Source organism: Methylomonas koyamae, assembly GCF_001644025.1.
GTDB classification, from domain to species: domain Bacteria; phylum Pseudomonadota; class Gammaproteobacteria; order Methylococcales; family Methylomonadaceae; genus Methylomonas; species Methylomonas koyamae_A.
In genome coordinates this window covers 1-57,671 of the sequence record NZ_LUUK01000229.1, presented here as the reverse complement: position 1 = coordinate 57,671, position 57,671 = coordinate 1, and the positions used below count along the sequence as shown (strand labels likewise).

47 protein-coding genes, 1 tRNA gene and 1 pseudogene (1 of these 49 running past the window's edge) are annotated in these 57,671 nt (G+C 54.9%); 36 read left to right on the top strand and 13 right to left on the bottom strand.

The window, feature by feature from the left end:
• Positions 1-281 carry the 3' portion of a CHASE2 domain-containing protein gene (locus A1355_RS23405; protein WP_269454775.1) on the top strand. The gene continues 1,885 nt to the left of window position 1, outside the view, so the window shows 281 of its 2,166 coding nt (coding positions 1,886-2,166); its start codon lies beyond the left edge, outside the window; it ends in the stop codon at positions 279-281.
• Positions 282-1,100: 819 nt separating this feature from the next.
• Positions 1,101-1,694 carry an energy transducer TonB gene (locus tag A1355_RS23395; protein WP_197471894.1) on the top strand — a complete coding sequence of 198 codons (594 nt, stop codon included), beginning with the start codon at positions 1,101-1,103 and terminating at the stop codon, positions 1,692-1,694.
• A 128-nt stretch (positions 1,695-1,822) separates the two neighbouring features.
• Here the strand turns inward: A1355_RS23395 and A1355_RS23390 are convergent.
• Positions 1,823-1,909 (bottom strand) — tRNA-Leu (locus A1355_RS23390).
• Between the two features lie 422 nt (positions 1,910-2,331).
• Here A1355_RS23390 and A1355_RS23385 point away from each other — a divergent pair.
• From A1355_RS23385 to A1355_RS23370, 4 genes are all read left to right on the top strand, one after another.
• A complete protein-coding gene (locus A1355_RS23385) occupies positions 2,332-3,231 on the top strand; it encodes a LysR substrate-binding domain-containing protein (RefSeq protein ID WP_064031688.1) in 900 nt (299 codons plus the stop codon).
• A gap of 201 nt (positions 3,232-3,432) precedes the next feature.
• Positions 3,433-3,939, top strand: coding sequence for an RNA polymerase sigma factor (locus A1355_RS23380; RefSeq protein WP_064031687.1), 507 nt, complete (start codon positions 3,433-3,435; stop codon positions 3,937-3,939).
• Between the two features lie 57 nt (positions 3,940-3,996).
• Complete coding sequence (locus A1355_RS23375; protein WP_064031686.1) at positions 3,997-4,947, top strand: FecR family protein; 951 nt, start codon at positions 3,997-3,999, stop codon at positions 4,945-4,947.
• An 81-nt stretch (positions 4,948-5,028) separates the two neighbouring features.
• Complete coding sequence (locus A1355_RS23370) at positions 5,029-7,434, top strand: TonB-dependent siderophore receptor (RefSeq protein WP_064031685.1); 2,406 nt, start codon at positions 5,029-5,031, stop codon at positions 7,432-7,434.
• Between the two features lie 48 nt (positions 7,435-7,482).
• Here the strand turns inward: A1355_RS23370 and A1355_RS23365 are convergent, their stop codons facing one another.
• From A1355_RS23365 to A1355_RS23340, 6 genes are all read right to left on the bottom strand, one after another.
• Positions 7,483-9,057, bottom strand: coding sequence for a peptide chain release factor 3 (locus tag A1355_RS23365; protein WP_064031684.1), 1,575 nt, complete (start codon positions 9,055-9,057; stop codon positions 7,483-7,485).
• Positions 9,058-9,350: 293 nt separating this feature from the next.
• Positions 9,351-9,575, bottom strand: coding sequence for a FeoC-like transcriptional regulator (locus A1355_RS23360; protein ID WP_064031683.1), 225 nt, complete (start codon positions 9,573-9,575; stop codon positions 9,351-9,353).
• Positions 9,572-11,878, bottom strand: a complete 2,307-nt coding sequence (gene feoB, locus A1355_RS23355; protein WP_064031682.1) for a Fe(2+) transporter permease subunit FeoB — start codon at positions 11,876-11,878, stop codon at positions 9,572-9,574. The genes A1355_RS23360 and feoB overlap by 4 nt, the downstream gene beginning before the upstream one ends.
• Positions 11,875-12,108 (bottom strand): FeoA family protein, encoded by a 234-nt coding sequence (locus A1355_RS23350; RefSeq protein WP_064031681.1) that lies wholly within the window; start codon positions 12,106-12,108, stop codon positions 11,875-11,877. The genes feoB and A1355_RS23350 overlap by 4 nt, the downstream gene beginning before the upstream one ends.
• Positions 12,109-12,191: 83 nt before the next feature.
• A complete protein-coding gene (locus A1355_RS23345; RefSeq protein ID WP_064031680.1) occupies positions 12,192-12,620 on the bottom strand; it encodes a hypothetical protein in 429 nt (142 codons plus the stop codon).
• 10 nt (positions 12,621-12,630) lie between these two features.
• Positions 12,631-14,235, bottom strand: a complete 1,605-nt coding sequence (locus A1355_RS23340; RefSeq protein ID WP_064031679.1) for a SulP family inorganic anion transporter — start codon at positions 14,233-14,235, stop codon at positions 12,631-12,633.
• Positions 14,236-14,576: 341 nt separating this feature from the next.
• On the opposite strand from A1355_RS23340, the gene A1355_RS23335 reads away from it, so the two are divergent.
• The 6 genes from A1355_RS23335 to A1355_RS23305 all read left to right on the top strand — a co-directional run bounded on the left by A1355_RS23335 (position 14,577) and on the right by A1355_RS23305 (position 23,916).
• Positions 14,577-15,965 (top strand): OpgC family protein, encoded by a 1,389-nt coding sequence (locus A1355_RS23335; protein WP_064031678.1) that lies wholly within the window; start codon positions 14,577-14,579, stop codon positions 15,963-15,965.
• A 552-nt stretch (positions 15,966-16,517) separates the two neighbouring features.
• Positions 16,518-18,656 carry an HAD family hydrolase gene (locus tag A1355_RS23325; protein ID WP_064031694.1) on the top strand — a complete coding sequence of 713 codons (2,139 nt, stop codon included), beginning with the start codon at positions 16,518-16,520 and terminating at the stop codon, positions 18,654-18,656.
• A gap of 15 nt (positions 18,657-18,671) precedes the next feature.
• Positions 18,672-19,523: an HAD-IIB family hydrolase gene (locus A1355_RS23320; RefSeq protein ID WP_064031676.1), complete on the top strand. Its 852-nt coding sequence runs from the start codon at positions 18,672-18,674 to the stop codon at positions 19,521-19,523.
• Complete coding sequence (locus A1355_RS23315; protein WP_064031675.1) at positions 19,516-20,364, top strand: GGDEF domain-containing protein; 849 nt, start codon at positions 19,516-19,518, stop codon at positions 20,362-20,364. Before A1355_RS23320 ends, A1355_RS23315 begins: the two co-directional genes overlap by 8 nt.
• A gap of 76 nt (positions 20,365-20,440) precedes the next feature.
• A complete protein-coding gene (locus A1355_RS23310) occupies positions 20,441-22,396 on the top strand; it encodes an alpha-amylase family glycosyl hydrolase (protein WP_064031674.1) in 1,956 nt (651 codons plus the stop codon).
• A gap of 197 nt (positions 22,397-22,593) precedes the next feature.
• Positions 22,594-23,916, top strand: coding sequence for a glycoside hydrolase family 5 protein (locus A1355_RS23305; RefSeq protein WP_197471893.1), 1,323 nt, complete (start codon positions 22,594-22,596; stop codon positions 23,914-23,916).
• A gap of 62 nt (positions 23,917-23,978) precedes the next feature.
• Here A1355_RS23305 and A1355_RS23300 read toward each other — a convergent pair whose 3' ends face one another.
• From A1355_RS23300 to A1355_RS23290, 3 genes are all read right to left on the bottom strand, one after another.
• Positions 23,979-25,142, bottom strand: coding sequence for a cation:proton antiporter (locus tag A1355_RS23300; protein WP_064031672.1), 1,164 nt, complete (start codon positions 25,140-25,142; stop codon positions 23,979-23,981).
• Positions 25,143-25,197: 55 nt separating this feature from the next.
• Positions 25,198-26,580, bottom strand: a complete 1,383-nt coding sequence (clcA, locus tag A1355_RS23295) for a H(+)/Cl(-) exchange transporter ClcA (RefSeq protein ID WP_231883771.1) — start codon at positions 26,578-26,580, stop codon at positions 25,198-25,200.
• A 737-nt stretch (positions 26,581-27,317) separates the two neighbouring features.
• Entirely contained in the window at positions 27,318-28,808 is a 1,491-nt protein-coding gene (locus A1355_RS23290) for an HAD-IB family phosphatase (RefSeq protein ID WP_064031671.1), read from the bottom strand.
• Positions 28,809-29,470: 662 nt separating this feature from the next.
• On the opposite strand from A1355_RS23290, the gene A1355_RS23285 reads away from it, so the two are divergent.
• From A1355_RS23285 to A1355_RS23265, 5 genes are all read left to right on the top strand, one after another.
• The gene (locus A1355_RS23285) at positions 29,471-30,007 is read left to right on the top strand and encodes a MarR family winged helix-turn-helix transcriptional regulator (RefSeq protein ID WP_064031670.1); all 537 of its coding nucleotides are present in this window, start codon (positions 29,471-29,473) and stop codon (positions 30,005-30,007) included.
• 95 nt (positions 30,008-30,102) lie between these two features.
• Positions 30,103-31,545, top strand: a complete 1,443-nt coding sequence (gene nhaD / locus A1355_RS23280; protein ID WP_064031669.1) for a sodium:proton antiporter NhaD — start codon at positions 30,103-30,105, stop codon at positions 31,543-31,545.
• Between the two features lie 497 nt (positions 31,546-32,042).
• Positions 32,043-33,416: an aminodeoxychorismate synthase component I gene (gene pabB / locus A1355_RS23275; RefSeq protein WP_064031668.1), complete on the top strand. Its 1,374-nt coding sequence runs from the start codon at positions 32,043-32,045 to the stop codon at positions 33,414-33,416.
• Positions 33,413-33,973 (top strand): uridylate kinase, encoded by a 561-nt coding sequence (locus A1355_RS23270; RefSeq protein ID WP_064031667.1) that lies wholly within the window; start codon positions 33,413-33,415, stop codon positions 33,971-33,973. Before pabB ends, A1355_RS23270 begins: the two co-directional genes overlap by 4 nt.
• Positions 33,970-34,638, top strand: coding sequence for a DUF2959 domain-containing protein (locus A1355_RS23265; RefSeq protein WP_064031666.1), 669 nt, complete (start codon positions 33,970-33,972; stop codon positions 34,636-34,638). The genes A1355_RS23270 and A1355_RS23265 overlap by 4 nt, the downstream gene beginning before the upstream one ends.
• Here A1355_RS23265 and A1355_RS23260 read toward each other — a convergent pair whose 3' ends face one another.
• Entirely contained in the window at positions 34,639-35,073 is a 435-nt protein-coding gene (locus A1355_RS23260) for a DUF6694 family lipoprotein (RefSeq protein WP_064031665.1), read from the bottom strand. It lies immediately after the preceding gene.
• A gap of 111 nt (positions 35,074-35,184) precedes the next feature.
• Here A1355_RS23260 and A1355_RS23255 point away from each other — a divergent pair, with 111 nt between their 5' ends.
• Positions 35,185-36,921 carry a GTPase domain-containing protein gene (locus A1355_RS23255; RefSeq protein ID WP_064031664.1) on the top strand — a complete coding sequence of 579 codons (1,737 nt, stop codon included), beginning with the start codon at positions 35,185-35,187 and terminating at the stop codon, positions 36,919-36,921.
• A complete protein-coding gene (locus A1355_RS23250) occupies positions 36,902-38,491 on the top strand; it encodes a GTPase domain-containing protein (RefSeq protein WP_064031663.1) in 1,590 nt (529 codons plus the stop codon). The genes A1355_RS23255 and A1355_RS23250 overlap by 20 nt, the downstream gene beginning before the upstream one ends.
• A gap of 18 nt (positions 38,492-38,509) precedes the next feature.
• Here A1355_RS23250 and A1355_RS23245 read toward each other — a convergent pair whose 3' ends face one another.
• Both A1355_RS23245 and purE read right to left on the bottom strand, forming a co-directional pair.
• Entirely contained in the window at positions 38,510-39,604 is a 1,095-nt protein-coding gene (locus A1355_RS23245; RefSeq protein ID WP_064031662.1) for a 5-(carboxyamino)imidazole ribonucleotide synthase, read from the bottom strand.
• Entirely contained in the window at positions 39,601-40,098 is a 498-nt protein-coding gene (purE, locus tag A1355_RS23240) for a 5-(carboxyamino)imidazole ribonucleotide mutase (RefSeq protein WP_064031661.1), read from the bottom strand. The genes A1355_RS23245 and purE overlap by 4 nt, the downstream gene beginning before the upstream one ends.
• 141 nt (positions 40,099-40,239) lie before the next feature.
• On the opposite strand from purE, the gene ccmA reads away from it, so the two are divergent.
• The 17 genes and pseudogenes from ccmA to A1355_RS23155 all read left to right on the top strand — a co-directional run.
• Complete coding sequence (gene ccmA, locus A1355_RS23235; RefSeq protein WP_064031660.1) at positions 40,240-40,872, top strand: cytochrome c biogenesis heme-transporting ATPase CcmA; 633 nt, start codon at positions 40,240-40,242, stop codon at positions 40,870-40,872.
• Positions 40,863-41,537 (top strand): heme exporter protein CcmB, encoded by a 675-nt coding sequence (gene ccmB, locus A1355_RS23230; RefSeq protein WP_064031659.1) that lies wholly within the window; start codon positions 40,863-40,865, stop codon positions 41,535-41,537. The genes ccmA and ccmB overlap by 10 nt, the downstream gene beginning before the upstream one ends.
• Before the next feature lie 3 nt (positions 41,538-41,540).
• Positions 41,541-42,302 carry a heme ABC transporter permease gene (locus A1355_RS23225; RefSeq protein ID WP_064031658.1) on the top strand — a complete coding sequence of 254 codons (762 nt, stop codon included), beginning with the start codon at positions 41,541-41,543 and terminating at the stop codon, positions 42,300-42,302.
• Positions 42,299-42,466 carry a heme exporter protein CcmD gene (gene ccmD / locus A1355_RS23220; RefSeq protein WP_064031657.1) on the top strand — a complete coding sequence of 56 codons (168 nt, stop codon included), beginning with the start codon at positions 42,299-42,301 and terminating at the stop codon, positions 42,464-42,466. The genes A1355_RS23225 and ccmD overlap by 4 nt, the downstream gene beginning before the upstream one ends.
• Positions 42,463-42,897: a cytochrome c maturation protein CcmE gene (ccmE, locus tag A1355_RS23215; RefSeq protein ID WP_064031656.1), complete on the top strand. Its 435-nt coding sequence runs from the start codon at positions 42,463-42,465 to the stop codon at positions 42,895-42,897. The genes ccmD and ccmE overlap by 4 nt, the downstream gene beginning before the upstream one ends.
• A complete protein-coding gene (locus tag A1355_RS23210) occupies positions 42,894-44,840 on the top strand; it encodes a heme lyase CcmF/NrfE family subunit (RefSeq protein WP_064031655.1) in 1,947 nt (648 codons plus the stop codon). The genes ccmE and A1355_RS23210 overlap by 4 nt, the downstream gene beginning before the upstream one ends.
• Positions 44,837-45,367: a DsbE family thiol:disulfide interchange protein gene (locus A1355_RS23205; RefSeq protein WP_064031654.1), complete on the top strand. Its 531-nt coding sequence runs from the start codon at positions 44,837-44,839 to the stop codon at positions 45,365-45,367. Before A1355_RS23210 ends, A1355_RS23205 begins: the two co-directional genes overlap by 4 nt.
• Positions 45,364-45,822, top strand: a complete 459-nt coding sequence (locus A1355_RS23200; RefSeq protein ID WP_064031653.1) for a cytochrome c-type biogenesis protein — start codon at positions 45,364-45,366, stop codon at positions 45,820-45,822. Before A1355_RS23205 ends, A1355_RS23200 begins: the two co-directional genes overlap by 4 nt.
• Positions 45,819-47,024 (top strand): c-type cytochrome biogenesis protein CcmI, encoded by a 1,206-nt coding sequence (gene ccmI, locus A1355_RS23195; protein ID WP_064031652.1) that lies wholly within the window; start codon positions 45,819-45,821, stop codon positions 47,022-47,024. The genes A1355_RS23200 and ccmI overlap by 4 nt, the downstream gene beginning before the upstream one ends.
• Positions 47,024-48,403 carry an oxygen-independent coproporphyrinogen III oxidase gene (gene hemN / locus A1355_RS23190; RefSeq protein ID WP_064031651.1) on the top strand — a complete coding sequence of 460 codons (1,380 nt, stop codon included), beginning with the start codon at positions 47,024-47,026 and terminating at the stop codon, positions 48,401-48,403. The genes ccmI and hemN overlap by 1 nt, the downstream gene beginning before the upstream one ends.
• Before the next feature lie 234 nt (positions 48,404-48,637).
• A complete protein-coding gene (locus A1355_RS23185) occupies positions 48,638-49,672 on the top strand; it encodes a YjgN family protein (RefSeq protein WP_064031650.1) in 1,035 nt (344 codons plus the stop codon).
• Positions 49,669-50,679: a M48 family metallopeptidase gene (locus A1355_RS23180; RefSeq protein ID WP_082885731.1), complete on the top strand. Its 1,011-nt coding sequence runs from the start codon at positions 49,669-49,671 to the stop codon at positions 50,677-50,679. The genes A1355_RS23185 and A1355_RS23180 overlap by 4 nt, the downstream gene beginning before the upstream one ends.
• Positions 50,680-51,423: 744 nt before the next feature.
• Positions 51,424-52,716, top strand: a complete 1,293-nt coding sequence (locus A1355_RS23175) for an EAL domain-containing protein (protein WP_064031649.1) — start codon at positions 51,424-51,426, stop codon at positions 52,714-52,716.
• A 77-nt stretch (positions 52,717-52,793) separates the two neighbouring features.
• Positions 52,794-53,804: an isocitrate/isopropylmalate dehydrogenase family protein gene (locus A1355_RS23170; RefSeq protein WP_064031648.1), complete on the top strand. Its 1,011-nt coding sequence runs from the start codon at positions 52,794-52,796 to the stop codon at positions 53,802-53,804.
• 22 nt (positions 53,805-53,826) lie between these two features.
• Entirely contained in the window at positions 53,827-54,453 is a 627-nt protein-coding gene (locus A1355_RS23165) for a Uma2 family endonuclease (protein ID WP_064031647.1), read from the top strand.
• A gap of 20 nt (positions 54,454-54,473) precedes the next feature.
• Complete coding sequence (gene acnB / locus A1355_RS23160; RefSeq protein WP_064031646.1) at positions 54,474-57,032, top strand: bifunctional aconitate hydratase 2/2-methylisocitrate dehydratase; 2,559 nt, start codon at positions 54,474-54,476, stop codon at positions 57,030-57,032.
• Positions 57,033-57,225: 193 nt separating this feature from the next.
• Positions 57,226-57,671, top strand: a pseudogene (locus A1355_RS23155) (diguanylate cyclase); the annotation flags it as partial.

Below are 57,671 nucleotides of genomic sequence, written 5' to 3'. Positions count from 1 at the left end.
TCGCTTACCGGGCGGTTGGGCGATTTCGGGTGGTTGGGCGTGCCGAACCGGTCGATCTGGCGGAGATCGTGGCCCCCGAAATGGGACCGATTGATGGCGGTTTCGCGGTCGCGCTTTCGGCGTTTCAGCGAGGCGACTGGCAAGTGGCGATAGAGGGATTTCAATCCGTCCTTAAAAGAGGTACCGATGGTCCGGCGAATTTCTATTTGGCCTTAGCCCAAGGCTATCAGAATCAACCACCGATCGATTGGGATGGCGTTGTTACCCTGGATGCTAAGTAATCGATTGCTTTCACTGTTAACGAAACCGGTACGCAATCTTCCGCTCGTAGTCCTTTTCTCCCTGTTTGGCGGCACGATCCAAAAAGCCAGGCCGATCTGAAGTGCCTACTGTAGTTTGCTCCGCTTGGCACCCAGCACCGTCACAAGCCATGCTGGGCCGCTAGTTTGCGTAAACCTTTTCCTCTCGTTCCGATTTAAAGCCCAAATCCGGAATCTCTAGTTCATCTCGTCCTTCCGTTTTGATTAGTCATCAGTGTATTGAAAGGGCTTGTCGTCACCGTATCGTGGTGAGTAGGGCATATCCCCTGATCTATCGTTAAATAACACAGTTAAATTATTTTGCGGTTGGGCAATCACAGCAAATACGCGGATTTCCGAAAAGGCGCGGTATTTGCTTTATAGCAAGAATGCTAAGTCTTAATTGCCGTAAAAATTCGTCGTGCCACAGGCGAAATTGGCCGCGCCAGTCTAGCCGGATTAGCGGCGCGGAGGAATTTTTGGGGAAAAACGTCCGGCATGATTGTTTGATTTCGCTGGTTTCGGTCGGCGTGTTCGTAGGGTTTATCGATAACAACGAATTATTTTAATTTCCGTATGTTCCGATTTCCGACCAGTATTCTCGAAAAGCCTTCCGCTCGATTCTCCTCGGGGCGAGCGCCGTCGCCTTCCTTCGTGGAGGACTCGCGCCGAGGGACCATCGCGCCGGTATTCGCAAATCCTCGGATTAATATACCCGGAGCAGGAAAATCCCGAAATCGTGACGTATTGTTCGCAATCGCCGTCACGGTTTCCGGGATTCACTTGCTAGGCGTGAAGTGCTTGTTTGTTCCTGAGCAACGTTCTCCGGAGCCTGAGCCGCTGGCCATCCAGGTTTCAACGATTACGATCCCCGCTGCTAAACAGACGCCCGTACCGCCGGCTAAACCGCCGCAAGCTTCAAAGCCTCCGCGTAAGCGTGTGCAACCCAAACCGAAATTAATAAAAACCGAACAAGCGCGAGCCGCTGATTTTTCCGAGCTCGAACAATTGTTGAAGCAACAATTGCAGCCTGTTAGCGATATGTTACCCACGCCTAATCAGCCTGAGAAGCCCGTGTTCGAAAACCAGGCTCAGCCGTATACCGAGGCTTATATGAGCGCGGCGTATGATAAAAATCCTAAGCCAGACTATCCATCGGTAGCCAGGAGTCGCGGTTGGCAAGGCAGGGTCGTGTTAAAAGTTCTGGTCAGCGAAGCAGGGCAAGTGGAAACGATCGGTATTGAACAAAGCAGCGGTCATGAGACTTTGGACGAAGCTGCACTAGAAGCTGTAAAGAATTGGCAGTTTGTTCCGGCCAAGCGTGGGGAGATCAACGAGGCGTGCTCAGTGCTTGTGCCGATTATTTTTAGTCTTAAAGACCAAGAGAACGCTTAATACAATGGAGGCGACGCTGTGGTCTAGCGTATAAAATTGGTTTTTGGATATTAGCTACAAGAACCGTAGCAAAGCTCTATCGAAAGGAATGGATATAAAACTTCACACCATATTTCACTGAGAAATGATGGTGCCGAGGAGAGGACTTGAACCTCCACAGGGTTACCCCTACTAGCACCTGAAGCTAGCGCGTCTACCAATTTCACCACCTCGGCTTAACTTGGCTGGCAAGTTAAGTGCGCATTATATTGTCAAATTAAGTATCTGTCAACTAATTCCCGTCTATTATATTTTTCGATCAAGTTCCAAGTGGATTCGTTCTGGCTTCAGGATGAATGAGCCACTTCGGGGAAGGCGACAATTCCTATCACGTCATGCTGAAAAGGGGTAATGCCGGGCTAGCCGCAAAAAAACGGCGGACCGAGGTCCGCCATAAGACATCCGTGTCGCTAGGAGGAGATTGCCCGGCGTTTTACATGCGACGAATCCGGATTAGATGTCGATGTTGGCGCCGGAAACCCCTAAAATGAAGCGATAGCTTTCGATGCGGCCGCCGATTTTACGGACGCCTACCGAACGCACGATCAGTATAGTGGGATTTTCCGAAATTGCTTGACGTTAGAACAAGGTTAGCTGCATGAATCTAAACCAACTTGAGTTATTGCGCACGCTGCATGAAACCGGCTTCAATCTGAGCCGGGCGGCGGATAAGATGCACGTGGTGCAATCGGCGGTAAGCAGGCAATTACAATTGTTCGAAGCCGAGTTGGGTTCGCCATTATTTGCCCGGCAGGGTAAAAAGTTGATCGGTCTAACGCCGTTGGGCGAGCGCATCATGGCGGAAGTGGATTTGATTAATCAGGCCAAGAAAAATATCCAACTGATTGCCGACGATTTCCTCGACAGTAGTAGCGGCACGCTGCATATAGCAACTACCCATACTCAGGCCAAGTATTTGCTACCTGGGCCGATTGCCCGGTTTCGCCTCCGTTACCCGGGCATTAAGATTTACATGGTGCAATCGTCACCCGACAACCTGATCGATTTACTCCATCAGCACAAGGCGGATATTGCGATTTGTACCGAAAGACTGGCGGAAGACGACAAATTGGTGGTCAAGCCCTGTTATCACTGGCACCATGTTGCGGTGGTGCCTAAAGGCCATCCGTTGGCCGAAGGCGACATCACCTTGCAACGACTGTCGGCCGAACCTATTTTGACCTATACGCCGGGGTTTACCGGACGGTCGGCGATCGAGAAAGCCTTCGTTGACGCGCATTTGCCGTTGGACATCAACTTGGCCGCGGCCGACTCCGACGTCATCAAGACTTACGTGCGGCTGGGCATGGGAGTCGGTATCATCGCCGGTACGTCCTACGAGCCCGTCAAGGACGCGGATTTGGTGGCTCGCAGTCTGATGGATTTGATCCCGAGTTCGACCACTAAGATTGCGTATTTGCGGCAATTGTATTTGCCGTCGTATTGTCAGTATTTCATAGACGAGTTACTGGCGGAGGCCGCGACCAAATCCGATTGAGGGTTGGTTATAGAGGGTCGGTTATATCTATTAAACTTTGTTAAATAACTCGGATAAGATGAGTGAAATGCCGTATTCCGCGTTAAGAGCATGCGGTTAGAGCGCGGTGTTTTCGACTCAAGGCATTGATTGCGCGGGACTGACAATAAAACGGCATCGAATTTGTTGTTAGGGGCCAACTCTCTTTCCCTGCCGTTTTCGATGACTGATACCCTGGATATTCAGCGCTTGATCGTCCGCTACGACGCAGAGCTGCGGCGCGTCATGTTCAGGCGCTGCGGTTGCTGGGACATGGCGGCCGACATCGTTCAAGAAACCTATCAGCGCATGCTGAGCGGCGACCTATGGCGTGCGGCCGACAATCCGCGAGCGCTAATGCATCGGATCGCGGCCAATCTTGCGACCGATTACGAGCGGCGCGATGCGGTGCGCGACCGATACTTGGCTAAATCCGACGAATTACCGGATTGGGTAGCGGAGACCGAAGCGCGCCAGCCGGACCGTCTGTTAGCGGCCCGCCAACGCCTGGGGCGCTTGGTGGCTGCAGTGGAAGGCTTGCCGCCGAAATGCCGAAGAGTCTTCGAGATGCGAAAATTCGAAGAGTTGAGTCAGGCGGAAATCGCCGAGCGCTTGGGTATTTCGCGTAACATGGTCGAAAAACATTTGCGCAATGCCTTGCTGGCACTGCAGCAAGTCGATGACGATTAGTGTTCCCGGTGTTGCCGCTTATCGCCTATTGAATTTCGGGTTTTAACCTTTCTAACCATGCCCGCACCCGCCCAAAACTCCGCGACAATTCGTGAACAGGCTGCCGATTGGTGGGCGCGTCTGGATGGCGGAAGCATGGACGAAAACGAGCTTAAGGAATTTCAGCGCTGGTTGAATGCGTCTTTGGAGCATCGTTTGGCCTATAGCGAACTTGAAAATTTGTGGGGCGAACTGGATGGTTTGGCAAAGGTTGAGACATCGGTGGCGCCGAAGTCGAAACCGCCGGCTAAGCGGGCTCTCGCTCCGCTGATTTTCGGATTGGCGTTGGCCGCAAGCTTGGCGGCGATCTGGCTCAGTCCTTACTTACAACTCTGGAACGCCGATTTGCAGACCGGTCGCGGCGAGATTCGCAGCTTCACGCTCAGTGACGGTTCCACGGTGCATTTGAACAGCGCATCCGCCGTCGATGTTCAAATCGATGAAACGCACCGCGAGTTGCGCTTGCTGCGGGGCGAGGCAGCGTTCGAAGTCAGTCCGGACCGTAACCGGCCGTTTCGAGTATACGCAGCCGGCGGCAGCGTCACCGCGTTGGGCACCGCGTTCAACGTCAAATTGGCCGAGGAGGGCGCCGAAGTCACGGTGACCGAACACCGCGTGCGAGTCGAACTCGGCAACGGCCGACAAACAACTGAGATCGAGGAAGGTTTGGCGGCCAGTTATGACGCTGAGCATGGACTGAGTCAAGCAAAAGCGGCCGACATCGGCGCCGCGACCGCTTGGCGCCGCCACCGATTGGTTTTTCAGAATCGTCCGCTCGACGAAGTCGTCGCCGAACTGGCTCATTATTACCCTGGCGTCTTGCTGATTCAGGACGCCGACCTTCGCCAACGCCGGGTCAACGGCGTGTTTCGGATCGACGATCCACTCGCCGCGATTGCCGCGCTGGAAACCGCGCTACAATTGCATACTACCCACTTCGGCGACTATCTGATTTTGCTGCATCGTTAAAAAATTTCCCGACCTCCTGTTTTGGCTGACTAGTGCGTCATAGCTGTTACTAATCGTTAAAACACTTGGAGAGGGAACACAATGTCAGTGCACGATACCTTTAAAACCGCCAGCGTGCTGTTGGTTGTCGGCTCGGCGGTAGCCGGAGGCGCCGTTGCCGAATCGGCGGTCCGGGAATACCGGATCGCGGCGGGGCCGCTTGCGGTTGCGTTGAATCAACTGGCCGAAGTCGGCGGCCTGCAACTGATTTACGATGCGGAAATCGCCAACGGTTTACGCAGCGGCGGATTATCCGGTCAATTTTCGCCGGAGGCGGCATTGTCAAAGCTGTTGTCCGGAAGCGGCTTGACTTATCGTTTGACCGCCGACGGCAACGTGCTGATTCAACGCCAAACGCTCAACCAGCGCGATGAGCCGACCGCGTTACCGGCGATTAACGTCGTTGGTAAATCCAGCAATCCGTTTTTCGAGGGCGAAGATCCTTATAACACCGACTATAACCGCCACAATGCCACCACCGCGACCAAGACCGACACGCCGTTGATGCAGACGCCGCTGTCGGTCAAAGTCGTGCCGAATGCGGTACTGAAAGATCAACAGGCCATCACGATCGATCAGGCGCTGAGAAATGTCAGCGGCGTCAGCAACGGCTTGGGCGGCAGCGGCACTTTCTTCATCCGGGGTTTCGGCAGTTATATTAACTATCGCGACGGGGTGTTGAGTCAGGGCGAGTACGCTCACACCGAGGATTTGGAAAACGTCGAGCGGGTGGAAGTGCTGAAGGGCCCCGGCTCGATACTTTACGGCCGGACCGAACCCGGCGGCATCGTCAACTTCGTCACCAAGCAACCGCTGGATACACCGTATTACAGCCTGCGCCAGCAATTCGGTTCGTTCGACATGTACCGTACCAGCGTCGACGCGACCGGGCCGCTGAACGCCGATAAGACGCTCGCCTACCGTTTCAATCTGGGCTATCAAAGCAACCATACCTTTCAGGAATTCGGCGGCAACGAGCGTTTGATGGTCGCGCCGACCTTGCGCTGGAATATCAGCGACAACACGGTGTCGACGATTAAGCTCGAATATAGCGACATCAAGGAATTCGGCAATGGCACCGTGCCGAGAATGGGTAATCGGCCCGCGCCAATCGCTCGCGAGCGGAATCTGGGCGATGCCTGGAACTATCAGCAAGACGAATACGTGATGTTGGCGCTGCACACCGAGCATGCCTTCAACGACCGCTGGAGTTTACGGCACCGCTTCAATTTCAAGAATTACAACCTGACCATGTCGGCGATTCACGGGTCGGTCGCCGATCCGGCGACCGGCGATGTCGGCCGGGCATTTTTCGGCCAGAATACCGACGGTCAGGACTATCAGTACAATTTTTTCAATGCGCTGGAATTGAACGGTAAATTCGATACGGCGTTTTTGAAGCACAATCTGCTGATTGGCGGCGACTACTACCGCACCGATTATCGGGTTTCGATGGCCGGATTCGGGTTTAACGGCGATTTGTACGACACCAGCAATATCTACCGGCCGACTCACCGCGCCACTCCGCCGACACTGTTGCCGACCGACGTGACCTATTCGAACTCAACCGTACCCTGGTTCGGCTTGTACGCCCAGGACCAAATCGAATTGCCTTACCATTTTCATGTGATGGCCGGCCTGCGCTATGACAATGCCAATGTGATTTACAGCAGCTACGGGGAGTTTGGTTCGGGCCAGTCGCCCGAACAAACGTCGGAGCGGGTATCGCCGCGCGGCGGCGTGGTCTGGCAACCGATACCGGAGTTTTCGCTGTACGGCAGTTACACCGAAAATTTCGGGGCGCCGAATTTTTGGGGGCGCGACGGTAAGCCGCTACCGGCGCAAACCGCCGACCAATGGGAAGTCGGTGCAAAAACCGAATTGTTCGACGGCCGTTTCAGCGCGACGCTGGCTTACTACGACTTGACCAAGCGCAACGCACCTATCGCGACTTATCTGGCCTTATCGCGCGCGGTGGGCGAAGCGGAAACCCGCGGCATCGAATTCGACGTCAGCGGGGAGATCGTTCCTGGCTGGAATGTGATCGGCGCCTATTCCTACATGCCGTTCGCCAAAAGCATCAAGGACGAAACCGATCCGACCGTGGTCGGCAACCGCTTGAACAACGCGCCCAAGCACAACGGCAGTCTGTGGACGACCTACGAGTTTCAGCAAGGCGAGTATTTGAAGGGACTGAAATTCGGTGCCGGCATGCAGGCCGTCAGTCAACGGGAAATCGGTTATTACGAGGGCGCTCAGGCGCCGGGCTACGTGACGATGAATCTGATGACCAGCAAGGCTTGGCAGGTCGGTAAAACCAAACTGACCGCACAGCTCAATGTCGACAACTTGCTGGATAAAACCTATTACCAGTCGATTTACAGCTACGGTCCGACCTATTACGGCAATCCGCGTACCTTCATGGGGGCGGTGAAAATCGAGTATTAAGCGGAAATCGGCCAGCCGGGCGGGTTCGCTGCCCGGCTGGTTGGCGCATTAAAGTTCTCTGGTGGCGCTGAAATGAATGTCCGGCCAGCGTTCTTCGGTCAGTTGTAGGTTGACCCGGCTGGTCGCCAGATACACCAAATAACCGCCGCCGTCCTCGGCCAGATTTTCGAAAGCCTTGTTTTTAAACTCTTCCAGCTTTGCCGGATTGTTCGAGCTGACCCAGCGCACGGTGTTGATCGGCGAAGCGTCGTAGACGCATTCGACATTGTATTCGTGCTTCAAACGGTGGGCCGTGACGTCGAATTGCAGGATGCCGACCGCGCCCAGAATTAAGTCGTTGTTTTTAAGCGGTTTGAATAGCTGGGTCGCGCCTTCCTCGGTCAATTGCACCAAACCTTTTTGCAGCGCCTTAGCCCGCAAGGGATCCTTCAACACCACGCGGCGGAACAGTTCCGGCGCGAAGTAGGGGATGCCGCCGAATTTCAAGTTTTCGCCCTGGGTGAAGGTGTCGCCGACCTGAATGGTGCCGTGGTTATGCAAACCGATGATATCGCCGGGATAAGCTTCCTCGACGTTTTTGCGGCTATCGGCTTGAAAGGTGATCGCATTGGCAACCTGGATGCTCTTGCCGATCCGCACGTGGTGCATCTTCATGCCTTTGTCGAACTTGCCGGAGCTGATGCGCATGAAGGCAACCCGGTCGCGGTGAGCCGGGTCCATATTGGCCTGGATCTTGAACACGAAACCGGTGAATTTATCTTCGCTCGGCTCCACCAAGCGTTGCTCGGCTTGGCGCGGACGCGGCGGCGGCGCGTATTCGGCGAAGGCGTCCAGCAATTCGACGATGCCGAAGTTGTTGATCGCCGACCCAAAAAATACCGGCGTCTGCTCGCCGCGCAAATATTTGGCGTGGTCGAATTCGTGGCTGGCACCCTTGACCAGATCGATTTCGTCGCGCAATTCGTCAGCCTGCAGGCCGAGCAACTCGTCCAAATGCGGGTTGTTCAAGCCCTTGATCAGCGTGGAATCGGCGATTTTGCCGCCATGCTGCGGGTTGAACAGCAAAATCTCGTCCTTGTATAGCTGATAAACGCCCTTGAAACGCTTGCCCATGCCGATAGGCCAGGTCATCGGCGCGCATTCGATTTTCAGCACGCTTTCCACTTCGTCCAATAGCTCGATCGGCTCGCGACCCTCGCGGTCCAGCTTATTGATGAAGGTCAGGATAGGCGTATCGCGCAAGCGGCAGACTTCCATCAATTTGATGGTTCTGTCCTCGACGCCCTTGGCGACGTCGATGACCATCAACGCCGAATCGACTGCGGTCAGCGTGCGGTAGGTGTCTTCCGAGAAGTCTTCGTGGCCCGGTGTATCCAGCAGATTGACGATGGCGCCGTTGTGTTCGAACTGCATTACCGAGGTGGTGACCGAAATGCCGCGTTCCTTTTCCATCTCCATCCAGTCCGAAGTCGCATGCCGCGCGGCCTTGCGGCCCTTGACCGAGCCGGCCAGCTGAATGGCGCCGCCGAACAGCAGCAGTTTTTCGGTGATGGTGGTTTTGCCGGCGTCGGGGTGGGAGATGATGGCAAAAGTGCGTCTACGCTTGTATTCGGTGGCTTGCATGCGGTTTTAGGTCGGAAAAATCAATAACGTTCGCTGGAGGTCGTGCGACACAGTGGCCAGAAACCTCCGCGCGTAACAGCGTATTGTATCTTAATTTGCAGCAAGCCCGGTTCGAGCGCGGCGGTTTCGACGCTGAGAGGCCGTGAAATGTGACGTTTGCTCGGGATTCGGTTTCCGTTTGACTGGCGCTTAGCCGGGTGTCGGCAGCGACGCGGAAGATGCGGAGAATCAGGCGGCGAGCGCGTCCGGGGCGCGGTTGCGCTATGGGCGTAGCGTTCGACGCTGAGTCGACCTCAGTCTACCCATTCGTAAATTTCGGTCAGTAGCGGATCGCATTTGCAGCAACTGCCGTTGGAACAGTTCGAGCCGTTGCCGCTCAGTCTGACCTTGCCTTTACTCATCCATTTGCCGAGCATGCCGCGTAACGCGTCGGCGTCCATATGGAAATGCAGGACCATGTCGTTCAGCGTGGCGCGTTGCCGCTGCTGTAAATAACCGCGCAGGTCGGACAGGATCATGGCGGAACTCCTTCGGTTTGGTGATTGCCGACGTAGCGCAGGCCGGCCAGTATGCTCAGGAAGACCAGTGTCAATCCGGACAACCAGCTTAACGTAGCCTGCGGATGCTGGTCGTAAGTCATGATTTGGTAAAACAACGTCGCGGAAAGGTAGGCGATGAAGGTAGTCCAGCATACGGTAAACAGCGCCCACCCGCCGTTGGTTTCTTTGTAGATCGCCGCCGTCGCGGCCACGCAGGGCGCGTAAAGCAGGATGAATACCAAGTAGGCGAAGGCGCCGATTTTGCCGTCGAAATGACTTTGCATGACCGCGAAGGTATCCAGTTTAACCTGTTGTTTCTCGGCGGCTTCGGCTTGGTCGGCACTGGTCGCGATACCGAGGCCCAACGGGTCCAGCAAGCGATCGGCGACCGCGGCCAAATTGTCCGGGACGGTTTGCAACGCTTCGCGCAATGCGGTGCCTAGGTCGAATTCGGCATCCTCGCTGTTATCCGCGCCGGCCGCCATTTGGCTGTAGAGAGCGTCCAAGGTGCCGACCACGGCTTCCTTGGCCAACACGCCGGTAAAAATACCGACCGTCGCCGGCCAGTTGTCTTCGGCGATGCCGAGGGGGCCGAACAGCGGCGTCAGCGACTTGCCGATACCGCTCAGTATCGATTGGTCGCTGTTTTCGCGGCCGAAACTGCCGTCGCTGCCGAGCGAATTCAGTACATTCAGCACCAGAACCATCGGCACGATGATTTTGCCGGCGTTGACGATGAAGGTTTTCAGACGCTCCCAGGTTTTGGTGTAAATGCCTTGCAGCGTCGGCAGGTGATACGCGGGCAGTTCCATCAGAAACGGGGTGGGGGCACCGCGCAACAAGGTATGGCGCATGATCAGGCCGGTCGCGACCGCGACGGCGATACCGAATAAGTAAAGTCCGAAGACTAAATTTTGGCCGCCGACCGGAAAAAAAGCCGCCGCGAACAGCGCATACACCGGCAGTCTGGCGCCGCAAGACATGAACGGGTTCATCAAATTGGTCAGAACCCGGTCGCGTTGGTTGTCCAGCGTTCGGGTAGCGATAATGGCCGGCACGTTGCAACCGAAACCGACAATCATTGGCACGAAGGATTTACCGGGCAGACCTAGGATGCACATAAAGCGGTCCATCACGAAAGCTGCTCTGGACATGTAGCCGGAGTCTTCCAACGCGGATAGAAAAATGAACAGAAAGCCGACGATGGGAATAAAGGTCGACACAACTTGGATGCCGCCACCGATGCCGTTGCAAAGCAAAACCACCAACCAGGCCGGCCACTGCCAGCCGGTGAGTTGCGCGCCGAGGCCGTCCACCAGCAACGCACCGACCGCTTTATCGAAAAAATCGACAAAGGCGCTGCCAATATTGATCGTGAACATAAACATCGCGTACATCACCAGTAGAAACACCGGGATGCCGAGAAAGCGATTGAGCACCACGCTGTCGATTTTGTCGGTGGTACTGCGCGAGACTTCGTTGAGTTTGCAAACCGCGGCCTGCACCAGTTGATTGACTAGACCGTAGCGCGCGTCGGCGGCGAGGATGTCGATTTCGTCGCCGGTTTCGGCTTCGATCCGTTCGCGTAGCCGATTGACCAAGGGCAACATATCGGGGCCGGCGAAGCGTTTTGCCAGCGTGTCGTTTTCCAACAGCCGCAATGCCAACCAGCGGTTGTCGCATTCCGGATGGATTGGCAATCGTGCTTGCAATTCGGCGACTGCGCTTTCCAGTTCGGCTTGGTATTGGACTTGCAGGTTCGGGGTTGGCGCATCGAGACAGGCCGCGCTGACGATGTCGCGCAACTCTTTAATGCCGCTGCCGGACGCGGCGGTGACCGGCACCACGGGGCAGCCCAGGCGATGGCTCAGTGTTTCAATGTCAATTTTGATGCCGCGTTTCTTGACCGCGTCCATCATATTCAACACGACGATCATCGGTACTCGCATCTCCAGCAATTGCGAGGTCAGATACAGGTTGCGTTCGATATTGGCGGCGTCGATGATGTTAATGACTAAGTGCGCCTGACGCGACGCGACATAGTCGCGCGCGACTTTTTCGTCGAGAGAGATACTGTCGTCGTCGGATTCCAGAGAGTAGGTGCCCGGCAAATCCACGAGTTCGATGCGCTTACCTTGGTGGCGGTATTCGCCGGTCTTTTTCTCGACGGTCACGCCGGGCCAGTTGCCGACTTGTTGGCGCGAGCCGGTCAGCACGTTGAATAGCGTGGTCTTGCCGCAATTGGGATTACCGACGACGCCGACGATGAAATCCGCGCTCATAATTTCTCGATCAATAATACCGAGGCTTCGTTTTTGCGGAGCGACAGCGAGAAGCCGCGAATTTTAATCTCGACCGGGTCGCCCATCGGCGCGAAGCGGGTAATGGTAAATTCGGTGCCCGGCGTCAAGCCCATGGCCAGAAGCTTTTTGCGGTAGACCCCGCCTGACTGGTCGAATCCGACGATGCGGCCCGTATCGCCGGCCGCGAGCGCTTTCAGATAGGTCGACATGTTATAAGCTTATTAATAACTGTTCTCATTAAGCCGCAATATAACACACGGTCACGGCAATGTAACAAGCGGATGTCGATAATTCAGATTAACTTGCGGGCCGCGGTCTTGGGCGCCGAGAAAATGGCCGAAATGTCCTTGACGAATTCCAGGCTGGCGCCACGCCGGCGGTCCGCCACTCGTTTATCCGCCAACGCCTGTGTGGCTTGGTAAGTCTGGCGGCGATCATTGTGCCAATTGCGATTGTGATATTCCCGCACCAATACCAACTTGTTCTTGAAGCGTTGGCCCTTCAAGGATTTGATGGCTCTCAAGCCGACCTTGTCCGAGTCGATATGAACCAAACCATGGTATTCCAGCGTGTGGGTGGTTTTATCCAGAATGACCAGGATTTCCGCTTTCAGAATGCGCGCTCCGCCGAACAAAAAACGTCGTTTCAAGGCTGGAGCCACGTAGGCTTCCAGTTCCGATAAATGCGTGCTGGCCGGCACGTTACGGATAAACAATATCATCGCGAGCGTTTCACGATGGCTTTCGGACACGGGCCGACAGTTCGGCTCGCCCCAGCGGCTCGGTGGCGGACAGGCCGCGGATTTCGCATCGTCCGCCTTGCGCGATGTAATCTTCCCGGTACTGAGCGATGAATTCCATGACGGTATGATCGATCAACTCGGCTTCGGAAAGGTCGAAGATCAGCGCTCGGCCGTCTTGGATTTCGGTCAGCCAGCTTTTCAGGGCTAGAAAGTTCGAGAACAAGGCCGCGCCGCTGACCTTGACGGTCCAGGTGCCGTCCGTTGCGGTTTCGATATGGTAAGACATCGACAGCAAGCGGCGTAGCGAGACTCCGCGTCCGACATGCAAGGCCACTTTCGCGGCGATACCGGCCAACACGCCGGCCAACAAATTGCTGACCAGAATCGCGGCGATCGTCAGTAGAAATAACAGCAACTGTTCTTTTCCCAAGTCCATGCTTTTCGCGAAGGCTTTCGGCGACGCCAAGCGGAAACCGGTGTAGACCAACAAGGCCGCCAGCGACGCCAACGGTATCGTCGCGATCACGCTCGGAAACAGCGCGACGAAGACCAAAAGGCAGACGCCATGGCAAAAATTGGCCCAGCTGGTTTGCGCCCCGGCCTCGATATTCGCCGAACTGCGGACGATTTCGGCGATCATCGGCAGGCCGCCCATGAGTCCGGACAAGGTATTGGCGATGCCGATCGCTCGCAATTCGCGGTTCAAGTCCGAGTAACGACGCAATGGGTCCAACTTGTCGACGGCGGCGGCGCTCAACAGGCTTTCCAGGCTGCCAACCAGGCAAATCGAAATCACGCTTTGCCAAAATGCCAAGCTGGCGATTTTGCCGAAGTCCGGCCAACTGAAGGCCTGGCTGAAATCGGCCGGAATATTCACCAGAAAATCGCTGACGACATCGACATCCTCGGGCATGCGGAAGTCGAGCGGTACCGGGTGGGCGAGACCGAACACCCGTGCCAGTAAAATCCCGGAGGCGATCACGACGATGGGTGCAGGCAATTTATGCAGCCAGCCATGCTTAAGGTGCGGCCATCCGATCAGGATAGCGATGCCGGCCAGCGCGATCAGTCCGATTTGCGGTACAAAAAAGATTAGTTGGCGGGGTAGTTCGCCGATTCCCGTCAAAATATCGGGCGCGTGGTTTTGCACGCCGGCCATGACCGGCAACTGCTTGGCGATGATAATGATGCCGATCGCCGCCAACATACCGTGAATGACCGACGCGGGAAACAGAGCCGCGTAACGGCCGGCCTTCAAATAACCCAGCGCGATTTGCAACAAACCGGCGCAAACGATGGCCGCCAAGGTGTAACGGTACCCGGCCGCCGGATCGCCGTCGCCCAAGTTGACCGCCGCATCGAGGATCACCACGATCAACCCGGCCGCCGGCCCGGTAATCGTCAGCGGGGCCCCGCCGATCCGCGATACCAGCAAGCCGCCGACGATCGCCGAAATAACCCCGGACAGCGGCGGAAAACCGGAAGCCAGGGCGATGCCGAGGCAAAGCGGAAGCGCGATCAAAAACACTTGAAAGCCGGCGCTGATGTCGGCCGGCCAATGATTGCGGCTGCCTGCCGCGGTTGGTGTGGTCATGAGTTCTCCATGCGATAAATGGCGGTGAGCGTGGGCGGCGCGAACCGCTGGCGCCGTTCAGTGGGGGATGATAACCACAATTGCGGTCGGGCCGCACGTTTGAATCGATTTTGGACTGGAGTCCATCTACAACGGCATTTACGCCCAACCGGTCGGCCCCCGGCAAGACTGGGGGTATTGACTATCGAGGTGTTGCACTTTTGTTTTGAATCCGCCTCCCACTAAAAAGCCGCCGGCCCTGACGAGAACGGCGGCTGAATGTCTAAAGTCGAGTACGATAAAATGATCGAATCGAAATACTTCGCTAGTCTACTCGTTTTTTATCGAATCACAGGGGCTTTATGGGATTGCCAAACCAATCACTGCCAACAAGGAATATCCAGCTGGACTTTTTTAGGGGCTTGGCGTTGCTGGTGATATTCATCAACCACATGCCCGATAACCCATGGTTTTGGTATACCCCATCTCGCTTTAGCCTCTGCGACGCCGCCGATGTGTTTGTATTCCTATCAGGTTTTGCTTCCGCGTTGGCTTATGGCCGCTGCTTCGAACGCGCTGGACTTTGGCTAGGGTCGATTCGCATCTTGCTCCGTTGCGTACAGATTTATAGCGCGCATCTCGCGTCATTTGTTTTGCTGGCCTTGATTTGCGTGATTGGCAATCGTTGGGTGCCTGAAATGAATGACATTCAACGTCTGAATATCGTCTATTTTTTCGAGTCGACCGAACAAGCACTCTACGACTTGTTTACCTTGGCCTATGTGCCTAACTATTTCGACATTCTGCCCATGTATCTGGTGATGATGGCGTGGCTGCCAATATTTTGGGCTTTATCGCGCTTGCACGTCGCCGTGGCCTTGGGTTGCTCGCTGGGATTGTATTGGGCAAGCTGGCAATATGGCTGGGAACTGACCGCCAACCCATCGACCGGCCGCCCCTGGTACTTCAATCCCATGAATTGGCAATTGATGTTTTTCACCGGCTTTGCTTTCGGTGCCGGCTGGCTAAGCGTCGGCGTCAGGCATCGGTGGTTGGCGAGTTTGTGCCTTTCGTTGGTATTGCTGTCCATTCCGTTGGGACATGAAGCCACCTACACTAAAGTCTTATTCTGGGGCGAACTGCGCGCAAAATTAGAGCCGTGGCTAAACAAAAGCCACCTCGGCTTATTGCGTTGGGTGCACTTACTCGCGCTGGCTTACCTGATGCACCGACTATGCAACTGGCGTCCGCAATGGCTGTCGACTGCATTGCCTCTTGCCATCGCTACGATGGGGCAACAATCCTTACCCATTTTTCTAACCTCGATGGTGTTGTCTTACGCCGGCGGCATCGTTCTGGACCAGTTCGGTCGAGAAACGCCTATGGCCGTAGCATTGGTCAACTTGGGCGGTATGGCGTTGTTGCTCCTAATCGGGCAAGTGATGGCTTGGCTGGATACCAAGCCCTGGAAGTACTTAACGTCCGAGGGTCTGCCGCAACGCGAATTTCACGGTGACTCGGGGCCGTTCGAGGGGCGTTATCGCTGGGCCGGCCAAGTATTGGCGCTGCCTTTCCTGATTGGTCTGGCGGTACTTCCGGCATTATTGATAAATCGACAACACCTTGGGCCAGTCGGTTCTGATCTGGTCGCTCAGACAACGATTCCTAAGGACCAGTCAATACAACCCGTCGAAGTCCTCGTGCCAGAAACTGAGGCCGATAAGCTGATCGATAGTCGGCAGAAGCTTTAACGGTCTATCGACTCATGGAAGCCCACACTGTCCATCAATTTTTCCTTCAGTTGATGATTATTTTGCTGACCACTCGACTGTTGGGCGAATTGGTTACACGCCTACAAAGTCCGGCTGTAGTGGGTGAGCGACTGGCTGGGGTGATCCTAGGTCCTAGTTTATTGGCATGGCTGGAGTCGAGTCAGGTCGTCAAGTTACTGGCCGAGAGCGGCAGCATTTTACAGTCGTTCTAAGTGGGCTTGGATACCGACATCCGCCAACTGTCTGTTCGAGATCGCGATTTTCGGAAAACTTATTGATGCGTGATTTCCGAGTAGCGATGGGTCGGTGCATTTGGCGATAGCAATTATCATGATTCCGCGAAGAGAATTGGGGAGGAACTGGGGGATAATGATATATGCGCCGTATTGGTCATTGCCATAGCCATGACATTTCTGTCAGCTAACTTGTTGAAGAGTTATTACCGCTACATTAACTAAGCCCATTGCTCTATTTAGGTAAGCATTAGTCTTGGGCGACGCGATAGACGCATGCCGTTCATGGAGCAAAACCATGCAGGAATATGAAAAATCCGAATCCTTGTACATCGTCTTGATCAGCATACACGGCTTGATCCGCGGTCACGACCTGGAACTGGGGCGCGACGCCGATACCGGCGGACAGACCAAATACGTCGTGGAACTGGCCAAGGCGTTGGCAAAACAGCCGAATGTCGAGCAGGTGGATTTGGTGACGCGGCGGATCGTCGACGTTGAAGTCGGCGGCGATTACGCCGAATCCGTCGAGGCTTTGGCGGAAAATGCGCAAATCGTTCGTATCGATGCCGGCCCGGAAGGCTACATCCGCAAGGAAGAGCTTTGGGATCACCTCGACAGCTTTGCCGATAATCTGTTGAGTTGGCTACATGGACAACCGCGCTGGCCGAATGTGTTGCACAGCCATTATGCCGACGCCGGCTATGTTGGCGTGCGGCTTTCGCATCTGACGGGGTTGCCGTTGATTCACACCGGCCATTCCTTGGGACGCGACAAGTGCCGCAGGTTGCTGGCGCGGGGTCTGACAATGGAGGAGATCGAGCAGCGTTACCACATTTCGCGGCGCATCAATGCCGAAGAGGAGACGCTGAGCAATGCCGATTTGATCATCACCAGTACCGGTAACGAAATCGAAGACCAATACGAACTTTACGATTGCTACACGCCGGAAAAGATGGCCGTCATACCGCCCGGTACTGATCTCGACCAATTTCACCCGCCCGCCGCCAGTAATGCTAGCTCCGCGTTTGCAGCGTCGCTCAAGAATTTCCTGTCTCAACCGGATATGCCGATGATATTGGCGTTGTCGCGACCGGACGAACGGAAAAATATCGTCACCTTATTGGAAGCCTACGGCGAATCGCCGCGTTTGCAAGCTAAGGCCAATCTGGTGATCGTCGCCGGCAACCGCGACGACATTCGGGAGATGGACGACGGAGCGCAGGGCGTGTTGACCGAATTGTTGCTGGTCACGGATTGTTATGACCTTTACGGTCGGGTTGCCCTACCCAAGCACCACAAGGCGGACGACGTCGCGGACATTTATCGTCTGGCGGCGGCGTCCAAGGGGGTGTTTATTAATCCCGCTTTGACCGAACCCTTCGGTTTGACGCTGTTGGAAGCGGCAGCCAGCGGTCTGCCGCTGGTGGCCACTGAAAACGGCGGCCCGGTCGACATCATCGGCAACTGCCAAAACGGCGTGTTGGTGGACCCGCTGGATAAATCCGCGATCGCCGAGGCCTTGCTGAGCATACTCGACAATGACGAGTACTGGCGGACCTTATCGGCTAACGGCCTGGCGAATGTCGTCCGTCATTACTCGTGGGAAGCGCACGCCCAAGCCTATCTCCAAAAAGTGCCGCCGTTGTTGCAGCATTTCGAACGTCTGCCAAAGACACCGCTGGTCGCCACAACCGGCCGGCTGCGGTCGCAGGCTATTTTTACCGCGCTGGATAATACGTTACTGGGGGACGACGAGGGACTGGCGCAATTTGTCAGCCTGATTCGCAAAAAGCGAAAAAAATGCCTGTTTGGCATTGCTACCGGACGACGGCTGGATTCAGTTTTAGCCATTTTTAAGAAACATCGTATTCCAGTACCGGATATTCTGATTACCAGCCTCGGTACCGAAGTCTATTTCACGCCGCAACTGATCGCGGACATAGCCTGGAGCTACCATATCGACCATCTTTGGACGCCACAGGTTCTGCGCCGGGTTCTTGGCACGCTACCCGGCTTGACGCCGCAACCCAAGCGAGAACAGAGCCGCTTCAAGATTTCCTATTATTACGATAGCGAGCTTGCGCCGCCGATGGAAGAGATTCTGACTTTGTTGCGCCAAAAGGAACTGTCTGTGAATCCCACGCTGTCGTTCGGGCAATTCTTGGACATCGTGCCGGCTCGCGCTTCCAAGGGACAGGCATTGCGTTATGTCGCGCGGCAATGGGATATTCCCCTGGAGCGCATCCTGGCGACGGGCGGTTCCGGCGGCGATTCCGATATGGTGGCGGGCAATACGCTGGGGGTCGTGGTGGCCAACCGCCACCGTGAGGAATTGTCGAATTTATCGGACATGGAACAGGTCTATTTCGCCGAACACTCCAACGCCTGGGGCATACTGGAAGCTATCGAACATTACGATTTTTTCCATCTTTAGCGGAGCGCCAGCGCCATGATGAATCGTCTTCTGATTTGTACCGATTTGGATCGCACCTTGTTACCCAATGGCAGTCAAACGGAGTCGCCAGGCGCGAGAGCGGCTTTCGCGCGTTTGGTTTCCCGCCCCGAAGTGACTTTGGCCTATGTGAGCGGCCGGCATCGCGAATTGGTGGAAGACGCGATCCGTGAGTATGGTCTGCCATTAGCCGATTGGGTGATTGGCGACGTCGGCACCACGATCTATAAAACCAGCCCCGGAGAATGGGAACCTTGGGTCGCTTGGGAAGAGGATATCGCCGGCGACTGGCGCGGTCTGACGGCGAAGGATCTTCGGCCTTTGTTTGACGATTTGCCGAATTTGCGCTTGCAGGAAGAGGCGAAGCAAAACCGTTTCAAGCTCAGCTACTATCTGACCACGCTCAGCGATGTAGAAGCCTTGCGCCAGGAAATGGCGAACCGACTGCACGCACGAAATCTGGCGGCCAGCCTGATTTACAGCGTGGACGAAGCCGCAGCCGCCGGATTGCTGGATGTGTTGCCCGCCCATGCCACGAAACTACATGCCGTGGAGTTTTTGATGCAGCACCAGAATTTCGATGTCGGCAATACGGTATTTGCCGGCGATAGCGGCAACGATCTGCCCGTGCTAATCAGTGGCATTAATGCGATTCTGGTTGCCAACGCGCATGGCGATGTTGTCGCGCAATCCACGGCGCTCGCCGAGCAAAATGGAACCGGTGCCAGGTTGTATTTGGCTAAGGGAAATTTTTTAGGCATGAACGGCAACTACAGTGCGGGAATTCTTGAGGGCGTTTCGCACTTTTTCCCTTGCACGCGGGGTTGGATGGAACAAGCTAATGAGTAATTGGCGCTTTATCCAAAACGACAACAAACCCCCCATTATTTGGTTAATTATTAGTTTTTTAATCAATATTGGTATCGGCATTATTGATTTTAAACTAGGCAGGGAATTCAGTTTCTCAATATTCTACTTGATACCCATCATATTGGTCACCTTGGCATTTGGTAGGCAGGTGGGTTTAGTATTCTGTGTCTTTGCTACCGGAACCTGGTTTACTGTCGATCAACTGAACAACGCTTCATACTCACATCCGATGATTGGCTATTGGAATGCCATCATGCGCTTTGGCTTCTTTGTAATGATTACCTGGCTTTTACCTGTATTACAAGAGCTGGAGCGCGAAAAACAAATTTCTCGCATGGACTATTTGACCGGCATTGCCAACCGTCGCTATTTTTTCGAGTTACTGCAAGCCGAGCTTAATCGTTCTCGACGCTATAAACATGTATTCACGATTGCGTATATCGACCTCGATGGATTTAAATGGGTAAACGATCAATATGGGCACTTGATTGGTGACAGGCTTCTATGTGCTTTCGTAAGTCGGGCAAAAAACATGTTGCGTAATACCGATCTCATGGCACGATTGGGCGGTGATGAATTTATATTGTTGTTGCCCGAAATGGGGCAAGATGCTGCAAAGTTTACCGTTGAAAAAATTCAGGCCGGATTATTGAACGAGATGCGTAAAAATAAATGGCCAGTCACTTTTTCCATCGGTGTATTAAGCTACCAAAGCGGCGAAATTTCGGCCGATGAGTTAGTAAAACGCGCGGATAAATTAATGTATACAGTAAAAAACAATAGCAAGAACGCAATCGCATATGGGGTTTTTGACCAATAGAATCTTTACCGGTAGCGTGGCAACCTGATTTATTAGTGAGTTTTTACATCATCCCAACCATGGATTCCGTAACGACATGTATGAACAAGTCTCCCATTCGCTATTGAACGCCATTCTGGATGATCTGAAACCGGAGATTCGTCGCCAGGACCTTCGACACTTTTACACCCGGCTGGGCGCCAATTTTTATGCCATTTATTCGCTATTTTTCACGCTGTACGGTCAGCGGGAGGATTTTAAACCGCAAATGCTGCGGTTGGTCGAAACCATGGCCAAGGGCTATATCGATCGGTCCGCCGAGTTGGAGCGCATCGACATGGAGCGCGAACAGGATCACAACTGGTTCCTGTCGCAGAAATGGGTCGGCATGGCCTTGTATACCAACGGCTTCGCGGAAAATCTGGCCGATCTGGTAAGCAAGACGCCTTATTTCCAGGAACTCGGCATCAATTTGGTGCATATCATGCCGATTCTGATGTGTCCCGCGGGCAAGAGCGACGGTGGCTATGCGGTCAGTGATTTTAGACAGATCGACGACAGGCTGGGCGATCTGAATGATCTGCGGCGAGTGGCCAAGGAGTTCAAAAAACGCGAAATCCTGCTGGTACTGGACATCGTGATGAATCATACCTCCGACGAACACGAATGGGCCAGAAAGGCGACTATGGGCGAACGTCGGTATCAGGATTATTACTTCGTCTTCGATAACCGGGAAATTCCCGATATGTTCGAGCAGACCATGCCGCAAGTTTTCCCGGAGTCGGCACCGGGCAACTTCACCTGGAATGAGCACATGCAAAAATGGGTGATGACAGTCTTCAACGATTACCAATGGGATTTGAATTACAGTAACCCCGAGGTGTTCATCGAAATGTTGGATATTATCTTGTTCTGGGCTAACCAGGGAGTTGATATCTTACGCCTGGATGCCGTCGCTTTTCTGTGGAAAAAAATTGGCTCCACCTGCCAGAATGAACGCAATGCCCATCTGATATTGCAATTGATGAAGGATTGCTGTCAGGTCACCGCGCCGGGTGTGTTGTTCATCGCTGAAGCCATTGTCACGCCGCTCGAAGTCATCAAATATTTTGGCGAGGATGCAATCATCGCCAAGGAATGCGAAATTGCTTACAACGCTACTTTGATGGCCTTGCTATGGGATGCTATAGCCACTCAAAATGCCAAACTGCTCTGTCAAGGGATAAAAAACTTGCCGGCGAAACTGGAGCGCGCCACTTGGTTGAATTATGTGCGCTGCCACGACGATATCGGCTTTGGCTTCGACGACAACGATATTCGCGCCGCGGGATACGACCCTCACGCACATCGGCAATTTCTAGTCGATTATTTCAGCGGTCAATTCGAAGGATCTCCGGCCAGAGGCATGGTGTTCATGCGTAACGAAACCACTGGCGACGCCCGTATCAGCGGTTCGCTGGCTTCCCTGGCGGGGCTGGAAGCGGGCCGGGAAAACAATGACCAGGGCTTGATCGATTCCGCAATCCAAAAGATTCTGTTATTGCAGAGCCTGATATTGTCCTTCGGCGGTATTCCATTGCTATACAACGGTGACGCGCTCGGCGTCATCAACGATTACAGTTACCGCGACGACCCCGGTAAAAGTGACGACAACCGCTGGATACATCGACCCAAGATTAATTGGGACAGGGCCGAATTGCGCAAAAAACAAGGCACCACCGAATTTGTCCTGTTCAATGCAATGAAGAAAATGATCGCGATCCGTAAGGAAATCTCCGCGTTCGCCGACTTCAACAACCGGGAACTGGTCGACGTCGATAACGCGCATTTATTGTGTTTCATTCGTTTCGATCACCTGCGTCCTTCCGAGCGGGTGATAGTCGTCGCCAATTTCGATGCCAATCCGCAATACCTGGATCTTTACTTGCTCAAAAGCAAGGGCATCAATCCCTACGGGCAATTTGTCGATGTTTACAGCGGCGGCAAGCCGGAGCAATACGACAGACGGGTCGTGTTGCAGGGTTTTCAGTTCTATTGGTTGTCGGAAATATAAGGTGCTAGTTAAGTCGGCTTCGAATATTTCATCACCATATCGAGTATATTGACCGAGCAGGTTGAAGGCGTTCTTCACAATACTGTCGACGATAGACCTGTTGTCGACGCTTTACCGATTGTTCGACGATGGAAAATCCTAAGCTTGTTTTGTCCTGCAACCCCTGTACCGAGACCACGTTATTTAAAGTGATATTTATGAAACCGAAACCTGTTACTCACCCAAGCGTACTGAGATTGTCCGCGTTACTCTGGACAATCGTGATGGGTTCTCCTTCATGCTACGCCGCTTCGGATTTTCTTAAAGTGGATGGAGCGGATATCAAAGACAACTATGGATTGGGTCGAAAGGTTCATTTATACGGCACTAATCTGGGCGGTTGGAGGGGGCATGAACCTTGGATGTCCCCGTTAGCTGGGGCATCAAATGAATGGGATGCGCGAAGTGTTCTAACCGAGCGTTTTGGCAAGGATGCCGTGTGGGAACTTTACAATTCTTACTGGGATACTTGGATCACGGAACAGGATTTCAAGAACATCGCAGAAGCCGGTCTCAACTGTATCCGTTTGCCGGTATATGCGTTTAACCATATGGATGATGAGGGCAATTGGAGGCGGGACGATACAGGCGCCATTGATTTATCCAGAATCGAGTGGACCGTCAACAAAGCTCGGGAATATGGGCTCTACACCGTTCTTGATCTTCACGGAGCGCCAGGATCGCAGAACGGAGCCCATCACTCAGGCCGGCAAAACGGCGCTTTGCTGTATTCTACCCCGCTCTATCAGAATCAACTGGTTGAGCTTTGGGAAACGCTCGCCACGCGCTTTAAGGATAATGCCGCCGTGGCGGGGTATGACCTACTGAATGAACCTTCCGAGACGTTTCCCGGCCGGATGGGATCTGGGGTGGTTAGCCTTTACAACCGTCTGTATCATGCCATCCGAGCGATTGATCCAGACCATATCATTATTATGGAAGCTATTTGGTGGTGGAACACGCTTCCCAATCCCCAAGAGAAAAACTGGGAGAACGTCGTCTATTCCTTGCATTATTACCAGTGGCAAAACAATAACGATTTCGCGGTGATGAAAAACGCTGTGGATGGGTGGATACAAGACGCGCGGAAATGGGGCACCGAATATAACGTGCCGCATTTTATTGGAGAATTCACACTATTCGAAAATGCCGAATCATGGGATTACGGACTTCAGCAATTTACAGAAACCGGCAGCCATTGGACCACTTGGTCTTATAAGGTAGTAGGTCGTAATAACTGGGGTATGTACAACACAACTGAACAAAATAGCAATGTTGCCAATATTGCCACGGATGATTTCAACACGATCAAACACAAATGGAGTCAGTGGAACACGCCGGAATATTTTTCACCCAACCCGATAGTCATCAACGCCATGAAAAAAGCTACCTTAGGCAGAAACCTGAAGCGGCCCACGCAAACCGTCACCGCTAAATCAGAGAATCAGGCGGAACAAGACATTGTTGGCGTGGCTAATTAAGTGTCAATGTAACGGCTGACGCTTGAAACTGGTTTGGTTGGCAATTGTACGGGCATAGGACTTTACGAATGCTGTCTTATTCTTTCGGCCAGTAGAGGAAACAGCAAAACGGAAATCATCCCGGCACTGACCAGAACGGCTGCTCGATCCGGGGCCATCAGGCCGGACGAGACCCCGATTTCGGAGATAATGACGATCATGGGCAGGCCTGTCGCGGAATAGAGTGCAAAAGGCAATCTGTCGTTTGACGCTAAAACTGGGTAGTAAAGGATTACCGGCACGCCACGAATTAGAATCAACAAACCCAATAGGCAGATGATCTGGACTGGAACCAGCGGATTCGCCCACAGTGCGCTGACGTCAAATTTCATGCCGGCGACGATAAAGAAAATGGGGATTAAGAAACCATAACCGATGGCATCCAGTTTCTGCCGAAGAATCATGCCGCCTTCGCCTTTGCTGGCAAGGCCCACCACCATGCCCGCCGCGAATGCGCCGACCACCACATTCAACCCAAACTCGCCGGCTAAAACCACCAGTAGGGCCTGGAGCGCAATACAGATTCTCACCGGCAGTTGGCCACTACTTTGCATGGTTTGGGCCAGGAGATCGATTAAAGTGGAGGAGCGGGCGTTGATCGCCGTATCCGCTATCACAAAAGTAATCCCCACAAAGGCCAAGATGAAAACGGTATGCAAAAAGGTACTATGGGTCGGGATGATCAGCATGGAGACCACCATCAGCGGGCCGAATTCACCCATTGCCGCCGCCGACAGCAGCATTTTGCCGAAGTCCGTATTCAGAATGCCTTCATCTCGCAGAATCGGGGCCAATACGCCGAGTGCGGTGGTCGATAAGGCTACCGCTGCTAAAAGCGGCGGTGCCTGAATCAGGCCGATGGCATGCACGACGGACATGCAAGCCATGGCCACCGTAAACGAAAGAAACCACCCGCCAATGGCCAGCGTCAAGGGTTTGCCTTGAATTTCGCCGAGATTGATTTCCATGCCCACCATGAACAGCAAAAACGTCAAGCCCAGCTCACCTAGCATACCGACTAAACCGTCTGGTGATACCCAGTTGAAAATATGAGGGCCGATTATCATTCCAAGAAGCATTTCCGTCGCCACGACTGGCATGCGGAAGCGTGTTGGAATTCTGGCAAGCAAGGGAGAGAAAGCCGCCGCCAAGGCGATGACAAATAATGCGATACGGTAAGATTCCATAACTGTGTCTCCTAAGAGGTGCTGGCTAGAATATCAGGCGGTATCAGTGAAATTATTACTGAATTCGTTTTTGTCGCAATTCGTTTTCCAGCAAGGCTTCATAAACGGGAGGACATCCTAACCAATTCACGATGAGCAAAGCGGTAAAACAGGCGATGAATAGCGGCAAAATCAATGCGTAATCACTGGTCATCTCGATGATTAACACGATGCCCGTTAAAGGCGCTTGTACCACTCCGCTAAAATATGCAGCCATCCCGATAACGGCAAATAGCCTAGGATCTGCATTTAATTCGGGAAAAAACAATTGTGTGGTCGCACCGACACCCCAACCCAGCAATGCGCCCAAAACCAAGATCGGCATAAAAATCCCCCCGGCCGCGCCCGAGCAGGAACTACCGATAGTCAACACGAATCGGCTGACAAAGAATAGCGCTATCGTTCCCAGTGTGAGTTCCCGGCCTACGAGAATTTCATTCACAAAATCATAGCCGCCGCCCAATAATTCGGGCGCATACCAAGCTGTGGCTGTCAGCCAGGTTGCCAAAGTCAGCCACCACATCGTTTTCGGCCAAACACTCAGGGTAATCAATCGTTGTCCCCGCAACAAGGCATGCGTGAACAAACTACCCAATAGGGCGGATAGTAAACCCAAAGGAACGAATGCAATAAGAAGACTCAGCGGCGGAGCGGTGAAATTAACGAAATGAAAGGCGGGTTGTTGGCCGAGCGCCGCGCGGCACACCATATCCGCTGTCAGACAGGCCATGGCGGCGGTCACGAATTCGAGCGAAGAGCATCGCCGTTCAAGTTCTTCCAATACAAAGGTCAAGCCGGAGAGAGGGGCGTTGAATGCCGCCGTGAGTCCGGCGCCGCCGCCGGCAGCAATCAATATCGTATGCTCGGGGTTACCGTTTTTAGGCCAGATATTGGCTAGCCCTTGCCCTATGGAACTTCCCATATGTACACAGGGACCGGCGCGACCAACGACAAGGCCGCCAATGCCGCCAATGACCATGCTGATAAACTTGGTAATCAGCACCCGAAACCAGCGGAAATGCCGGTGCCCAATCAATACGCCCTTAATGTGGGGGATGCCGCTGCCGCTTGCCTCGGGTGCAAATTGTCTGACGATTCCGGCGGAGATGATCAGGGTGATTAACGCTAATCCCAGAATCATTCCAACGCCGAAGTCGGGGTTCTGATGTGATAAGTCTAAAAACTTTTTTCGAAATGCTTCTGCGCTATTCATTGCTATATGGAATGCTACCGAAGTTGCGCCGGTCGTCAATCCGAGCACAAGCGCTTGGGGTATCAAATGGTTCCGCTGCCGATTAAATTCTACCTTTGAAGCGGATTGGTGTTCTGATGGATCACGTTGCAACAAATTTCCCCCGGAGGCAGGTGATTGGCCTTCACAATCGACGATTACAGCCAAGTTACGTTTCCCGACAAAGTAAGCGATTTGAAATCGCCAGCCATATATTCGGTGCAGCCTTACCAAACGAACCGACAATGGCTAGAGCTTCACCGAATACCTTTCTTTCTTAACGCATTCAGTCGCTTTAATCTATTGGGTCATTTGCGTTACTGACCGCATTCTAGTGATGAGGTAATGTTGAAGCAAACAATGTTTGTAGAAACGCATTGTTGCAAAGAGGGGCAGGTTCTAACGGGTTGATTTCTCGATAACATTGTTTGCGACAGGAGGCCGCTAAGCGCGAATCGTTGCAGTTAGACGATTCGCGATTTGTGAGGGTATCCTTACAAGAGGATATTTTGCCGCCTATTTGGGAGTATTGGGATGTCGACCCAAGCGACCTTGGTTGTAATAATAAATGTCTGAGCAAGACACTCTATTCGGATCCGTTTGGAAATCGTGTCCGCGGATACTTCTGGTTGAATTTTCAGAGCTTACAATGTATGAGCGGGACTTAAGGCACTGTATAACCGCTTGCCTTGTACTTTCAGCAAACCGCTTCGATTGGCTCGATTGAGCGCCTGGCTCCGGATTGTGTTGCTCGCAACCGAAGATACATAGCAAACTGACAATAAATATCACAGCTGTGCAACGCGTGAAGCTCATAAAAACCCCAATGGCCCTGACGATGTTTGTATTAGTCGAGTAATCACGACACGGAGTGCGCGATTAAAAATGACTAAACCCGGATGCCGTTACGCTTCGATACTTTCCGACGCCTCATGCGTTAACAACTCCACTAAGTCGTTGAATTCACTGATAAGCGTGATTCCAGGCTCCTCAAGTAGTTTAGGCGACTTGGGATCGATGACGAAGGCGTTATCTGCTAGCCGCAACATTTCCAAATCATTAAGGTTATCGCCGACAGCCCAAATCAGTTCGACCGGGGGTTGTGATTTATCTGCCAAGAAGCATCGCATCGCGTTGCTTTTACAAATCGGGGTAACTGAATTGACGTCGTCGGGCAAGAAAGCCGGATTGATTTGTAACTGGCCGTTGCAGACCTCCCCATCGAAAGTCAGGGTATGAGCCAGCGCGAAATCAGCAAATATGCGACGTCTTATAATATCGGCAGCAACAAAATAGCTGTCGCTGACGACACCGACCATGAAACCGGCTCGTCTTGCCTGCTTGACGAATTCGATGACGCCTGGACGGATTTCCAGCGTACGAGCCACCTGTTCGAATTGCTGCTTGTGAATGAAGCGAAACAACTCGGCAATCCGCTCGCTACGAGTTATGGCATCGTCATGAGGCGTATCCAGTAGTTGCACCAAAGCCGCTTCGTTTCCGGTGTTGCGTGCCAGTTCCAGCGCAAATCGCGATGGGGTTACCGTGCCGTCCATGTCCAGCAAAAGTAAGCATCGGCGTCCCCTGCGAAGAGACAGCACATAATCGATACCGGCAGCCACTTGGCGTTGGTTCTCGTACATGGCCGTGACCTGTTCCACATGCAGGCGTCCAGCTTTTTTGGCGCGATCGAAAATGGCGCGGCTGACCTCGTTGGCCATCAGCGATAAATCTTGCAGCGGCTGGCTATCATGTTCCAACAAGCCAATGTCAACTTCCGCCAGCTTGGCGCCGGCCAAATGAGCGTCAAGCAACAGACCGGCATCGACACCATAATCATCTTCGAATCTAATGGTTTGCAACAGGCGTTTGCGTGCGGCAATGATTCCGCCCAACGGCTGAGCCAGATGCGCCAGTTCGGGGAAGAACACTTTCAGCATTGGTTTGGCGGTGAGTTCGGTAACCCGGCCGCCACCGCGTCCGAAGCGGGCTTTGACGAAGTCCGCCCCCTCGTTAAGCAGCGGCAAGCAGAGGCTGGTGACGATGCCTGGACGTAAATTGGTCAGATCGCCGTCCAGATAAACGACCAAATCATGAGTAGCCGCCGCCGCGCCGTCGCGCATCGAGACGCCTTTGCCCAACATGCTACTGGTCATGACCTTGGCACCGGCCTGTCTTGCCAGCATCGCTGTATCGTCGATGGAGCTATCGTCGACGACAATCACTTCGGCGGTAGCCGAGTCTGCCAAGGCGTAAGCAACCACTTCCTGGATGCGTCTGGCTTCGTTCAAAGCCGGTATCACGACGGTCGCACAGGCGTTCGAATCGCGTTGTTGATGAGTCCGTCTGTTTTTCTTTCTCTTGACGAATACCCAGTGTCGATATTTCGATTTCATGCGCTATTCCTAGTCATTTGCAGTCCCGAAGTCGGTCCCACAGTTTCAAGTGGGCCCAATTCTGCGAGTTTCGGCTGCTAAGGTGACATCCCGGATAGTTGGAATGTTTGTCGGCTTACGCCGTTGTCGACGAAGATTGATCGATAGGGACTGGGGTGTTTTGACCGCAACACGATGCCAGCAATATGACAGAGGAGAGCCAAACCAGGCAAATCAACAATCTAACGTAAATATTTGAAAACATTTTAATTTCGTCATTTTGGCGCTTTGTTTTGGGTATCGCTGTTGGACAGAGAGCGTCTAGCGGTCGTGAAAGCGTCTTTGCTAATTCCGTTACTTGTAAGCAGTATGCGTCGGAGGCAAGTTAAGGAGCGGATTTCGTTGCGCTGTCAATTTTTGAAACCACATCAAACCATTCCAAGGCAGGTAATCCGCTCTTAGACTTGCCGAGAGCATTATAATGACCCAACAATGTTGACGCAAACATTGTTTGTGTCAACATATATATCGAGACGCCGATCTGCCAGATCTTCCGCATACTGTACGGAGCCAGCGGAAAAATTCTGAGTTCGTTATGCCCGAATCAAGCGGGCCACATTGGCTGTCAGGTGGGTAATAATGTTTTTGACACCTTAATTTTGCCGACTATAAACCGTAACCCCATGAACAAATCAGCACTGCCAACCACCAACACCGACGGCTCCAAACAATGGCCACATGAAGTCTTGAAACAATTTCGAATGATTTTTAAGGCCGTTCAGCAACACTCCCAATGGGTAGAAACGCATTGCGGCGTTACCAGCGCTCAACTGTGGGCACTCTGGGAGTTATCAAAAAATCCGGGATTGAAAGTCACCGAACTAGCTAAAGCGATGTCGATCCATCATTCCACCGCCAGCAATATGCTCGACAAACTGGCCAAGAAGGGATTAATCATGCGGGAGCGCGTTAGTCAGGACCAACGGGTTGTTACCGTGATGTTGACTCAGGACGGTATTGAACTATTAAACCAAGTAAGCTCGCCGCCGCAGGGCATTTTGCAACATGCACTATTTGCCTTGCCGGAAAATGTTCTGAAGTCTCTGGCCAAGAATCTCGATGTGCTTGTTAAAGAAATGCAAATTAAGGACGACGAAGCCGCGATGCAGCCTATTAATCCGCTGCCTAAAAAATCGCCTTCAGCCAAAAATCAAGGGTGAACGTTTAGGCCAACCCAAGTATGTTGCGGGTATGGACAATGAGAACGTGATCGACTCAAAAAGTCGATCGTTGAACGACAGAAATGGAAGAATGTATGAACGAACTAAACAAGTTTTTGCTTGGCTCATTAGCAGCTGCCGGACTAATGTTATTTTCAACCAACGTGCTTGCTGAAACTTTTTCTCAAGCCCTGGATTTGAGCGGACATTGGGTCGGATACCTCTGTGTAGGCCTGTTTGCGATCGCGTACCTCTTTGTGGTCCTTGAAGAAGTATTGGAATTACGAAAATCCAAGCCGATGATGTTGGCGGCGGCGCTGATATGGGTGGCTATTGCCCTGGTTTATAAGAACCAAGGCTTATCGTCGGTCGCCGAAACGGCGATTCGGCACGATGTTTTGGACTACGGCGAGTTATTACTATTCCTGATTGTTTCCATCGCTTACATCAATGCGATGGAAGAGAGACGCGTCTTCGACAGCCTGCGGGCTTGGTTGGTTAATCGGGGTTCGAGTTATCGTCAGTTGTTTTGGGTTACAGGGGGCTTGGCTTTTTTCATTTCCTCGGTGTCCAATAACATGACTACCGCGATGTTGATGTGCGCGGTGGTCATGGCGGTAGGCAAGGACAACCCCAAATTCGTCGGCGTATCCTGTGTCAATACCGTGGTGGCTGCCAATGCAGGTGGGGCGTTTTGCCCGTTCGGCGACATCACCACCTTGATGGTCTGGCAAAAGGGCATCATCGAATTCTGGACCTTCTTCAAATTGTTTGTGCCCTCGGTGGTTAACTTCCTGATCCCCGCCGCGATCATGCATTTCGCGATTCCCAAAACCCAGCCGGCGCCTATTCATGCCAAGGTCATGACTCGCCGTGGCGCTAAACGTATCGTAGTGTTATTTCTGCTCACCGTACTCACGGCGGTGACTTTCCAAAACAGTCTGCAACTGCCGGCGGCGGTCGGCATGATGGCCGGTCTGACTTATCTGCAATTGTTCGGCTATTTCCTGCACGTCACCCATCGCGACGAGCCGGAACTAGGGCTGGATCCAATGTCCGGCGAGGAAGTCAAGGGTAGCGCCGATGCAGATAGTTTGCGCTTTGATGTCTTTCATCATCTGGCGCGCATGGAATGGGATACCTTGCTGTTTTTCTATGGTGTCGTGCTGTGTGTGGGCGGTATGAACTTCCTCGGCTATCTACAACATTTGTCCGGTTTTCTCTATGGTGAACTGGGTGCTACCCCAGCCAACATACTGGTTGGCGTTATTTCCGCGCTGATCGACAATATCCCGGTTATGTTCGCCATCCTGGCCATGCATCCCGAAATGTCGGAAGGCCAATGGTTGTTGGTAACGCTGACCGCCGGTGTTGGTGGCAGTCTGCTCTCGGTTGGCTCTGCCGCGGGCGTGGCCTTGATGGGCCAAGCCAAGGGCGCGTACACATTCCTAACTCATCTGAAATGGGCGCCGGTGATTGCGCTAGGTTATTTTGGCGGTATCGGTGCGCACTTTTTAATGAATGCCGAGCTGTTTTGATCGCATAGAGTGCTTTAACTAGTCGCAACATCATTAGGCAATAAAAGTGAAATAAACTGTTCGAAAATTTTTCGATTATTTCTTGGTGGGGAGGGGGCGAAGTCTGGCGATCGTTCAAATCGTCTTTTCCATTGAGCGTGAGTTTCCCAAGCTGTTCTCGGAAACGACGACTTCTCCTGCCCGGTTGCGAAGATCGGCGGACGCGGAAGAGAGCGCCGCTTCGGCTCCCTCCGAAATGGCGGTAAAGCCCCGAGATCGGCAACATTCGCGCAAGGCGTTTCTGATTCGACTTGCGAAAGCGAGGGTCGATTCTCCCGAGCGATTAAGCTTTTTCGGATATCACGACAGTTACCTGCTTTCCAGGCCGTATTCGGCTCGATCCATTCGGCGCTGCGTGCCGGGTTGGTCTAAACCTTCCCGCTGGTATAAAATCACGTCCTTTGCCGATTCGGTCGTTATGATCGGTTTTGGTGCTTCATCGAGAATTCCCCCGTTTAATGCCCCCAATTCAGCCCGTTAAAATACGCCTGCCGTATGTTTCGGATAGTGCAGCGCTATTTGCGCCATGGGCCGACCGGTCCTGGGCGATGTTTCTGGATAGCGGCCGGCCCGCCGATTCGCAAGGTCGCTTCGATATTCTGGTTGCCGAGCCGGAAGTCACCCTGCAGACGTTCGGAGAACTTACCCGGATCAGCCGTGGCGGCGAAATTCGCTACAGTGCCGACGATCCATTCGATCTGTTGAAGGTGGCGCTGGGTGAGCATCAGCCTGGAATCGAGGGCTTGCCATTCTGCGGCGGGGCTATCGGGTATTTAGGTTACGATCTGGCCCGTCGTATCGAGCGCTTGCCGGCTGCGGCCCGAGATTGCGAAAACCTGCCGGAATTGGCGGTTGGAATTTATCGGTGGGCTGTCGTCGTCGACCATGAATCGCAAGCCAGTTGGTTGACCGGATACGGTTTGAGCGATGCGGAAATTCTTGAGTTGACGGTTCGGTTCAGCCGGATGCCGGAACCGGAACCGGAGACCGGCTTTGAAATTTTAAGCGAGCCGCGCTCCAATATGACCGCGTCTGACTATGCTCAGGCCCTCGCGAAAATCAAACACTACCTGAAGGAAGGCGACTGCTACCAAATCAATCTGGCGCAACGTTTCGAGAGCACGTGCCGAGGTCGGCCTTGGACCGCTTATCGGGCCTTGCGGCAAATCAATCCGGCACCGTTTAGCGCGTATTTAAATACGCCGGACGCGCAAGTGCTCAGTTCTTCTCCCGAGCGTTTCTTGCGGGTCAACGGCGGCTGCGTGGAAACCAAGCCGATCAAAGGGACTCGTCCGCGCGGCCACGATGCCGATGAAGATCGGGCTCGGATGGCCGAGTTGCTCAATAGTCCGAAAGACCGCGCCGAGAATGTGATGATTGTCGATCTGTTGCGCAACGACTTGGGTAAAAGCTGCCAAAAAGGTTCGGTCAGCGTGCCGACGTTGTTCGAGATCGAGAGCTATGCCACCGTGCATCATTTGGTCAGTACCGTGACCGGCCGGTTGGCCGAAGATCAGCAGGCGATCGATCTGTTGCGGAGTTGCTTTCCCGGCGGATCGATTACCGGCGCGCCCAAGGTGCGTGCGATGGAAATCATTGAAGAGCTGGAGCCGCATCGGCGTGGCGTGTATTGCGGCGCGATCGGTTATATCGGTTTTAACGGCGACATGGATACCAATATCGCGATTCGCACGCTGGTCCACAATCGCGACACGATACGCTTCTGGGCGGGCGGCGGCATTGTTAACGACTCGCGCATGGAAGAAGAATATCAGGAGTGCTTCGATAAGGCGGCGGCCTTGCTAAAAGTGTTGGAGAAATTTCGGCGATGACACGGGTCGTCAAGCTGGGCGGCAGTTTGCTGAGCGCCGGCGCATTGCCGGCTTGCTTGGATGCGCTCGGCGAATGGTGCGAATTGCTGGTCATCGTACCGGGCGGCGGCGAGTTTGCCGATCAAGTGCGCCGGTCCCAAGCAATCTGGAACTTCGACGATGTTACCGCGCATCGCATGGCACTCTTGGCGATGCGGCAAATGGGTTGGTTGATGCACGCTCGCCGTCCGCAATTTCAGCCCGCCGATTCGGTCGCGGCCCTCGCGGAAGTTTTGTCCGCAAAACGGTCGGCCATCTGGATGCCTGATCACGCCGAGTTGGATGCCGCCGGCGTCGAAGCCAGTTGGGAAGTGACCTCGGACAGTTTGGCCGCTTGGTTGGCCGGCCGCGTGGGCGCCGACGAATTGATCTTGGTCAAGTCGGCAGAAGTCGCCGACGACACGGACATCGGCCGATTGATCGGCCAGGGTATAGTGGATTCGGCGTTCGGCCGCTACAGTCGCGACGCCGGGTATCGAATCCGCGTCATTCACCAAGCGTCATTTATCAACGCATGATTCATTTCATCCGATCTCTACTGAACAAGCGCTTGCGCAAGGCCTATTACCAAAGCAGGGAATCGCTGTTGGGTCATCAAAAGCGCGATATCGTCGTGACCCAAGTCGAACAGGCGTGCGTGGGCTTAAAAGAGAGCCGCGATCAATTTGTCGATGCTCTGGACAAATTCAAAAGCATCGTCAATCTGCCGGAACATTCGCTGGAACAGCGCTACCAGCAACTCAAACGCCGTTACGATTTGTGTCGGAGCAAGGCCGACCAAGTCAGTCAGCGAATTCAAGCGGTGGAGGAAATCAGCGAAGCCTTGTTCGCGGAATGGGAGTCGGAATTGCTGCTATATAGCAATCGGGTTTTGCGTTCCCGCAGTCAGCAGCAATTGAAAAAATCCCGGCAGCAATATGCGCGGCTGCTGAAATCGCTACAAAATGCGGAAAGCCGGATGCAACCGGTGTTGGCGGCGTTTCAGGATCAAGTGTTGTTCCTGAAACACAATCTGAATGCCCATGCCATTGCCGCGCTGCGTCACGAGTTTGTCGAAATGGGTCTGGATATTTCCCGGTTGATCGACGTGATGGAAAAGACGATAGGCGAGGCCAGCCAGTTCGTTGCGGTGCTCGTCGAGCAAAAACAACTGCCGGCGCCGGCCTCGATATCCAAACGATAATTACATCGAGTGCATTTTGTAATCCACGCGGTGAGGGTACTGCTTATCACGCGGATCGGGGGCTTTTTTCCGGTTTTGATCGATACGTTCTTGCGAATATTGGGCAATCATCTGATCCCAGTTGGCGTATTCTTCGTAATCCTTGCTGCCGGCTGCCTTGCGTTTGGCAAATAGCTCCTTACCCTTTTCGATCAACTGCTCCGGCGTTTTGCCGTCGATCTCGTTCAAAAACTCGCCGTTATCGCGGATTTCGTCGCGCAAGGTCCAAAAAGACACTTCGAATTCGATGCGTTGGTCGAGCGGCAGTTTTTCCTTGATATGGCTGATCGAACGGTTGACGGTTTTCATGCTGCTACCGTTGATCTGGTTGCTTTTGTTGCAACCGCTCGCCACGGCGCCCAGCAATAAAACGAAAAGAATCGACGCGATTTTCATGATGTAGCCCCCCAACGGCTAAATGAACAAACCCGGATTTTGTATTTATAATGGTTCCGGTTACCCAACAAACTTATTTACTCGGAAATTTTAACGGCACAAGCTTACCACATGCTGGAATTTATCCAACACCTCAAACAGCGCTATCAGATCGTGCTAGGTCGGATGGATAAACGAAGTCCTCGTTATCTGGATTACCAGCAACGCGCCGACCAGCTGCTGTTCGCCGAGGCTTTTATCCGGAAGGGACGCCTGATTGCGGAGCATCCGGATTTGCCGATGCAGATCGCGGTGATCGGGCCGACCCAGTCCGGTAAAAGCTCCACCGTGAACTTGTTGCTGAACAGTCATCAAGCCGGCGTCAGCCCTTTAGCGGGTTACACCGTGCAGGCCCAGGGCTTCTGTCATGCGGTGTCCGCCGAGGCCATGCCGGGTTTGCAAACCTACTTCGGTCGTTTCGAGCGGGTGGCGGTCGGCGAATTGGCGCCGGGCCGCTTGGATTGTTACGCGATCGGCACCAGTCCGCTGCGTTCGCCGTTGTTACCGCCCTGTGTGTGCTGGGACACGCCCGACTTCGACTCCATCGATGCCGCCGACTACCGCGAGGGCCTGGTGCGTGCCATCGCGTTGGCGGACGCGGTGATTTTGTTGGTCAGCAAGGAAAAATACGCGGATCAGTCGGTCTGGGACATCATGAGCATTTTGGAGTCGCTGCGGCAGCCGACTTTGATCGTCGTCAACAAGTTGGGCGAAGGTCAGGAAGCCGTCATTATCGACTCGCTGGCCGAAAAATGGCGCGCCGCGCGCCGCGACCTGGTACCGAATGTCGTGCCGCTGCATTTTCGAAGATTGCCGGACCAGCCGAGTTGGCCGAGAGCTGCGGAGCAGGCGGTATTGGAACTGGTTAAATCGGTCTCGCGCCGTAAACACAGTCAATACCAACAACAGCTTTTGACGCGTTTCTGGCCGCATTGGCTGGAGCCGGTGTATGCCGAGCATCAATCGCAACGGCACTGGCGGACGTTGGTCGATCAGTGTCTGGCGCGGGCACTCAAGGACTATCAACGCGATTATCTGAACCATCCGCATCATTACGAAACCTTTCAACAGGCCGTATTGAACCTGTTGACCTTGCTGGAAATCCCCGGTTTGGCGGGATTGTTGGCCAAAACCCGCCGGGCGATGACTTGGCCGATGCGCAAATTGTTCGGTTCAAAATCCGCTGCCGTCAGCGCCAGCCAGGAGATCGCTGTGTTAACGCAGATCGGCGATCACGTGATGATCCAATTGGCGGACCGCCTGCTGGAAATCGCCGAAACCGAAGCGGACGATGCCCGCTGGTGGAAGGAAACCAGCGGCGCGTTACGGCAACAGCGCGGCGACATTTCCAGCGCTTATCAACGGGCGGTGCTGAATTACCACGGCGATTTTCAGCAAGACGTCGAAGCCGCCGCCCAGCGCCTGTATCGCAAATTGCAAGAACAGCCGCTGATTCTCAACAGTTTGCGCGCCACGCGGGCGACCACCGACGCCGGTGCGGTGCTATTGACTATCCAGGCCGGCGGCATTGGTCTGCATGATTTGGTGCTGATGCCGTTGATGCTGACCGCGACCTCGCTGCTGGCGGAAAGTACGCTGGGCGGTTATATGGCGCGCGTCGAGGCGGATTTAAAGCAACATCAACTCCATACCGTCAACGCCGCGCTGTTCGAGCACTGTTTGCAACGGCGTCTTTATGCGCTGCCTGGGCAAATTGCCAGCAACAGCCGGTTCGATATCGACGAAACCGAATGTCGGCAAGCCGAACAAGCCTTGCAAGATAAAAAGCATGGATTACGAATACTCTGAATTACTTGGTCGCGCTCGCCGGTGGAGCGAAGCGGCCGTCGCGGCACAGCGCCTGCCGCTCGAACAGGCGGACTGGTTGGCGCAACTGGATAGCCCAATCGCGTCCAGCTTGTTCCCGCAAGCCCAAGGCGACGCAGGCCGGCCGATGATCGTTGCCTTCATGGGGGGGACCGGTGTCGGCAAAAGCAGTTTGCTGAATCGATTGGCGGGCCGGGCGATCGCCAAGGCCGGCATCGAAAGGCCGACCTCGCGCGAGGTCACGCTGTATCATCACCGCGGCCTGACATTGAATGAACTGCCCGACGGGTTGCCCTTGGACCGGATTAAGATCGATCACCACGACGACGACGCGCGGCGCCATATTGTTTGGATAGACATGCCCGATTTCGACAGTGTCGAAGCCGCCAACCAAAAACTGGTGCTGAATTGGCTGCCGCATATCGATGTGCTGCTGTACGTAGTCAGTCCCGAGCGTTATCGCGACGGCAAGGCCTGGCGCCTGTTATTGGCCGAGGGCGCCAAGCATGCCTGGTTGTTCGTGATGAATCAGTGGGATCGCGGCCAAGTGGCGCAATACGAGGACTTGCGGCGCCAACTGGCGTTGGCGGGTTTTGCCGATCCCTTGCTGTTTCGCACTAGTTGCGTGCAACCGGACGGCGACGAATTTCCGGCGCTGCTGGTCAAACTGGCGGAACTGGCGGGTGGTCATGCGATGCAGCAAATGCAGCGTCGCGGCGAACGCCAGCGAAAACAAGCGTTGTCGACGACCTTGCGTCGCTTGGAAACGCTGTTGGCCGAACGCGATTACCCGGCTCTGCAACGGCAATTGGAAACGCGCTGGCAGCGCGCGGAAACCGACCTCGCTGCCGGACTGGCCTGGCCGCTGACGCAACTGGCCAAGGCTCGGACCGAACCGGGCGGTCAAACCGCCGATATTAAGCTTTGGGACGATTGGGCGCAGACGCTGTTCGGCGATTTGTTGGACGACGTGGCGCTGCAAGCGTCGCAAGCCGGCATTCCACCCCGGCCGTTGCGCGCGGCACTACAAGATTTGCGCGACACGGCAGGCGCCAAGGTGGTCGCGCAAACCGAACTGGCTGGCCGGATGGCGCTGCTGAATCCCGGCAGTCGCCCGCGGCGGATAGTTTTGCGGATCGCCACGGTCGCCGCGACCGCGTTACCGTTGGCGGCGATGGCTGCCGTGGGATACCAGGTTTATTTCGGTTACTACCGAGGCGCGAGCGGTCTCGGCGCGTATTTGGGTAGCGACTTCGCGATACATAGCGGCTTGCTAATCGGTTTAAGCTGGTTGATCCCCTATTTTTTGCAGCGACAACTACAGCCGTCGCTGCAAAAAGCCGCCCAACGCGGCCTGCAAAAAGGCTTGCAACAAGCCTTAGCCGGCTTGTGGGCGGAAATCGGCGCGAGCTTGCGGCGCGAACAACAGGAAAATCAGCGGCTTTTGGAACAGCTTAGCGAAATCGCCCAGGATTGCGCACCGGGCGAGGAAGAACATATCGCCAAACAGAGCCTGCTGGGCAGGGCCTTGCCGGATCGCGAACCGGCGTGATCGCCTGGTTTCGACGACTCAGGAGTCGTCTGTGGCTAGCGCCAAATCGGCCAATTGTTGTAAGGCCGCCCGATAGCAGTCGGCGGAATCCGCTCTGACCGTCGCGTGCGCGACCTTACGGCCCTTGCGCGGTGCCTTGTCGTAGAGGTGCAAATGAGCGTTGGCGATGCCGAGCACTTGCGCGTCGCCGGCGACGCCACCGATAAAATTCACCATGCCGGCGTAACCTCTGGCGCGGGTCGAACCCAGCGGCAAATCCAGAATCGCCCGCAAATGATTTTCGAATTGGCTGGTTTCCGCGCCTTCGATGGTCCAGTGGCCGGAGTTGTGTACCCGAGGGGCGAATTCGTTCGCCAGCAATTCGTTGCCGACCGCAAACAACTCCAAGGCCACCACGCCGACGTAATCGAGTTTTTCCAATAAGCGGGTCACGTAATCTTCTGCCAACGTCTGCAATGGATCGTCGCTACGGCATTCGGCGATACGCAGGATGCCGCCGCGATGCCGGTTTTCGGACAGCGGGTAAAACGCGATGGCGCCCGTCGGGCGGCGGGCGGCGATGATCGACACTTCGCGCTCGAAACCGACGAAGCCTTCGACGATGGACGGCGCGTCCTGCATCGCCAACCAAGCAGTTTCGAGTTGTTCGGCCGAATGGATCAAGACTTGGCCCTTGCCGTCGTAACCCATGCGCCGACTCTTCAAAATGGCCGGGTAACCGATGTCGGCCACGGCCCTAACCAAATCGTCCAGGCAGTCCACGGGCGCGAACGGCGCTGTGCGCATGCCCAAATCCCGGAAAAAATTCTTTTCCAGCAGCCTGTCCTGGGCTACGGCCAGCGCGCCGGCCGGCGGATAAACCGTGGTGTGACTGGATAGATATTCGGCGACGTGAGCCGGCACGTTCTCGAACTCGTAAGTGACGATGTCGGCTTTTTCGGCCAGTTGCGCCAGCAAGGCGGGGTCGTCGTAGGCGCCCAGCAAATGTTCGCTCAAGCCGCCGGCACCGGCGTTGGTGTCGGGGTCGAGCACGACGAATTGCAAACCGAGCGGATAACCGGCCAGCGCGATCATCCGGGCGAGTTGGCCGCCACCCAAGATACCGATTTTCATCCGGCCACCTGTCTCGGGTCGGGCGTGGCGATCACGCTGTCGGTTTGTTGGCGGCGATAGGCGTCTAGCGCCGGCCGATACTGCGAGTGTTTGTTGCTGATAATCGCCGCAGCCAACAGTGCGGCATTAATTGCGCCGGCCTTGCCGATCGCCAAAGTGCCGACCGGAATGCCAGCCGGCATTTGTACGATGGACAATAGGGAGTCCATGCCGTTGAGTGCCTTGGATTGCACCGGTACCCCGAGTACCGGCAACGCGGTCTTCGCGGCTGTCATGCCCGGCAAATGCGCGGCGCCGCCGGCGCCGGCGATGATGACTTCCAGGCCCTTGGCCTCGGCGGATTCGGCATACTGAAACAATTTATCGGGTGTGCGATGGGCGGATACCACTTCGACCTCGTGTGGAATGTCCAGATGTTCCAGGGTTTGCGCGGCATGTTGCATGGTTTCCCAATCCGACGTGGAACCCATGATGATGCCTATCAATGCAGTCATGCAAAATCTCCGGTGCTTGCAATCAATCAAGGCGGGCGATTATCGCACAATCGAACGTTTTTCCGTGTCGGCGAATTGCGGATTCCGGTGGCCTTAATGTTAAGATAGCGCCCCTCGTAAACCTGGAGCCTTGCGCCGAACATGGAAAATTCGCAAACCGTCATGCTGGAAGCCCGGGGATTAGCGTGTTCGCGCGACGATCGCCTGCTGTTTTCCGGTTTGAGTTTCGAATTGGCGGCCGGGCAGGCCTTGCTGTTGGAGGGCGCCAACGGTTGCGGCAAGACTTCGCTATTGCGGATTCTTTGCGGTTTTCGCGAACCTGACGCCGGCGATATTTTTTGGACCGGCGAGCGTCTGGAAGAGGGCGCCTACCATCGCGACATGGCCTACGTCGGCCACGCCGACGGTACCAAGAAGGAATTGACCGTGTTGGAAAACCTGCGTTTTGCGTTGGCGATGAAGGCCGATGGTGCCTATCGGATAGACGACGCCCTGGCAAAAGTCCAACTGGCCGGTTTCGACGATAATCCAGTGCATACCTTGTCGGCCGGGCAAAAACGCCGTTTGTCGCTGGCGCGCTTGTTGATCACCGCCAATCGGTTGTGGATACTCGACGAGCCTTTTACGTCGCTGGATCGTCAGGGCATACGCCTGATCGAATCGCTGATCGCGGAACACGTCGCCGGCGGCGGCTTGGCGGTATTGACCTCGCACCACGATCTCAGGCTGCCCGACATCGAATTGAAAACCATCCATCTGCAAGCATGCCATTGATTCAAGCTTTCTGGGCCATCGTCCGCCGGGACTTGATGCTGGCCTTTCGGCGCCGCGCCGAAATGGCCAATCCGTTAATGTTCTTTGTGTTGGTGGTGACCTTATTTCCTTTGGCGATCGGCGCCCAGTCGAATTTATTGCAAGCGGTGGCGCCTGGCGTGATTTGGGTCTCGGCGCTATTGGCAACCCTGCTGTCGCTGGACGGCTTGTTTCGCAGCGACTTCGAGGACGGCTCGCTGGAGCAAATGCTGATCAGTCCGCAACCGCTCTCGGTATTGGTGCTGGGCAAAATCGCCGCGCACTGGCTGGTTACCGGTTTGCCGTTGTTGCTGGTGGCGCCGTTGCTGGCGGTGTTTTTGGGCCTGCCGGAACGGGCGATGGGAACTTTGTGGCTGAGCTTGATCATAGCTACTCCATTATTGAGCCTAATCGGCGCGGTTGGCGTGGCTCTGACTGTCGGTTTGCGGCGCGGCGGCATGCTGTTGTCGTTGTTGGTGTTGCCGTTGTACGTGCCGGTGCTGATTTTTGCCAGCGGCGCGGTAGACCGGGCCGCCGGCGGTTTGCCGGTTTCGGCGCAATTGAATATTTTGTTGGCGATGTTGTTGGCGGCCCTCGTGTTAGTCCCGCTGCCGACCGCCGCCGCGTTAAAAATGAGTGTGAATTGAGTAATGTCCGTGATTCCAGCGCCGGTTAGCCGGTTTTTTCATCGAACCTCGTCGCCGCCGCATTTTTATGCTTTGGCCGACCGCTTCATTCCGTGGCTGACCGCGATCTTTCTGGTGTTGTTGGGTGCCGGCCTTTACGGCGGCTTGATACTGGCGCCCACCGATTACCAACAAGGCGAGAGTTACCGCATCATGTATATCCACGTGCCGGCCGCTTGGATGTCCTTATTCATCTATGTGCTGATGGCGGTCATGGGTGCCATCGCGCTGGTTTGGCGCATGAAATTGGCGGAAGTGATGTTGATCGGCAGCGCGCCAATTGGCGCCGGTTTTACCTTTGTCGCGTTGGTCACCGGCTCGTTGTGGGGCAAACCGATGTGGGGCACCTGGTGGGTTTGGGATGCGCGATTGACGTCGGAGTTGATCCTGCTGTTTCTTTATTTGGGCTTGATCGGCTTGTACGGCGCGATCGAAGACAAACGCAGCGCGGCCCGCGCCGTTTCGATCCTAGCCTTGGTCGGCGTCGTCAATATTCCGATCATTCATTATTCGGTGGAATGGTGGAATACCTTGCACCAACCGGCGACGGTCGGCAAGATGGGTAAACCGTCCATCCATATTTCGATGTTGATTCCGCTGTTACTGATGGCGGTGGCTTTCAAGTTTTATTATCTGATCGCGGTGTTGCAAGCCGCCAAACTCGAATTGCTAAAGCGCGAGCCCAATTCGCAATGGGTTAGGGCCTTGATGGAGAAGCAAGCATGACGCTGCAAAGCTTTTTGGAGATGGGCGGTTATGCCTGGTATGTCTGGCCGTCCTACGGCATTACCTTCTTGGTGTTGCTGATCAATGTGTTGTGGCCGATCGTGCAGCGCAAGCAGTTTTTCCGCCAGTTGTGGCTCAAGCAAAAGCGCGGTCAACAACGATGAAGCCGATTCGAAAACAACGCTTGCTGCTGATCGGTTTGATGTTGGCGGGACTGGGTTTGGCCGCCACTTTCGCGCTGAAAGCCTTCAACGAAAATCTGATGTATTTTTTCTCGACCTCGGACGTCAAGGCCGGCAAGGCTCCGGATAATGCCGCGTTTCGCTTGGGTGGCATGGTGGTCAAGGGCAGCGTCGAACGACCGGGCAAGGATTTGCTGGTGCGCTTCAAACTCAGCGATTTTAGCCAGGAAGTCGTCGTCGAATACAGCGGCATCTTGCCCGACCTGTTTCGGGAAGGGCAGGGCATCGTCGCCAAGGGCCGACTGGACCTGAATGGCGTATTCGTCGCCGAGGAAGTGTTGGCCAAGCACGACGAAAACTATATGCCGCCGGAAGTGGCCGGTAGTTTGAAAAAACCGGCGGGGCAACCATGATTCCGGAAATCGGCCATTTTTCATTGATACTGGCGCTGGGCATGGCGATCGTGTTGGGTCTGCTGCCGATTGTCGGCGCCGGCCGTAACATCGCCGGCTGGGTGCATGTCGCCAAACCGGCGGCCTTCGGGCAACTGCTGTTCATGGCATTGGCCTACGCTTGTCTGACTTATAGCTTTGTTGTGCACGATTTTAGCGTCGCCTACGTCGCGCAAAACTCCAATACCGCATTGCCGTTTTTGTACTTGATCTCCGGTGTGTGGGGCGCTCACGAAGGCTCGTTGTTGCTTTGGGCCTTGACCTTGGCGATTTGGACCGGCTTGGTCGCGGCTTTTAGCGCCAAGATTCCCGATACCACGCGCGCCAGGGTGTTGGGCGTGATGGGCTTGGTCAGCATCGGTTTTCTGTTGTTTCTATTGTTGACCTCCAATCCGTTCGACCGGTTGTTCCCGGCCCCGGCCGAAGGCCGCGACCTAAATCCGCTATTGCAGGACCCCGGCTTGGCGGTGCATCCGCCGATGTTGTACATGGGCTATGTCGGTTTCTCGGTGGCGTTCGCGTTTTCGATCGCCGCGTTGTTGGAGGGGCGATTGGACGCCGCCTGGGCGCGTTGGTCGAGGCCGTGGACTAACGTTGCCTGGATGTTTCTGACGCTGGGCATCACCTTGGGCAGTTGGTGGGCCTATTACGAGCTGGGGTGGGGAGGCTGGTGGTTTTGGGACCCGGTCGAGAATGCCTCCTTCATGCCCTGGCTGGTCGGTACCGCGCTGATTCACTCTTTGGCCGCCACCGAAAAACGCGGTGTGTTCAAAACCTGGACTGTGTTGTTGGCGATTTTCGCGTTTTCGTTGAGCTTGCTCGGTACCTTTTTGGTTCGGTCCGGAGTGTTGACCTCGGTGCATGCCTTTGCCAGCGATCCGGCGCGCGGGGTATTCATTTTGGTGTTTTTGGCGACCGTGGTGGGCGGTTCCTTACTGTTGTATGCGATCAAGGCCCCCAACGTGAAAAGCTCGGCGAGCTTCGATTGGGTGTCCCGGGAAACCGTGTTGTTGGTCAATAACGTGCTGTTGGTGGTGACCGCCGCCAGCATTCTGCTCGGCACCTTGTATCCGTTGGTGATAGACGCGCTCGGCTTGGGTAAGCTGTCGGTTGGTCCGCCGTATTTCAACGCGGTGTTCATTCCGCTGATGGCGCCGCTGGCATTGGTGGTCGGCTTGGGGGTTTTGCTGCGCTGGAAATCCGACGACTTCAAGAGCTTGACCGTTGAGCTGCGCGGCTTGGCGGCGGCATGTCTGCTATTGGCCGTTGCCGCCCCGCTGGCGATGCCATTCTATTCCTGGGCGGCGGCAGTGGGCAGCGCCCTGGCGCTGTGGACCTTGGCGGTGTCGGGTGCCGCTTTCCAACACCGCATCCAAACCTGGTCCTGGGAGCGTTTGAAACAAATTCCGGCCGGTTTTTACGGCATGACGGTGGCCCATTTGGGTATCGCCGTATTCGCGATCGGCATCACCTATACCTCGGTGTACAGCATCGAACGCGACGTGCGTTTGGCGCCGGAAGAAACCCTGGATTTGTTCGGCTACGTGTTTCAGTTCCATGGGGTCAAACAGACTCAGGGTCCAAATTATCAAGCCGAGCAAGGCTTTCTGACCGTCAGCCATGAAGGCCAAATCGTCGCCGAATTGGCGCCGCAAAAGCGGGTTTATCGTGTCCAAAAAATGCCGATGACCGAAGCCGCAATCGATGCCGGCGCGTTTCGCGATCTGTTCGTCGCGTTGGGCGAGCCCTTGGACCAGCAGGGAGCCTGGAGTTTGCGGGTTTATTATAAGGCCTTCGTCCGTTGGATTTGGATGGGCGGCGTGTTAATGGCAGTGGGCGGCTTATTGGCGGCCTGCGACCGTCGCTATCGCATGGCGGGTATCAAGACTCAGGAGAGCCGATGAAATACGTTTTACCGCTATTGCTGTTCATTGGCTTATCGGTATTTTTGGCGATCGGTTTGAAACTGAATCCTCGGGAAATTCCGTCGCCGCTGATCGACAAACCGGCACCGGCATTCAACTTGCCGGTATTGGCCGAGCCAAGTAAGACCCTGACTCCCAATGATTTGAAAGGCAAGGTTTGGTTGCTGAACGTTTGGGCGTCGTGGTGCATTTCCTGCCGCGAAGAACATCCGCTGCTGGTCGAGCTGGCCAAGCAAAACCGAGTCACGCTGATTGGATTAAATTACAAGGACGAAGCTCAGGCCGCCGAACTTTGGCTGGGCAAACACGGTAACCCTTATAACGCCAGCGTCATGGACAGCGACGGCCGCATCGGCATCGACTACGGCGTTTACGGTGTGCCGGAAACCTTCGTAATCGACAAGCGCGGCGTCGTGAGGCATAAACACACCGGACCGATTCAACCGGCCGATCTCGAACAAGTGTTATTGCCGATGATAGAACGTCTGGAAGGGGAGCCTTCATGAAACGCGCGGCCCTGCTGAGTCTGATGCTGATGGCCTCAACGACCTTCGCCGCCGTGGAGTATCGGGATTTTTCCCAACCCGAGCAAGAACAGGTCTATCAGACCTTGATTTCGGAATTACGCTGCCTGGTTTGCCAAAATCAAACTATCGCCGATTCCAACGCCGATTTGGCCAAGGATTTGCGCGAACAGGTTTATCAAATGCTGCGCCAGGGTAAATCCCGCGCCGATGTGGTCAATTTTATGACCGAGCGTTACGGCGATTTCGTGATGTACAAACCCGCTTTCAATCTTAAAACCGTATTGCTTTGGCTAGGGCCTGCGTTATTCTTGGGTGGTGGTTTGATCACGGTAATACTGGTGGCGCGCCGCAAGCGGACCGGGCGAGCAACCGAACTTGACGCCGCGCAAAAAGCCCGGCTGGAAAAACTATTGGGCGAGGGCGAAGACGCGTGACGACTGAATTCTGGCTTTGGATAGCCGCGCTTTGCGCCGTGGCGCTAGCGATTTTGCTGCCACCGTTGTTTCGAAGAGCGCCGATTTCATCGGCCGACGGCGCGCAGCGCAACACCGACATCGCTCGCCAACAACTGGCCGAACTCAAGCAACAATTGCAAAGCGGCGCGTTGTCGCCGACGCAGTACGAAGCCCAATACAATGATTTGCAGTTGTCCGTGCTCGACACCTTGGACGACCAAGGCCGGGGGACCGCGATTGGCTCTGCCGGTCGCTGGATTGCCGTGCCGATTGCAATATTGCTGCCGGTGGGCGGCTTGTTGTTGTACGGCATGCTCGGCGAACCCGAGGCGATGAAGAAGGCCGAATGGCAAGCAACCAATCAAAAGCTGGCCGACAACGTGCAGACCATGGTGCAGCGCTTGGTTGATCGCTTGCAACAACATCCGGACGATCTGGAAGGCTGGATGATGCTGGGCCGATCCTTCGTATACATGCAGGAGTATCAAAAAGCGGCCGAGGCCTTCGGCGAGCTTAATCGGCGCAAGCCGGGCGATCCGGCGGTGATGCTGCGCTACGCCGACGCCTTGTCGATGGCCCGCAACGGCCGGCTGAGCGGCGAACCGGCCGACTTGGTCTTCAAGGCCCTGGAGCAAGTCCCGGAAGATCACACCGCGCTGTGGCTGTCCGGGATGGCCAAGGCGGAGGCCGGCGATTTTCGCGAGGCCATCGCTTATTGGCAAAAGCTTTCTAAATTATTGCCGGCCGATGACGAGGCTCAACAACAGTTGGCCAATATGATGCGGATGGCCGAAGCGGAAATGGTCAAAGCGCCGCCTTCTAACGCAGCATCCGCGCCGAACGTCGAAATTTCGGTGCGCGCGTCATTGGCGAACGGCCGGACCGCGCCGGCGGATAGCACGGTATTTATCTACGCCCAAGCGGCCAACGGCCCAAAAATGCCGTTGGCCATCGTCCGCAAGCAGGTCGCCGACTTGCCGATTGACGTGGTGTTAAACGACAGCATGGCGATGCAACCGCAATTGCATTTGGCCGACTTTCCGAAATTGCGCATCGTTGCCAGAGTCTCCAAGTCCGGCAATGCGATGCCGGCCGCCGGCGACTTGATCGGCAGCGCCGAACTGAACTTGGCCGATGCCAACCGGCGGGTCAATGTCACCATCGACCAAGAAGTGAAGTAATGGATCAATCCATCCAATTCGACCTGGACCTGATTCACCGCTACGACAAATCCGGTCCGCGCTATACCTCGTACCCGACCGCGTTGGAATTGCACGAGGGCTTCGGCGAGGCGGAATATCTCAAGCATATCGAAAAATCCAATGCGGCCGGCGGGCCGTTATCGCTGTATTTCCACATCCCGTTCTGCGACACGGTATGTTTTTATTGCGCCTGTAACAAGATTGTGACCAAAAACCGGTCACATTCGGTACCGTATCTGGACAATCTGGTCCGGGAAATCGAAATGCAGGGCGACTTATTCGACGGGTCCCGTCCGGTCAACCAATTACATTGGGGCGGCGGCACGCCGACCTTTTTGAATTTCGAACAAATGCAACGGTTGATGGACGCCACCCGCCGGCATTTTAATCTGCGTAGCGACGACGGCGGCGAATACTCGATCGAAGTCGATCCGCGCGAAACCAACGATAGAACCATCGCGCAGTTGCGAGAATTAGGTTTTAACCGCATTAGCCTGGGATTGCAGGATTTCGACCCGGCGGTCCAAGCCGCGGTCAATCGCTTACAGAGCAAGGAGCAGACCTTCGCGGTGCTGGAAGCGGCCAGGGCGGAAGGGTTTCGTTCCACCAACATCGATTTGATCTACGGTTTGCCGTTGCAGACCGAAACCAGCTTCGCGGATACCTTGGATCAAGTACTGGCTTACGCGCCGGACCGCTTCTCGATCTTCAATTACGCGCACATGCCCAGCCGCTTTAAAACCCAGCGGCAGATCGACGAAGCCGATTTACCGCCGCCATCGGTCAAGCTGGATATTTTGCAAATGATCGGCAGGAAACTAACCGACGCCGGTTACGTATACATCGGCATGGATCATTTCGCCAAGCCAGACGATTTGCTGGCGGTAGCGCAACGCGAAGGCAAGTTGTATCGAAACTTTCAAGGTTACTCGACCCACTCGGACTGCGATCTGATCGGATTCGGTATTACGTCAATCGGCCGGGTCGGCGATGCGTATATCCAGAACGTTAAGGAACTGGACCCATACGCCGCGCGGATTTCCCAAGGCCGGCTAGCGGTGTTTCGCGGTGTCGAATTGGACGACGACGATAAGTTGCGGCGCGCCGTAATCACTCAGTTAATTTGCCACTTCGAATTGTCTTTCGCGGTTATCGAACGGGAATTCTCGATCCGCTTCGCCCATTATTTCGCGCCGGAATTGGAACATTTGCGGGTCATGCAAGGTGACGGGCTGTTGAGTCTCGACGACGACGGCGTCCAGGTCTTGCCCGCCGGCCGCTTGTTGATTCGGAACATTTGCATGGTATTCGATAAGTACCTTGCCCAAAAACAACAGCAATTTTCCAGGGTAATTTAAGCGCCGCGTTGGGTTGAATCTCGGACTCCACGGCTTGTTTGTGTATGGGGATTTCCGCCGGTCTCGCCTTACCGACAGGGATAGGTGCAATGCAAAAGTTATCCCCGGCTACCCGACCCGTTACTAACTGCGGCAGGTGCCCGCTGACTGAGTTCGCCGCTAATTTTGCCAGCTAGACTTGGGTTTTCGGCTACGCTTGTAGGCCACATACCATTGTAAAAGGAGCTGGAGCGTATGTCGGCACAACCTTTATCGCTGCGTTTCACCGGAAACGGGAGCGAATATTTTCGAATCTGGATCGTCAATCTGTTGCTCAGTATCGTGACCTTGGGTATTTATTCGCCGTGGGCCAAGGTCAGGCGCAACCAGTATTTTTACCGGCATACCTTACTCGCCGACAGCGGCTTCGATTATCACGGCGACCCGAAGTCGATATTGAAGGGTCGAGTAATCGCGGTGCTGCTGTTTGGTTCCTATTCTTTTTTCAGCCGTTTCGACCCGACCATCGCGGCCGTGATTTTTCTGGCGATTTTAGCGGTGCTGCCGTGGTTGCTGGTACGGTCCTTGCGGTTTCGCTTGCATAACACCAGCTATAGGGGTTTGCGGTTCGGTTTTCACGGCCAGACGGGCCCCGCCTATTGGTATCTGTTGGGAGCACCTTTTTTAGGCGGCGCCACGCTGGGCTTGCTCTGGCCGTGGGCGCAACAGCGCATGACGGTTTACACCCGCGATCACAGCAGTTTCGGCTCCGCGCACTTCAAGTTCGAAGCCACTGTCGGGGCGTTTTACAAAATCTATTTCTGGGTGTTCTTGCTGGCGGTACTGATGTTTGCCGGCGCGGCCGCGGCCATGACGCTGGTTCTGTCGTCCGGTGCGTTTCCGCTGGAAGGCCAGAATCAGGCTGGCGTGATTGGCGGCGCGGCGGCAGTGTTGACGTATTTTGGCCTAGTGGTGATTGTCTATCCCTTTGTATCGGCGCGAATGCAAAATCTGATGTGGGGACATACCCGGCTCGGCGCGCACCGCTTCACCGCGCGGGCCAGAGCGCGCGACTTGTTGTGGATCATGATCAGCAATGTGTTACTGATCGGCTTGTCGCTGGGGCTTTTCAAACCGTTTGCCGATATCCGCCTGGCTCGTTATCGCCTGGAAAGTACGGCTTTGTTGCCGGGCGGAAGCCTTGCCGATTTTGTCGCCGGTCTGCAAAGCCAGGCGGGCGCGGCTGGCGAGGAAATCGCCGATATTTTCGATTTCGATATCGCGTTGTGAAATCGGTCGCCGGCATTTATTTCGACGGCCGGCAGGCGATAGCCCATCGGGTCGTTCTCAGCGTCGAAGCCGGCCGCTTGCAATTGCGAGGCGAAACTGTAAATCGCGACGAGCTGCTCAGCGCGCTAACGATACCGGCACCGCTCGGCCGTTCGCCGCGTTTGATTCTATTCGCCGACGGAGCCCGCTGCGAAGTGGCGGATTCGGTCGGTTTCGCCGACTTGCTGCCGGAGCGGGCCGGCGGTTGGTTATCAATCTTGGAAAGTCATATCGTCGCGGCGATAATCGGCGTATTGTTATTACTGGGATTGGCGATTGCCGGCTATCGTTGGGGCTTGCCTTATGCGGCCGGGGCAGTCGCGGAAAGGCTGCCGGCCGAGATGTTGACGGAAATGGACCATCAGTTGTTCGCCAGCCTCGACCAACATTGGTTGCAGCCCAGCGGCGTGCCGGAATCGCGCCGCGCCGACATTGAGGCCAAGGCATTTGGTTTGGCGCCACATGCCGAGGTCCGGCTGATGTTTCGCGCCAGCCGCCAGCTTGGCGCCAATGCCTTTGCACTGCCCGGCGGTACGGTGTTGGTGCTGGACGATTTGGTCGACCTTACAGCCAACGACGACGAGATCGTGGCGGTGCTGGCGCACGAATTCGGCCATGTTCGCGAGAAGCACGCCTTGCGGCAGATGTTGCAAGCCACTGTCGTTGGCTTGGCGCTGGCGGCCTATCTAGGCGACGTCAGTAGTCTATTGGCGGCGGCTCCCGCGGTATTGCTGGAGACCGGCTATTCGCGCGATTTCGAGCGTTCCGCCGACCGCTATGCCGCCGATTTGCTGATTAGCCATCACCAATCGCCGACCTTGTTGGCCGATATGCTAGACAAATTGGACGTTTACTGGCGAGAACGGTACAACCTAAAGCTTGGCGATCGAATGGGTGAATTTGGCGGTTATTTGTCCACGCATCCCGGTAGCGCCGAGCGCATCGCTTTTTTGCGAGAGCGGCGCTAGCGAAGCGAATTGGGTTAAAGCCGCTAGCACGTGCTCGCTTGATTTGCAAAGGCAAGCGCCCGGTTAGTGTTTAGTCTGGTAAAAGCATGTCGTGGCTCGTGTTCAGCGAAATCGTCGTTCGTTTGACGTCGAAGGCGTTCTATCCGGACTTTGTGCATCGGTGCTGAAGCACGGTGTCTCAATCGGAATTCATACGGTGTCGTCTCGTGATCGGTTGTTTGTAGGTCGACTAACCACTCGATCAAGCCCATGCACCAAAATGCAGCGCGATCTCGATTAGCTTGGTGCGGCCGCTCGCTTTAGAGAGCGGCATTCTGCCAGTATCGGCTAGCGATCGGTTCACCAACGATGTCGGCATAGTACGCCGAAACATGAAGACACTATTTTCAAAGGTCGGGCGACGCCGAGATCGGCCATGATTTGGCCGTCTCGGCTCCGGTAGTCGCGCGATGGTTACAAGCCGGCCGAAGCCCGGCCAGTTTGTGCCACCGGCGCGTATGCCGCGGGCCGTCGTAGCCCCCTCGGAGTCTGCCAGGACCGCGGTTTCCAATCTATAGGCGCACAGTACCCTCAGTCGTCGCCTCGGCTAAAGGCCCCTTAGGCTGCAATTGGTGCGAGTTTTGCTTTCCGATCTGCGGGACGCTAAGATCGGCCTTGGGTTTCAGCGGGTTTGTTGCCCGGTCTGTGCTGACTGCCCGATGTTTGAAATTGATATGATAAACCACGGATTATGCCAAACATGCAATGCTCGACCAGATCCTAAGCAAAATCCGCCTGGAAGGCGATCATGCGCTCGGTCATCACCAGAATGTCGAGTTAAGTAGTGCTTTTCAGGCGATTGTCAGTTTGCCGCACCAGCGCGCGGTAGGTTACGAGGCGTTAATCCGGGGCAGGGCGCCCGACGGAAGTGCGGTGGCGCCTCCGCGACTGTTCGAGAGTGCGAAGTCCTTGCAGGATTTGGTTTATCTGGACCGTTTATGTAGAGCCCTGCATTTGCAGAATTTTAAGCTGGCGGATTCTCGCGGCAACTGGTTGTTTCTGAATATCGCGCCCGAAGTTATCGTACACGGCTGGCGTTTCGGCTTTTTCTTCGCGGAGTTGCTGGATCTGATGGACATTCGGCCCGAGCGGGTCGTGATCGAAATCATGGAAAGTCCGTTGTTGGAAGAGCGGCAATTGAATCGGTCGGTCGATTTTTACCGCGAGTTGGGCTGTTTGATTGCGATTGACGATTTCGGCGCGGGACATTCCAATTTTCAGCGGATCTGGCGCATAAAACCACATATCGTTAAGTTGGACCAGTCGATCGTCCGCCACGCAGTAAATAACCCGGTCGCGCGGCGCATGCTGCCCAACATCGTCGCCACGCTGCACGAAGCCGGAAGTCTGGTGTTGATCGAAGGCGTCGAAACGCATGAGGAAGCGATGATTGCGATGCATGCGAATATCGATTTGGTACAAGGCTATTATTTCGGCACCCCGCGCATGGGGATGCAAGACGCCGAAGAAGTGCGCCCGGTGGTTGCTGAATTATTCGGCCAGTACGCGCTCGATATTGCCAAGCGGAGCGGTCGTTCGCGTTATCCGCATCATATTCAAGCGATGCTGGTGGCTAAACAGGCTCTACAAACCGGTGCCGAAGATCTCGAGAGTCTTGATTGCATTCGCCAATTGTTGGCGCTACCGGGCGCCGATCGCTGTTATTTATTGGGCAGCGACGGCGTGCAGATCGGCGGTAGCGTGCTTGCCGATCACCGCTACGGGACCGCCTCAGGCCGGTTCGCACCGTTGGCGGCCGGAAATCGGGCGAGTTGGCTACGCCGACCGTATCTTTTACGAGCCTTGCAAGGTTCCGAGGATGTGCATTTGACCCGGCCCTATTTGTCGGTGGCAACCGGACGCTTGTGCGTGACCTTGTCGGTGGCCTATCCGTTCGGCGGATCGCCGCGAATTCTTTGTTACGATCTCGATCACGAAACCCTGGAAGCTGCACCGATCGACGATGCCATGGTTATCGAATCGGCCGCGGCACTTTGAGTCTCGACGGTTTCGCGTCGTTAATCGAAACTGTGTATGATTGTTTATCCCTTAAATATTGAGTCAGGAGAGTTTGAATGCATAACGTCACGTTGATCAAAGGCGATGGTATCGGTCCCTCGATCATGGAAGCGGCCATCGCGGTGATTAACGCCGCCGGCGCGAAAATCCATTGGCACGAGGCCGATGCCGGCATGTCGGCCTACGAACGTACCGGTACGCCCCTGCCCGACGCAACGATGGAATCCATAGCGCAAACCAGGGTGGCGTTCAAAGGTCCGTTGACGACGATGGTCGGCGAGGGCTTTCGCAGCATTAACGTCGAATTGCGCAAGCAATACGATCTTTACGCCAACGTGCGACCGGCCAAAAGCTGGCATGGCGTTAAAACCCGCTACGACGATGTCGATATCGTCATCGTGCGGGAAAATACCGAAGGCTTGTACGTGGGCCTGGAGCATTATCTGACACCGGCCAAGGATATTGCCGAAAGCTTGGCCGTCGTGACCAAAGCGGGGTCCGAGCGCATTGTCGAATATGCCTTCAAATACGCGATCGACAACCATCGCAAGAAGGTCACGGTTTGTCACAAGGCCAATATTTTGAAATTCACCCAAGGCTTATTCTTGAAAACCGCTCGCGAAGTGGCGGCCAAGTATCCCAATATAGAATTCGACGAAAAAATCGTCGATGCGGCCTGCATGCACATGGTCATGAAACCCGAACAGTTCGATGTGGTGGTGACCACCAACATGTTCGGCGACATCCTGTCCGATTTAACCGCCGGTTTGGTGGGTGGTTTGGGGCTCATTCCCGGCGCCAATATCGGCGAGGACGCAGCCCTGTTCGAAGCCGTGCATGGTAGCGCGCCGGACATCGCCGGCAAAAATATCGCCAACCCGACTGCCGTGATGATGGGCGGCGTGATGATGCTGAATCACTTGGGGGAACATGATGCAGCGATCCGCATGCAAAACGCCATTGAAAAGGTCGTGAACGGCGGCGTCTATGTAACCCCGGATTTGAACCCGGGCAGCAAATACGGCACCAAGGAAATGGGGCAGGCCATTGTCGATGCGATGGAGTGATTAATCGGCGACGGAGGCGGATATGAGCGCGCAATCTGAATTTGATAAACCGTGGATGTCCGTTGAGGACTATCTTGCGGCGGAATTGCTCAGCGACACCAAGCATGAGTATGACGACGGGGAAGTCGTGGCAATGTCGTGCGTCAGCAAGAATCACGATAGGATTAAGATGAACTTGTCACGTAACTTCGGCAACCATTTGCAGGACCAACCCTGCGAGCCGTTTAGCTCCGATGTCAAAGTCAAGATCGGCCAGTATTTGTTCTACCCCGATGCGATGGTGGTTTGCGAGGATACCTCGACCCACGACTATTACGCCGAGACTCCGGTATTGGTCGTCGAGGTGTTATCCAAATCCACCCGCCGCCGCGACGAAACCATCAAACGCCGCCTATATCAAACCATTCCGACTTTGCAGGAATACGTGCTGATCGAGCAAGACATCGTCGATGTCGAAGTTTGTCGGCGTAGCGAAGGTTGGGTCTCCAATCACTATTTTCTCGGCGACGACATGCCTTTCGAATCGATTGGCTTGAACCTCGGCGTCGCCGAAATCTATGCCCGAGTCGACAACGACGACATGCGGACCTTCATCGCCGAGCAAACGCTGGCTCAAGAAAATGCCAACGCCAACGCATCCCAAGCCTAATTTTTTTACCGGAAATCATCATGCTAGAACAATACCGAAAACACGTAGCCGAACGTGCCGCTGAGGGCATCGTTCCCAAACCCTTGGATGCCGAGCAAGTCGCGGCCTTGGTCGAATTATTGAAGCAGCCGCCGGTCGGCGAAGAAGCGTTTTTGCTGGATTTGCTGGCCAACCGCATTCCCGCCGGCGTCGACGAAGCCGCTTATGTCAAAGCCGGTTTCCTGACTGCCGTCGCTAAGGGCGGGGCGACTTCGCCGTTGTTGACGCCCGAAAAAGCCACCGAATTGCTGGGCACCATGCTCGGCGGCTACAACGTCGCGCCGTTGATCGAACTGCTCGATCATGTGACGTTGGCACCGATTGCCGCGAAAGCCTTGTCGCAAATCCTGCTGATCTTCGATGCCTTCCACGATGTGCAAGAAAAAGCCGAAGCCGGCAACGCTTACGCCAAGCAAGTGCTGCAATCCTGGGCCGATGCCGAATGGTTTACTGCTAAACCGGAAGTGCCGGAAAAACTGACCGTCACCGTGTTCAAAGTCACCGGCGAAACCAATACCGACGATCTGTCGCCGGCGCCGGACGCCTGGTCGCGGCCGGATATTCCCTTGCACGCCAAAGCCATGCTGAAAATGCCGCGCGATGGCATCACCAACGCCGAACAGCAAATTACCGAGCTAAAAGCCAAGGGCTTTCCGGTAGCCTACGTCGGCGACGTGGTTGGCACCGGATCGTCGCGCAAATCCGCCACTAACTCGGTGTTGTGGTTCATGGGCGACGACATTCCGTTTATCCCCAATAAACGCGGCGGCGGCGTCTGTATTGGCGGCAAGATTGCGCCGATTTTTTTCAATACCATGGAAGATTCAGGCGCCTTGCCTATCGAATGCGACGTGACCGGCATGGCTATGGGCGATGTGATCGATATTTTTCCTTATGGAGGTGTGGTTAAACGTCACGGCAGCGAAGAAATCATCTGCGAATTTGCGTTAAAAACTGAAGTGATTTTCGACGAAGTCCGTGCCGGCGGTCGTATTCCGTTAATCATCGGTCGCGGTTTGACCGATAAGGCCCGACTAGCCTTGGGCTTGCCGGCTTCAACCGTGTTCCGCCGCTTAGGAGAAGCTGCGGACACCGGCAAAGGCTACACGCTGGCGCAAAAAATAGTGGGTAAGGCTTGCGGCGTGGCCGGTGTCAGACCGGGTAGTTACTGCGAACCAAAAATGACCACCGTCGGTTCGCAAGATACCACTGGGCCAATGACGCGCGACGAACTGAAAGACTTGGCGTGTCTAGGTTTTTCAGCGGACTTGGTGATGCAGTCCTTCTGCCACACCGCCGCTTATCCAAAGCCGGTCGATGTGCAAATGCAGCATACCTTGCCGGACTTTATCATGACTCGTGGAGGGGTATCGCTGCGTCCAGGCGATGGCGTGATTCACTCCTGGCTGAACCGTATGCTGTTGCCCGATACCGTCGGCACGGGCGGTGATTCGCACACTCGATTCCCGATTGGTATCTCGTTTCCCGCGGGTTCCGGTTTAGTCGCATTTGCGGCTGCGACCGGCGTGATGCCTCTGGATATGCCGGAATCGGTATTAGTGCGCTTCAAAGGCCAAATGCAACCTGGCATTACCTTGCGGGATTTGGTCAACGCGATTCCCTACGCGGCTCTGAAAAGCGGCTCCTTGACCGTGGCCAAACAGGGCAAGAAAAACGTATTTTCCGGCCGAATTCTGGAAATCGAAGGCTTGCCGGATTTGAAAGTCGAGCAAGCATTCGAGCTTTCGGATGCGTCAGCCGAACGTTCTGCCGGCGGTTGCACCATCAAACTCAATGAAGCGCCGATTCGTGAGTATCTGAATTCCAATATCACCTTGCTGAAATGGATGATTGCCGAAGGTTACGGCGATGTACGGACTATCCAACGCCGGATTAAAGCCATGCAGGATTGGTTGGCGAATCCGGTATTGATGGAAGCGGACAAGGACGCCGAATACGCGGAAATTATCGAAATCGATTTGAACGAAATCACCGAGCCGCTATTGGCGTGCCCGAACGATCCGGACGACATCAAGCCCTTGTCGGAAGTGGCTGGGACCAAAATCGATGAAGTCTTCATTGGCTCCTGCATGACCAACATCGGTCATTTCCGCGCTGCCGGTAAATTGCTGGAAAAAGCCGGGGCCTTGCCCACGCGCTTGTGGGTGGCGCCGCCGACTAAGATGGATCAAAACCAGTTAGTGGAGGAGGGCTATTACGGCACTTTCGGTAAAGTCGGCGCGCGTACTGAAATGCCGGGTTGCTCGTTATGCATGGGCAACCAGGCGAGGGTGGCGGAAGGCTCGACTGTCGTTTCAACTTCGACGCGTAATTTCCCCAATCGTTTGGGGAATGGCGCCAATGTCTATTTGTCTTCGGCGGAATTGGCGGCGGTGTGTTCTTTATTGGGGAAAATCCCGACGCCGGAGGAATACATGCAATATGCGGCGTTGATCGACCAAAGCAGCGCCGATACTTATCGGTATCTGAACTTCAATCAAATCGACAGCTATCAAACGAAGGCGGATCAAGTCGCCTAATGGCATTTTCTAAGCGGCGGGGTTACGCCTCATCGCGCCGGTTGTTCGCCGCGAAACCGAGCGGGTAACCGGCCTCAAACACGTCGGGTTGAGCCCGAGGCGGCCGGATGAAGCCTCGTGTGTCAGGCCCGCGCATTTTCGACAAACCCTGCTAGGATTATCGGCTGGGTCGTCGCGCGCGGTGGGGGCAAGATTGGAAGAAGATATAACAGCTGAATTGTCGGTTCTGGAGAGCCATTTGGATGGCATGCTGAATCGCGTTCAACATAACAGTCTGACTCTGAAGCGCCTGCAGGCTTTCGAAATGCGTTTGTTGGCGCTGAACACCCTGGCGGAGATGATTGAATTCATCATAGACGAGACCCGCTTGTTTTTTAATCTCGATGCGGTTTGCTTGTCCTTGATCGACGCCCAAGGCGAAATTGCCAGTTGTCTCGAGGCAGATCACTATGCGTTTCGCGAGCGGCCCGATTTGGTGCTGTTGGAGCAAGACGGGGTATTTCTACAAAGTTTCGGTACGGCCGGCCAGCCATTGGTGGGTATCCATCGCGATGAGCGCTGGAGCCGCTTCTTTCCAGGCGTCGAGAAACAGCCGGCTTCGGTTGTGATCATCCCGCTAATCCGCCGCGGCAAAATTCT

Excerpts from the sequence above, each read along its gene's own strand:
- A1355_RS23385 (WP_064031688.1), top strand. The coding sequence starts at position 2,332 with ATGAATCTAAACCAACTTGAGTTATTGCGCACGCTGCATGAAACCGGC.
- A1355_RS23380 (WP_064031687.1), top strand. The coding sequence starts at position 3,433 with ATGACTGATACCCTGGATATTCAGCGCTTGATCGTCCGCTACGACGCA.
- A1355_RS23375 (WP_064031686.1), top strand. The coding sequence starts at position 3,997 with ATGCCCGCACCCGCCCAAAACTCCGCGACAATTCGTGAACAGGCTGCC.
- A1355_RS23370 (WP_064031685.1), top strand. The coding sequence starts at position 5,029 with ATGTCAGTGCACGATACCTTTAAAACCGCCAGCGTGCTGTTGGTTGTC.
- A1355_RS23365 (WP_064031684.1), bottom strand. The coding sequence starts at position 9,057 with ATGCAAGCCACCGAATACAAGCGTAGACGCACTTTTGCCATCATCTCC.
- A1355_RS23360 (WP_064031683.1), bottom strand. The coding sequence starts at position 9,575 with ATGATCCTGTCCGACCTGCGCGGTTATTTACAGCAGCGGCAACGCGCC.
- feoB (WP_064031682.1), bottom strand. The coding sequence starts at position 11,878 with ATGAGCGCGGATTTCATCGTCGGCGTCGTCGGTAATCCCAATTGCGGC.
- A1355_RS23350 (WP_064031681.1), bottom strand. The coding sequence starts at position 12,108 with ATGTCGACCTATCTGAAAGCGCTCGCGGCCGGCGATACGGGCCGCATC.
- A1355_RS23345 (WP_064031680.1), bottom strand. The coding sequence starts at position 12,620 with ATGATATTGTTTATCCGTAACGTGCCGGCCAGCACGCATTTATCGGAA.
- A1355_RS23340 (WP_064031679.1), bottom strand. The coding sequence starts at position 14,235 with ATGACCACACCAACCGCGGCAGGCAGCCGCAATCATTGGCCGGCCGAC.
- A1355_RS23335 (WP_064031678.1), top strand. The coding sequence starts at position 14,577 with ATGGGATTGCCAAACCAATCACTGCCAACAAGGAATATCCAGCTGGAC.
- A1355_RS23325 (WP_064031694.1), top strand. The coding sequence starts at position 16,518 with ATGCAGGAATATGAAAAATCCGAATCCTTGTACATCGTCTTGATCAGC.
- A1355_RS23320 (WP_064031676.1), top strand. The coding sequence starts at position 18,672 with ATGATGAATCGTCTTCTGATTTGTACCGATTTGGATCGCACCTTGTTA.
- A1355_RS23315 (WP_064031675.1), top strand. The coding sequence starts at position 19,516 with ATGAGTAATTGGCGCTTTATCCAAAACGACAACAAACCCCCCATTATT.
- A1355_RS23310 (WP_064031674.1), top strand. The coding sequence starts at position 20,441 with ATGTATGAACAAGTCTCCCATTCGCTATTGAACGCCATTCTGGATGAT.
- A1355_RS23305 (WP_197471893.1), top strand. The coding sequence starts at position 22,594 with ATGAAACCGAAACCTGTTACTCACCCAAGCGTACTGAGATTGTCCGCG.
- A1355_RS23300 (WP_064031672.1), bottom strand. The coding sequence starts at position 25,142 with ATGGAATCTTACCGTATCGCATTATTTGTCATCGCCTTGGCGGCGGCT.
- A1355_RS23290 (WP_064031671.1), bottom strand. The coding sequence starts at position 28,808 with ATGAAATCGAAATATCGACACTGGGTATTCGTCAAGAGAAAGAAAAAC.
- A1355_RS23285 (WP_064031670.1), top strand. The coding sequence starts at position 29,471 with ATGAACAAATCAGCACTGCCAACCACCAACACCGACGGCTCCAAACAA.
- nhaD (WP_064031669.1), top strand. The coding sequence starts at position 30,103 with ATGAACGAACTAAACAAGTTTTTGCTTGGCTCATTAGCAGCTGCCGGA.
- pabB (WP_064031668.1), top strand. The coding sequence starts at position 32,043 with ATGCCCCCAATTCAGCCCGTTAAAATACGCCTGCCGTATGTTTCGGAT.
- A1355_RS23270 (WP_064031667.1), top strand. The coding sequence starts at position 33,413 with ATGACACGGGTCGTCAAGCTGGGCGGCAGTTTGCTGAGCGCCGGCGCA.
- A1355_RS23265 (WP_064031666.1), top strand. The coding sequence starts at position 33,970 with ATGATTCATTTCATCCGATCTCTACTGAACAAGCGCTTGCGCAAGGCC.
- A1355_RS23260 (WP_064031665.1), bottom strand. The coding sequence starts at position 35,073 with ATGAAAATCGCGTCGATTCTTTTCGTTTTATTGCTGGGCGCCGTGGCG.
- A1355_RS23255 (WP_064031664.1), top strand. The coding sequence starts at position 35,185 with ATGCTGGAATTTATCCAACACCTCAAACAGCGCTATCAGATCGTGCTA.
- A1355_RS23250 (WP_064031663.1), top strand. The coding sequence starts at position 36,902 with ATGGATTACGAATACTCTGAATTACTTGGTCGCGCTCGCCGGTGGAGC.
- A1355_RS23245 (WP_064031662.1), bottom strand. The coding sequence starts at position 39,604 with ATGAAAATCGGTATCTTGGGTGGCGGCCAACTCGCCCGGATGATCGCG.
- purE (WP_064031661.1), bottom strand. The coding sequence starts at position 40,098 with ATGACTGCATTGATAGGCATCATCATGGGTTCCACGTCGGATTGGGAA.
- ccmA (WP_064031660.1), top strand. The coding sequence starts at position 40,240 with ATGGAAAATTCGCAAACCGTCATGCTGGAAGCCCGGGGATTAGCGTGT.
- ccmB (WP_064031659.1), top strand. The coding sequence starts at position 40,863 with ATGCCATTGATTCAAGCTTTCTGGGCCATCGTCCGCCGGGACTTGATG.
- A1355_RS23225 (WP_064031658.1), top strand. The coding sequence starts at position 41,541 with ATGTCCGTGATTCCAGCGCCGGTTAGCCGGTTTTTTCATCGAACCTCG.
- ccmD (WP_064031657.1), top strand. The coding sequence starts at position 42,299 with ATGACGCTGCAAAGCTTTTTGGAGATGGGCGGTTATGCCTGGTATGTC.
- ccmE (WP_064031656.1), top strand. The coding sequence starts at position 42,463 with ATGAAGCCGATTCGAAAACAACGCTTGCTGCTGATCGGTTTGATGTTG.
- A1355_RS23210 (WP_064031655.1), top strand. The coding sequence starts at position 42,894 with ATGATTCCGGAAATCGGCCATTTTTCATTGATACTGGCGCTGGGCATG.
- A1355_RS23205 (WP_064031654.1), top strand. The coding sequence starts at position 44,837 with ATGAAATACGTTTTACCGCTATTGCTGTTCATTGGCTTATCGGTATTT.
- A1355_RS23200 (WP_064031653.1), top strand. The coding sequence starts at position 45,364 with ATGAAACGCGCGGCCCTGCTGAGTCTGATGCTGATGGCCTCAACGACC.
- hemN (WP_064031651.1), top strand. The coding sequence starts at position 47,024 with ATGGATCAATCCATCCAATTCGACCTGGACCTGATTCACCGCTACGAC.
- A1355_RS23185 (WP_064031650.1), top strand. The coding sequence starts at position 48,638 with ATGTCGGCACAACCTTTATCGCTGCGTTTCACCGGAAACGGGAGCGAA.
- A1355_RS23175 (WP_064031649.1), top strand. The coding sequence starts at position 51,424 with ATGCTCGACCAGATCCTAAGCAAAATCCGCCTGGAAGGCGATCATGCG.
- A1355_RS23170 (WP_064031648.1), top strand. The coding sequence starts at position 52,794 with ATGCATAACGTCACGTTGATCAAAGGCGATGGTATCGGTCCCTCGATC.
- A1355_RS23165 (WP_064031647.1), top strand. The coding sequence starts at position 53,827 with ATGAGCGCGCAATCTGAATTTGATAAACCGTGGATGTCCGTTGAGGAC.
- acnB (WP_064031646.1), top strand. The coding sequence starts at position 54,474 with ATGCTAGAACAATACCGAAAACACGTAGCCGAACGTGCCGCTGAGGGC.